We start from the raw sequence: 57,671 nt of genomic DNA, 5'->3' as shown, positions 1-57,671 counted from the left end.
CCGCCGCGCTCCTCCGGCTGGGTCATCGTGAACGCGCCGAGCTCGGCGAGCGCCCGCCACGCGGCGCGGTCGAAGCTCGCCGCGTCCGTCCAGTTCCGGGTCGCATCCAGCGGGAGCCGCTCGCCGCACAGGTCGCGGACGGTCGCCTGCAGGGCAAGGCCGTCCTCGTCGAGATCGAAGTGCACCGCTCACCGCTCCCTGGGCAGGCCGAGGACGCKCTCGGCGATGATGTTCTTCTGGATCTGCGAGGTGCCGGCGCCGATGCTGATCGCGAAGGCGTGCAGGTGCTCGATGATGTGGCGCCCGACGGGCAGGTCCGTGCCGTCGCCCAGCGGCAGCGCGTCGAGGCTGATCGCGTAGCGCTCCAGCACCTTCATCGCGACCTCGCCGAAGTGGTGGATCGCCTCGGAGTAGGTCAGTTTGAAGGCCGACCCGCCCGCGGGCGGAACGCCGCCGCCGCCGGCCGCGCGGGTGACGTTGCGCCGGGTCAGCGCCCACATGGCGTCGAGCTCGGCGGCGACCTGGCCGATCTCCCGGCGGATCGCGTCGTCGTCCCAGGCCGTGCGTCCCGGGCCGTGGCCGAGCGTCTTCGCGAGCGTCGCCAGTTCCTCGACCATCGTCATCGCGGTGAGCAGCTCGCGCACCAGCGACGTCCCGCGCTCGAAGCTGAAGGTCACCATCGCGACCCGCCAGCCGTCGTTCTCCCGCCCGACGAGGTTCTCCACCGGGATGCGAACCTCGTCGAGGAACATCTCGGCGAACTCGCTCTCGCCCTGGATGGTGCGCAGCGGGCGGACGTCGATGCCGGGAAGGTCCATCGGCATGATCAGCCAGCTGATGCCGCGGTGCTTGCCGGCGTCCGGGTCGGTGCGGACCAACAGCTCGCAGTAGTCGGCGGCGAAGCCGTAGGACGTCCAGATCTTGCTGCCGGTGACGACGTAGTGGTCGCCGTCGCGCACGGCCCTGGTGCGCAGGCTCGCCAGATCGCTGCCGGCGCCTGGCTCGGAGAACCCCTGGCACCAGATCGACTCGCCGCGCAGGATCCGCGGCAGGTGGAACGCCCGCTGCTCGTCGGTCGCCTCGGCGATCAGCGTCGGGCCGGCGTGCAGCTGGCCGACGAAGTGCACCCCGAGGTCGGGGGCGCCGGCCGCCGCCGACTCGGCGAGGAAGATCAGCTGTTCGGACGCGGTCACGCCGCGGCCGCCGTAGGCGGCCGGCCAGTCGATGCCGGCGTAGCCGGCGTCGAAGAGCATCCGCTGCCAGCGCTGGTCGTAGGCCTTCTTCGCCGTCCAGTCACCGTAGGCGGGTGGCGGGCCGAGGACCGGCAGGTTCTCGGCGAGCCAGGCGCGCACCTCCTTGCGGAACCTCGCGTCGGACTCGGAGTCCCGCAGCCGCATGCTCCACCTCGTCTCGCCGGCAGACCCGGCCTCGCCCCGGCCCTGGAACGGGCTCCGGGCGCGCGGCTTCACCACCGCCGCGTGCCCTTCGCCCGCACAAGCGCCCACGCCGGAGTGGGCGGGGGCTATTCCCCCTCCGGCGCCGCCCCCACCCGCGACGCCGGTTTTGTCGGCGGCGTCGCGAACGGTTGGCCGGGCAGATCGTATACATTATGCTAGCGCAGCGGACCGCYGCGACACCAGCGACAACCGCGATCCGCCGGCATCGGCGGGACGGCGGCGAGCTCGGTGACCGCGGACGCCGCCTGGGCGCACACAGCGGCGCGCCGGTCGGACGAGCGCGGTCGGACGAGCAGTGACGAGCAGTACTCAGCCGGATCGGTGGTGCATACGGCCATGACAGACCTGACGACAGAGCAGCTCCCGCAGGTGGTGGGCGGGCCCGACGTCGACGCGTCGGTCCTGGCGAAGATCCCGGACCTCATCGACATGGACGCGCACGTCGTCGAAGCGCCGGACGTGTGGATTTCCCGGCTGCCTGCGAAGTACCGCGAGCAGGGTCCGCGCATCGTGATGGCCCCGGCCGGCGAGGTGAAGCTCGTCGGCTCCAGCTACATCGAGGCTCCCGGCACCGACGGTCCGGACGTGGCCTGGTGGAGCTACGAGGGCCGGATGACGAGCCTCAAGCGCTACATCGCCGCGGCCGGTGTCCCCGCCGACGAGGTGACGATGGACGGCATCACGTTCGACGACATGCGCCCCGGCTGCTGGAAGGTGGCCGACCGGATCGCCGACATGGACATCAACGGGGTGGCCGCCCAGCTGGCCTTCCCGAACTACCCGCGGTTCTGCGGACAGATCTTCCTGTGGGGCAAGGACAAGGAGCTGTCGAAGCTCTGCGTCGAGGCGTACAACGACTGGATGGTCGAACAGTGGTGCGGCACGTCGGGCGGGCGGCTGCTCCCGCTGTGCATCGTGCCGCTGTGGGACGTGAACCTGGCCGCCGCCGAGGTGCGCCGCAACGCCGCCCGCGGCGTGCGGGCCGTCGCGTTCACTGAACTTCCGTCCTACCTGGACCTGCCGAGCCTGCACTCGGGGTACTGGGACCCGTTCTTCGCCGCCTGCGCGGAGACCGGCACCGTCGTCGCGATGCACATCGGGTCGGGCACCAAGGTCATGCAGACCGCGCCTGACGCCCCCGAGGCCGTGCAGGCGACGGTCCTGTTCAGCAACAGCGCCGGCAGCCTCGTCGACTTCCTCTTCTCCGGCGTGCCGCACCGCTTCCCCGACCTCAAGCTGATGTACGCCGAGGCCCAGATCGGCTGGATCCCGTACGTGCTCGACCGGGCCGACGACGTGTGGCTGACCCACCGCGGCTGGGCGCACGGCCAGCTGCACTGCCCCGAGCCGCCGTCGACCTACTACCGTCGCCAGGTCTACAGCTGCTTCTTCAAGGACCCGGTGGGCGTCGACCTGCTCGACCGGATCGGCATCGACAACGTCGTCTTCGAGACCGACTACCCGCACCAGGACGGCACCTGGCCGCAGTCGAAGAAGGCCGCCGCCCAGCAGTTCGGCCACCTGCCCCAGGCGGACATCGACAAGATCGCCTGTGGCAACGCGGCCAGGCTCCTGGGGCTGTGACATTGGTTCGCTCCGGCGACCTCCGCGGAGGCCCGACCCCGTCGCTTCGCTCGGGGCCGGGCCTCCGCGGAGGTGCGCCTCCGCGCCAGCTCGGTTGCTCGGTCCTGACCATTACGAGCGGGGTTACCGCATCCACCGTCAGGTAGTCGGCCGTAAGACCCCGAAAGGCGGCCCATCCGTGGTCACGAATGCCAGCGACGCCACCGCGACCAAAGCCGAGGACGCGAACCCCGCCACAGCGGATGGCAAGACCAAGGCCCGGGAGCCCCGGCCCGGCGGGACGATCACCGACGAGGGGATCGCACGGCTGCGGGCCCGGATCGGCATCGCCGAGCCGCACACCGCCCCGCCGCAGTACCGGCGCCCGAACGTCGACGCGTTCCGCAACGTGGCCCGCTGCTACGGCGACGACAACCCGCTGTGGTGCGACGAGGACTACGCGACCGCGTCGAGCTGGGGCGGGCCGATCGCCCCACCCCCGCTCGTCGGCGGCGACACCCTCATCGGCGAGGACGAGGTCACCAGCATTCCGGGCCACCTCCGGGACGTGATGAAGGGCGACCCGCTGCGCGGGGTGCACGCCTTCTACTCGGGGGCGTCCCGGGAGTGGTGGGCGCCGCTGCGGCCGGGGCTGCGGGTGTTCCGCCGCAACGCCCTCGTCGGGGTGCACGACAAGGTGAGCGAGTTCGCCGGCCGCGCGGTCCACGAGTGGGGCGGCCAGGTCTTCATGGACGAGACCGGCACGCCGCTGTCCGGGCAGTACCGCAACATGGTCCGCACCGAGCGCCGCAAGGCCCGCGAGCGCGGCAAGTACGCGAAGATCGAGCCTCAGCGGTACACCGACGAGCAGATCGCCGAGATCGAGGCGGCCTACGACGCCGAGGCCACCGCCCGCCGCGGCGGCGACCCGCGCCACTGGGAGGACGTCCAGATCGGCGACACGATCGGGCCGATGGTGAAGGGGCCGCTGCGGGTCACCGACATGGTCTGCTGGCACGTCGGCATGGGCATGGGCCTCTACGGTGTCGCCCCGCTGCGCCTCGCGCTGGCGAACCGCCGGCGTATCCCGGGCTTCTACTACCGCGACGACCTGAACATCCCGGACGTGCAGCAGCGGGTGCACTGGGACCCGGAGCTCGCCCGCCGCGCCGGCAACCCGACGACCTACGACTACGGCCGGATGCGCGAGACCTGGCTCATCCACCTGTGCACCGACTGGATGGGCGACGACGCCTGGCTGTGGAAGCTCTCCTGCGAGTTCCGCAAGTTCAACTACGTCGGCGACACGCAGTGGCTGCGCGGCACGGTCGTGAGGAAGTACCTGGCCGAGGGCGGCCGGCCCGCCGTCGACCTCGAGTTGACGGCGACCAACCAGCGCGACGAGCTCACCACGCCCGGAACGGCAACGATCCTGCTGCCCAGCCGCGAGCACGGCGCCATCCGCCTACCCGACCCGCCCGGCGGCACCGGCAACCTCCAGAACACCCTCGACGCGATCGCCGAACGGTTCAAGGACCTGTGAGCGCCGTCGTGAGCGAGGACGCCGCCGACAGCCCCGGGTACGCGAGCGCGCCAGGGCTGGACGTCGTCCTCGACGGGCCGGTGCTGCGGCTGACGCTGGACCGGCCGACGAAGCGCAACGCGATCAACGACGCGATGATGTACGGACTCATCGACACGATCGCCCAGGCCGGCACCGACGAGGCCGTCCGGGTCATCCTGCTGCGCGGCAACGGCGAGAACTTCTGCGGCGGTGCGGACATCGTCGCCCGCAACAGCGCCGGCGGCCCCAGGCCCCGGGCGGGCTCGATCCAACGCCGGCTGCCGTTCCAGGCGCACCGGCTGATCCCGCTGATCTGCACGGTGCAGACCCCGGTGGTGTGCGCGGTGCAGGGCTGGACGACCGGGATCGGCCTGGCGCTGGCCGTCGCCGCCGACGTGACTGTCGCCGCCGCGGACACCCGGTTCTGGGCGCCGTTCTCCGAGCGCGCCTTCACCCCGGACAGCGGCCTGACCTGGTTGCTACCGCGCCGGGTCGGCGAGGTGCGCGCACGGCGGATGCTGCTGCTTGGCGAGCGGGTCGACGCGGCCACCGCCGTCGACTGGGGCCTGATCCACGCCGTCGCCGCGGCCGAGGAGCTCGACGCGACCGCGGGCGACGTCGTCGCCCGGCTCGCGGCCGGACCGACGGTGGGGCTCGGCCTGACCAAGTGGCTGATGCACGTCGGCGCCTCGGCCAATCTGGACGACCACCTGCGCAACGAGGCCTTCGGGATGGAGCTGTCGTCGCGCAGCGAGGACTTCCGCGAGGGCCTGGCGGCCTTCGCGGCGAAGCGCTCTGCCAACTTCAAGGGGCGGTGACGGGATGTCGGTGACGACGCCGGACGCGGCCGGCACCCCGGACGCGGTGCTGCCCAAGGGCGCGGCGGACGCGAAGGGGCCGGTCGGGCCGAACGGGCGGCTGCTGCTCGCCGCGGACGCGACGCCGGAGGAGGCCCGCGCCAAGGTGCGGGAATGGGTCGAGGCGAACGTGCCGGTGACCTGGCGCGAGGCCGCCGCGGCCGGCGGGCGGGCGGCGATCCGGAAGGTGCGCAGCCGGGCGGACTACGAGCGCTGGTACCCGGTGTTCGGCGTCTCCGGCCTGGTCGCGGCCCGCTGGGCGCCCGAGTACGGCGGCCTCGGCCTGTCGTCGGGCGCCGCCAGGGCCGCCGACGAGGAGCTGCGCCCGTACAACCTGGGCCGGCTCAACCCGCTGGGCCTGGCCAACGCCGCCACCGCGCTGTTCGCGCACGGCACCGAGGAGCAGAAGCGCCGCTTCCTGCCGCCGATCGTGCGCAACGAGGAGGTGTGGTGCCAGCTGTTCTCCGAGCCCGGCGCCGGCTCCGACCTCGCGTCGCTGGCCACCCGCGCCGTCCGCGAGGGTGACAACTGGATCGTCACCGGCCAGAAGGTCTGGACGACGTGGGGCTTCCTCGCCGACTACGGCGTGCTGCTCGCCCGTACCGACCCGGACGTGCCGAAGCGGGGCGGCATCACCTACTTCCTCATCGACATGCACCAGCCGGGCGTCGAGGTGCGCTCGCTGCGGCATGTCACCGGCGAGGTCGACTTCTGCGAGGTCTTCCTCGACGACGCGGTCGTCCCGGACAGCCAGCGGCTCGGCGCGGTCGGCGACGGCTGGCGGGTCGGCAACTCCACCCTGTCCGGCGAGCGGCAGATGGTCTCCGGCTCCGGCTCAGGTGGCGTCGACCGGATCGGCGGCTCGGGCGCGCTGCACCTGGTGAAGCTCGCCAAGGAGGTCAGCGCCGCGGGCCGGCCAGGCGGCTGGGACGAGCCGACCGTCCGCCAGGAGATCGCGCACCTCTACAGCGAGGAGCGGATCCGGGCCTGGAACAACGAGCGCATCCGCGCCCGGCTCGCCGCCGGGCTCGCGCCGGGGCCGGAGAGCTCGATCGGCAAGGTCCACCAGGGTGACCTCAACCAGCGCACCCAGGCGCTGGCCGCCGACCTGCTCGGCGCGTACGGCGCCGCGTGGGAGTCGGACTTCATCCCCGGTACCGAACACGCCGGGGCGGACGGCGCCCCGCTCGAGCCGGCCGAGGTCTACGCCGAGTCCCTCCCCCACGAGGTGAAGGGCATGCTGCGCAGCCGGGCCAACACGATCGAGGGCGGGACGTCCGAGGTCAACAAGAACATCCTCGCCGAGCGCGTGCTGGGCCTGCCCCGCGAGCCCGACCCGCACCGCGGCAAGGCCTGGAAGGACGTCCCCCGCAGCTGACCGCGCCCTCGCGGGGTCGCCCTCGCAAGGTCTCTACCTAGTCGGAGTCGGAGCAGATGTCCGAGGAGTACCAGACCCTTCGGGTCAGTCGGGACGGGCCCGTCGGCTGGCTCGAACTGAACCGGCCGAAGGCCGGCAACGCCATGGACGGCGTCATGTTCGACGAGCTGCCGCGTGCCTGGGCCGAGCTCGACGCCGACCCGGCGGTGCGCGTCATCGTCAACGTCGGCGCCGGCCGCGACTTCTGCACCGGCCTGGACGTCGTCCAGCTCAGCCGCGACCCGGGCGCGCTGCGCGAGCAGTCCCGGCGGACCAAGCGGTCCGAGCTGCGGATCACCGGCTGGCACTGCGGGGTCGTCAAGCCGGTGATCGCCGCGATCCAGGGCCGGGTCGTCGGCGGCGGCCTGCACTTCGTCGCGGACGCGGACGTCGTCATCGCCGCGTCCGACGTCGCGTTCATCGACTCGCACGTGTCGGTCGGGCAGGTGACCGCGTTCGAGGGCATCGCGCTGACCCGTAAGCTCGCTGCCGAGACGATCATGCGGCTGGTGCTCGCCGGCCGGCACGAGAAGCTCGGCGCCGCCCGGGCCTACCAGCTCGGCATGGTCAGCGAGGTGGTCGAGGATCCGGCCGAGCTGCGCGAGCGGGCCGCGGACCTGGCCGCGAAGATCGCCCGCAACTCGCCGGCGGCGATGGCCGCGACCAAGCGCGCCCTCTACCGCGCGCTCGAGGACGGCCTGACGGCCGCCTGCCAGGCCGCGGCCGCCGACCTTGTCGGCCTGTGGGGCCATCCCGACCAGGTCGAGGGCCCGGCGGCGTTCGTCGAGAAGCGCCCGGCGCGGTGGGCACCGCTCGACCGGGAGGCGGAGCACGAGAAGGTGCTCGCCTCGCGGCAGCCAACAGCGGAGCGTGTCAGATGAGCCCGTCTATGGGCTTCCCCATCCGACACAGTCCAACGGACGGCCTGAGGTTTGTGTCGGATGGGCAAGCCCATGGGCTCGCCCATCCGACACGCTTCGGCCTCGGCGGCAGGGTTGGGCCGGAGCGGAGTTCGCCGGCGGCCCACCCCTCACCCCTCCCGCGGCCGGCTGGCGCCTCAGCGGCCCGCACAGCCGTACATGTCCGAACACTCTCTGTGTCTACAGCGGGGCTGCGGCCCGTTCCCATTCCAGATCCCGAAGAAACGGCCTAGGAGGATGAGCGTGACGGACTCGTCGGCGACCAGGGCGGCGTCGGGGGCGCCGGGGACGCCCGCGACCGCGGCCGACTTCGACCACGTGTACCCCGGCTACGAGACGCTCGTCGTCGCGCGCCGCGGCCACGTCGGCTGGCTCATCTTCAACCGGCCGAAGCAGTTGAACGCGATGAACAACCGGATGCGCGACGAGCTGGCCAAGGCCTGGCTGGAGCTCGACGGCGACCCGGAGATCCGGGTCATCGTGCACACCGGCGAGGGCCGGGCGTTCCAGACCGGCGTCGACGTGGCCGAGATCGCCACCGACGGCCTCGGCATGGAGCGCTACCGGGCGGAGGCCGAGGTCTTCGACCTGCATTTCACGGCCTGGCACCAGAAGGTCGAGAAGCCGGTCATCGCGGCGGTCAACGGGCTGTGCGGCGGCGGCGGGTTCCACTTCGTCGCCGACGCGGACATCGTCATCGCCGCCGCGGACGCGAAGTTCTTCGACCCGCACGTCTCCGTCGGCCAGGTGGTCTCGTTCGAGCTGATGGCGCTGCTGCGCAAGATGCCGTTCGAGCCGGTGATGAGGATGGCGCTGGTCGGCGCGCACGAGCGGATGCCGGCGGCCCGCGCCTACGAGCTGGGCATGGTGAGCGAGGTCGTCGACCCGCCGGTACGGCTGCGCGAACGGGCCGCCGAGATCGCCGAGCTGGTCGCCCGCAACTCGCCGGTGGCGATGCGCGCGACCAAGCGGGCGCTGTGGGGGGCGCTGGAGGACGGGCTGACGGCCGCGTGCAAGGCCGGCGCCACGCACCTCGTCTCCGTCTGGGGCCACGCCGACCAGGTCGAGGGCCCGGCGGCGTTCGTCGAGAAGCGTCCCGCCAAGTGGGCCGACCTGGAGCAGGAGCCGAAGCCGGCCACCGCCCTCGCGGCCGCGAAGCGGGCCGACGAGCGGCCCGCGGCCCCGGCCCAGCCGGCGAGCCCGTCGAGCCCGGAGCGGTCGTCGAGGTCGGAGGGATCGTCGAGGTCGGAGGGGTCGTCGAGGTCGGAGGGGTCGGAGGGGTCGGAGGGGTCGGAGGGGTCGGCATGAGGCTCGTCGACCTGCTGGAATCGCGCGAGGGCGACGAGGCGACGCCCGCGGTCTTCGTCGAGGACGAGGAGACGACCCGGGCGGCGCTGCGCCGCGGCGCCGAGGCACTGGCCACGGTGCTGCGGACGGCCGGGGTGCGCCCGGGCCATCCGGTCGCGGTGATGCTGCCTGGCGGGGCCGAGGTCGTCGCCGCGATGTTCGGCGTGTGGACCGCCGAGGCCGTGTACGTGCCGCTCAACCCGCGCACGTCGGACGCGGAGATCGCCTACCTGGTCGAGGCGGTCCGCCCGGCGGCGATCGTCACGATGCCCGACTGGGCGGACCGGGTCACCGGCGGCGCCCTGCCGATCGTCGTCCACGCGGGTACGAACGGCGGCGAGCTGGCCTGGGCCGAGGCGGTGCCGGGCCGGCGCACGCCCGCGGACGTGCCCGCACACGACGCCGACATCGCGCTGGTGCAGTTCACATCCGGCACGACCGGCCGGCCCAAGCCGGTGCTGCTGCGACACTCGGGCTACCTGGCGCTCCTGGAGCCGGTGCTGGCCAAGCTCGTCGGCGACGCGGCGAAGGACAGGCTGGCCCAGCGCAAGGCACCGATGCCGAACCTCATCCCGACGTCGATGGCGCTGTCGGCCGGCATCTACAACGTGCTGTTCGCGTTCCGCGTCGGCGCGCCGGCGGTCATCATGCCGACGTTCACGACGAAGGCGTTCACCAGGGCCGTCGCGAAGCACCAGATCCGCTCGACGGTGCTGCCGCCGGCGGCGATGAACATGCTGACGGACGACCCGTCGGTCATCTCGCTCGCGCCGCTGCGTTACGTCCGCGGCATCACCGCGCCGCTCTCGCCGCTGCGCGCCCGGCTGTTCAAGGACAAGTTCGGCGTCACGGTGCTCAACTGCTATGGCCAGACGGAGATCGGTGGCGAGATCGTCGGCTGGAACGCGGCGGACGCGCGGGCGTTCGGCGAGTCCAAGCTCGGCTCGATCGGCCGGCCGCACGCGGGGGTGACGCCGCGCATCGTCGGCCCGGACGGGGGCGAGGTCGAGCCGGGCGGGCAGGGCGAGCTCTACGTCCGCACGCCGGCGGTGTCCGCTGGATACGCCGACGGCAAGGCGCTCGGCGACCGGCTCACCCCGGACGGCTGGTTCCGCACCGGCGACATCGCCCGGATCGACGAGGACGGCTTCCTCTGGATCGAGGGCCGCGTCTCCGACATGATCAACCGCGGCGGGCTGAAGGTCTTCCCCGGCGAGGTCGAGGAGGTCCTCCGCCTCTCCCCCACGGTCGCCGACTGCGCCGTCGTCGGCATACCGGACGACCGGCTCGGCGAGGTCCCCTGGGCCTTCGTCGTCACCCACTTGGGCGCCGACTTCGACCCGGCGGCCCTCGCCGCGGCGGCGCGGGAGAAGCTCCTCCCGTACAAGGTGCCGGCCCGCTTCGTCCAGCTCGACGAGCTCCCCCGCACCGAGGTGGGCAAGGTCCGCGCCGCCGACCTCATCGAACTCGCGGCCGAACTCGCGCCGAGCTGACCCAGCCAGACTCCGCCGAAGCCGCCGCTCCCACCGGGACCGGCGGCTTCGCCATGTTCGGACCTGGGCGGGACGCGACGGTCGCGGATCGGCTGGCGCACAGCATGTCCAGCCGACCGTCCCCGGTCTGCGCGGTCTGCGCGGCCCTGGCCGGATTGGGTGCACGATGTCCGCGAGGTAGTTATGTTGTACTCGGTTCAAAAAACCGAGCTGACCTGCGGAGGCGATCGTGGCGTATCGAGTCATCCACTGGGCAACCGGTGTGGTCACCAAGGAGGCGGTGATCGGCGTGCTGGGCCATCCCGACCTGGAGGTGGTGGGGGCCTGGGCCCGCTCCGCGGACAAGGACGGCCGGGACCTCGGCGAGCTCTACGGGTTAGACCCACTCGGCGTGCAGGTGACCAGCGACAAGGACGCGGTGCTCGCCACGCCCGCGGACTGTGTCTGCTTCACGGTTGGGCGCAACTGGATCGACAACCCGATGGAGACGTTCGGGGACCTGCTGCGGATTCTCCGGTCCGGCAAGAACGTGGTGAACCTGTGGTGGCCCACGCTGGTCTATCCCCGCGCGCAGGACGACAAGCTCTTCAAGGACCTCGAGCAGGCCTGCCTCGACGGCGGGTCGTCCTTCCTCACCGTCGGCATGGATCCCGGCTACGGAACCGCGGCGCTCGCCCTGTCCGCGCTCGGCCTGGCCCGCGAGGTCAAGAGCGTCGAGATGCTCCAGTTCATGAACAACGCCTACTGGGAGGGCGAGGGCATCACGAGGTTCTTCGGTTTCGGCCAGCACGACACCGCGCACACGCCCATCCTGCAACCAGGCGTTACCACGGGTTATCACGCGACGACGCTACACATGTTGGCGGACGCCATCGGCGTGGAAATCGAGGACATCGTTGAGGAGAGCAGCGTCATCTACGCCGACGAGGCCTTCGATGTCGCGTCGGGCCACATCCCCGCCGGCACCATCTCCGGTCTCCAGTACCGGGTCAAGGGCATGGTTGGCGGGGAGGCTCGGGTCATCGTCGGGCATGTGGAGAGACTCCGCGAGCAGGACTTCCCGGAGTTCGAGTTCAAGGGCGACGGCTACCGGGCCGAGGTGACGGGCGAGCCCTGCATCCGCCTGGACATGACCGTGTCCGCCCCTGCCGGCTTCGTCGGTGACCCGATCGCCGTCGCCTCGGCGATGAGCGTCGTCAACGCCATCCCCCAGGTGTGCGCCGCCGCGCCGGGAGTCCTCTCCCTGCGTGATGTCGCGCCCTTCCCCTCGAAGAACTCGACCATCAAGATCTAGGCCGGCCGGCACTGCCCCGATCTGGATCGGGCTTGTACCGGACCTGTTCGGGCTCGGACCTGTTGGGGCGGCGCGGCCAGCCCGGCGGGCGCGCCGCGAGTTTCGCGGCGGCCCGCCGGATCCTGACCATCGAGCCCCGTGCGGGCAACCTGGTGCGGGCCACCCGATGAAAGGCCGCCGAGCTAGCCGGTACCGAGCCGGGTGCCGCACCACTGGTTGGGGTCGGGCCCGTCGGAGCTGGGCACGACGTCGAAGGCGGTCCCGGCCTGGTTGACCCGGACGAAGCTGTAACAGAGGTTGGCCTCGCCGAAGCGGCTGAGATCGGTGGTGGGGATCAGGCCGCCCGCGTTGTAGTTCTTTTCCGCCCGCAGGTTGTCGATGAAGGCGTCGCGGGTCGGGCAGGCTCCGGCGAGCTCCAGGCCGTGGAGGAACTCGTCCGTCGTGATGTAGGCGGCGAGCGCGACCTCGTTGTCAGTCTGGCCCAGCTCCGGCGCGTAGTCGCTCATCGCCTGCCGGTAGGTGCGCAGCGCGGGTGAGTCCGCGCTGAAGGGAATGTGCGGCGTCAGGACCGACATCCCAGCCATATTGGCGCCCTGCGTGGCGAGGAGCTGTGAGTCGTAGCCGGAGGTGGTGAGCGTGACCTTGAACGTCAGCCCAGCCTGCTTGGCCGCGGTGTAGACGGGGAGGAAGTCGTCGGCCGACAGAATGCTGACGAGAGCGTCCGCGTTGCTCGCCTCGACCTGGGTGACAACCTTGGCAGGGCTGGTGACCCCGGCCGTGTAGACGATCGAATCCGCCACCGCGATGCCCTGGGACCGCAGGCTCTCCGTGAACAGCTTGACCAGTCCCTGCGCCGACTGTGACATCGTGTCGTTGTAGACCAGAGCCACCTTCGTCGCGCCGAAGCGCCGCGCGTAGAGCCCAAACGTGGTGATGGCGGAACCGGCCGACTGCAGCGAGCCGAACGTGAACATGTTCCGGTGCTGCGTCCACGCCTCCTCGCCGGGCAGGCCAGCGATCGGTATGCCGTCCTTGTCCAGCTGGTCCGCCGAGCCGGAGACGACGATGCTCTCGGCGAGAAGTCCGAAGACCCCGGCGTGCGTCAGCAGGTCCTGGGCGGCGAGGGTGAACCCGTTCGTGCTCCCCTGGTCGTCGCGCCAATCGAGGACGATCTTGCGTCCGTTGACGCCGCCCGACGCGTTCGCGAGGGCGACCCGGGCCTGCACGCCGCTGCGGGCAAAACGAAACCCGACAGCGATGGCGCCGCTGTCGGGATAGACCAACCCGACCTTCACCTCGGTCGGGGTCACCCCTGGGCTGCCGCAGGCCGCGTTGCCGGTCGCCTGGTCGGACTTCGAGCAACCGGCCACAGCGAGGGGAATCACGACGCCGGCCGCGGCGACCGCCGCCCAGCCACGTCGACGTAAGTGCACTAACACGTTTTCAACTCTCTGCTGATATGGGAAAGGGCGCCCGGCAAGGTTCAGTGCCGGGCGCCTTCTTGCTGGTGGGAATTCCGTGCGATTCCTTAGGCAGCCGCCTTTTCCAGGACGTGCACGCCGCAGGCGCTGCCGAGTCCTATGACGTGGGCGAGGCCGACCCTGGCCCCCTCGATCTGGCGGTCCCCGGCCTCGCCGCGCAGGTGGTGGCAGATCTCCCAGACGTTCGCGATGCCGGTCGCCGCGATCGGGTGCCCCTTGGACTCCAGCCCGCCGCTGACGTTCACCGGCGTCTTGCCGTCACGCCAGGTCGCGCCCGAGTTGAAGAAGTCGACCGCGCCGCCCTCTGGGCACAGCATCAGGTTGTCGTAGTGCACCAGCTCGGCCGTGGCGAAGCAGTCGTGCAGCTCGACGAGGTCGAGGTCCTCCGGGCCGATGCCGGCCTGCTCGTAGGCCCGGGTCGCCGCCTGCCGGGTCAGCGTGTTGACGTCCGGCAGCACCTGGCAGCCCTCGCGCCAGGGGTCGCTGGTGAGCACCGACGCGCTGATCTTCACGGCGCGCCGGCGCTGCTCGAGGGACAGCGTCCGCAGTTTGCTGTCGCTGACCACGACCGCCGCCGCGGCGCCGTCGCAGTTCGCCGAGCACATCGGCCGGGTGTTCGGGTAGGCGATCATGACATCATTCATGATCTCTTCGAGGGTGAACCGCTTCGAATAGGCCGCCAGGGGGTTCAGCGTCGAATGCGCGTGGTTCTTCTCGGAGATCCTGGCGAACAGCTCGAAGTTGGCTCCCCCATACCGGTGCCCGTACTCCAGGCCGATCTGGGYGAACACCCCCGGCATCGAGTCGGTGCCGACCCTGCCGTCCAGCGAGGTGAGCGCGCCGAAACGGCCGTCCGGCACCCAGGTGTCGCTTTCCTTCCGACGGTTGACGGGGCCCAACAGCCCGGCGCCGGAGAGCTTCTCGACCCCGACGGCCAGGCCGAGGTCGGCCTCCCCCGCCTTGATCGCCATGATCACGGTACGCAGCGCGGTCGCGCCCGTCGCGCAGGCGTTGGCGACGTTGTAGACCGGGATTCCCGTCTGACCGATCTGCTTCTGCAGCTGTTGGCCAAAGGCGGAGGTCCCCGCCATCAGGCTGCCGGCGGCGAGMACGTCGATGTCGGTGATCCCGACCCCGGCGTCGCCGAACGCGGCGAGCGCGGCCTCGGAGGCCAGGTCGACCGTGTCCTTGTCCCGGTGCTTGCCGAACTTCGTCATCGAGATCCCGAGGATCCAGACGTCCTGGGTCACGGCGGACATTCCTTTCGTCTTGGCGAGCCCGCCTAAGCGGGCTCGAACCCGTAACCGACGGCCTCGACGCCCACGCCGTCCGTGCCCACGGAGACGGTGGTCAGCCGCACCTCCATACCCGTCCGCACCTGCCCTGGATCGGGCTGGACATTCACGATGTTTCCGCGCACGATCGTGCCGCCGCAGTCGACGACGGCGGCGACGAACGGCACCTGAATTCCCGGCCCGGCGGTCGACACGATCGTGTAGGTGAGCAGCGTTCCCTTTCTCGGGATGTCGACCTGGTGGAAACCGATGGCCCCGCACGAGGCGCACGCGTTGCGTCGGTCGAAGAATCGCGCCCCGCACCGTTCGCACTCGTGGGCGACAAGATGGGGATCGTCGGAGAGAACCAGATAGTCCACCAACGGGACCCGATCAGCCACGGACAACTCCCCACGCCAGGGTGCGCGTCACGACGACGTCACACGAATCGCTCATACGATTGCCCCGCGCCGGCCGTGACGCACTTCACCGCGACCGGCTCCACCAGGGCGACAACCGGGGCCCGACATGGGCGCCGCCAGCCGCGCCGGGACGCTCGGTGGGGCGCCGTCCTCCCGGGGCGTGCCGCCACCAAGGGGCTGAGGCCGGCCACGCGCCCGCTCTTTTCGGCCGGGTCGCGTGACGCGGCGGGTGACCACGCCGGTATATTTGGTCAATGACTACCCCACCCACACCGCGGCGGGCCCGCCTTATGCAGGCGCGCTCCCGCGAAACTCGACGCCGCTTGGTGCGTGCCGCACTGCGCCTGTGGTCCGAGCGAGGCTTCGAGACCGGGATCGAAGAAACGACGGCCGAGGAGATTGCCCAAGCCGCCGGAGTCACGAAGGGGACCTTCTACTTCCACTTCGCCCATAAGGAGGAAATTCTTCTCGAAATGGGCTACGAGACCGCCTCCGTCCTCAGCGAGGAGGCGGCCCGCTGCATCAAGGCGAATCGGGGTCTCGAGGAGTCGCTGCGTTCCCTCATGAACGCGCTGGCACGCAACATCAAGGCCGCCGACCCGGCGGCCGTCATCCGCGCTCTCGCCGAGTTCCGACGCCCTCGCCGGCCCGACAGCGAGATACCTCCCCCTGACCCGGCCTTCGCCGAGGCCTTCGAGACGCTGTTCGCGCGAGCGCAGAAGGAAGGCGAGGTGACCGACCAGGTCGAGCCGGCCGAGATGGCGCAGATCCTGGAGGCCCTGGTGCTGGACTCCATTCTGGAATGGGCCCAGGGCCGGACCGGTCGACTCAATCTTGCCCTGCACCGCCGGACGGCCATCGTGCTCGCGGGGCTGCATCCGGACAGCACCCTCTCGCTCTGACGCCCGGCCGGCGGTTCCACTCATCTTCTTGTCTTCTTGCGTCAGATCTGGATCTGGACGACGTCGTCCTGAACACGGGTGGGGAAGACCATCAGATCCTGGTTGAATCCGTCTGAGGACGAGGGCCGGACACAGGCGCCAGAACGCACGTCATACCTGCTGGCGTGTGTGGGGCAGATGATGAAACAGCCCTCGTCCAGTGCGCGCCCACCCAGCTTGCTGCCCTGGTGGGGGCAAAGGTTCTGGAAGGCGTAGAACTCGCCGTCCACGTTGGCGACCGCCACCGGGAAGCCATCCACGTCGACAGTCGTCGTCTCGCCCGGCTCGATGAAGTCCACCGGCAGGGCGTCATAGAACTCGGCCACTAAAGAATCTCCGGCACCAATCGCCCTAAGAGCCAAAGGGCATGCTAAAACGATCTTCTTTCGCATGCCCGTCGGCCATTTCCTCTGGGATCACTAGTAGCTGCGGGCGCGGACGACGTCGAGCTTCTGGCCACGAGGTCGGGTGGCGATGAAGACGTGGACGTCGGCCACGCTTTCGACGGTCATTCCGCCGTGCTTTCCGATCACCCGGTTGACCGTTCCCTCCGCCTGGAGACGCGGCCACACCAGATGGGTGTGCTCCCCGCTGTCCTCCCAGTCGGTCGAACCGCCGCCCTCGCCGAGCGCCACGCCCTGGATGAGGGTCGTGACCCGGATCTCCTCCTTCTCGAACTCCAGGCCCAGGGCCTGGCCGAGCGCCTCCAGACCCGCTTTGGTCGCCTTGTAGATGGACTCGTACGGGAACACTTCGAGGGTCACCTCGGACGAGGTGTTGATGATGTCGCCGCCGCCCGCGGCCCGCAGCAGGGGAATCGCCGCCCGGCACGTGTAGACCGGGCCCAGCAGGTTGGTGCGCGCCACCCGGCCGATGTCGTCGTCGGTGAGCGCCTCGAACGGGCACGGGCGGTGCAGGCCGGCGTTGTTGATGAGGACGTCGAGCTTCCCGAACTGCGCCTCGATGGCCTCGAACGCGGCGCGCACGCTGTCCGGGTCGCCAACATCGGTCGTCACGCCGACGGCGCGCGGCCCTAACTCCTCCTCCAGCGCCTTCAGCCGGTCCGCCCCCCGTGCCAACAGGACGACGGAGGCGCCCTCGGCCGCGAACCGCCTGGCGATCGCCAGGCCGGACCCGCTGGTCGCGCCGGTTACCGCCACCACCTTGCCGGCGAGCTGTCCCTCGCCGCCGCCAGTCGCGCTCATGGGACGAGCACTCCGATCCCGGCCGCCTCGTTGCGCCGCCGCCATTCGTTCTTGGACATCCGGGTGGTGTCGACGTGCGCGTTATGCGCCCGCGCCCGCAGCGCGCCGACCGTGGCCTCTTCGCGCGGAATCGCGGTGAAGGGGTCGAAACCGAAGAACCGGCAGGCGTTCTGCCAGGTGATCTTGTGGGTCTCCTCCTCGGTCACCGCCGCGTCGACCAGCTCGCTCCAGAGGATCTCCGGCGACTCGGGCCAGGTCGTGTCCGTGTGCGGGTAGTCGGACTCCCACGCGATGATGTCGATGCCGATCTCGTGCCGGTTCTTCAGCCCGATCGGGTCGGTGATGAAGCAGCCCAGGACGTGCTCAYGGAAGATCTCCGACGGCAGCCGGCCGCCGAAGTCGTTCCGCAGCCACAGCTGGTTCTTCACGTGCCGGTCGGCCCGCTCGAGGTAGAACGGGATCCAGCCGATCCCGGCCTCGGAGAAGGCGATCTTGAGGGTCGGGTACTTCAGGAGCACCCCGCCGAAGATCAGGTCCTGCGCGACCAGGGTCATGATCTGCGTGGACAGGATGATCGAGTGGTCCGCCGGGGCCTCCTTCGGCAGCTTGAGCAGGCCCATGCCGCCGCCGATGTGCAGGCAGAGCACCGTTCCGGTCTCGACGACGGCGTTCAGCAGCGGGTCCCAGTGACCGGACAGGAGGCTCGGGTATCCCTGCGCGTGCGGGGCCTCCAGGAAGCTGACCGCCGGGCAGCCCTTCGCCGCGAGCCGGCGGACCTCCGCCGCCGCGAGCTCGGGGTCCCACATCGGCAGCATCCCGATCGGGATGAACCGGCCGGGAGCACCGGCGCACCACTCGTCGATGTGCCAGTCGTTGTAGGCCTGGAGCATGATCAGAGAGAGCTGCTTGTCCGGCGCCTCGGCGAACGTCCTGGCGTTGTAGCCGGCCATGCTGGGGAAGCACATCGACGCGAGCACGCCGTTGGCGTTCATGTCGTCGATCCGGGCGTTCAGGTCGAAGCACCCGGGCCGCAGCTCGGTGTAGGTGCCGGGGTCACGGCCCCACTCCTCGGCCGGCCAGCCGACCGTGGCGGCCATGCCGAACGGCGTCGACGTCGCCGCGCCCTGGAAGACCCACTGGTCGATCCCGTCGGCGTTGCGGATGACCTTCGGTGCCTGGTCCCGGTACTTGGCTGGAACGTGCCTTTCATACATGTCGGGCGGCTCGATCGAATGATCATCGATACTGACCAGGATCATGTCTTCTTTGTGCATCGGCACGCGACCTTCCGTGCTCCACAGTCGGCACTGTCGGTATTTAAACTCAGTTTAACTACGATTCGGGCCGCCCGCCAGTGGCGGGCGGCCCGAATCCGCTGGTCAGGCGTCGACGTCCTGCCCCAGGTAGGCACGTTCGACCTGGTGGAGGTTCTGCCTCGCCTCGTCGGCCGAGCCCGACCAGACCACGCTCCCGCGCTGCAGGATGTATGCCCGGTCGGCGACGGCCAGCGCCTGCCGGGCGTGCTGCTCGACGAGCAGCACGCCCGCGCCCCGTTCCGCCGCCGCCCGCAGGGCCTGCATGAGCCTGGCGACGGGCTTGGGGGCCAGCCCCAGGGAGAGCTCGTCGGCGAGCAGGACCGCGGGCTCGGCCGCCAGCGCCCTGGCCGTCAGGAGCATCCGCTGCTCGCCCCCTGACAGCAGGCCGGCCCGCCGGCGCAACAGCGGCCTGAGCTCGGGAAACAGCTCCAGGGCCTGCTCCACGGGCCCCTGGCCGATGCGCAGGTTGTCGTGCACCGAGAGCCGGGAGATGACCGAGCGCTCCTCCGGGATCACGCCCAGGCCGTCGCGCACCCGGCGGTGCAGCGACGCCTTCGTCGGGTTGCCCCGCCAGTGGACCTCCCCGCCGAGGCCGGGAAGCGCCCCGGCAAGGGTCAACAGCGTCGTCGTCTTGCCGGCGCCGTTCGGTCCGAGCACGACGACGATCTCGCCCGGATACACGTCGAGGCTGACGTCCCGCACGCACGGGATCCGCCGGTAGCCGGCGAACAGGCCCCGTGCCCGCAGCACCGCCGTGGACTCATCGGGCATCGCTGACCACCTCCTGCGGGCGCTCGTCCTGGACGCGCGCCTCCCCGACGGGCTCCTGCGCGCGCTCGCCCTCCGGCTCCGCCGCGCGCTCCTCGCCGAGATAGGCGGCGACCACCCGCGGGTCGACGCGGATCTCGGCCGGTGTCCCGGTCGCGATGACCTTGCCGAAGTCCATGACCACGAGGCGGTCGCACACCCGGTTGAGCATCGGGACGTCGTGCTCGACGAGCAGCACGCCGATGCCCCACTCGTCGACCAGCCGCAGCAGCAGGTCGGACAGCTCCTGGGTCTCCGTCTCGTGCAGCCCGGCGGCCGGCTCGTCGAGCAGCAGGATCGACGGCTCGGTCGCGATGGCCCGGGCGATCGCGACCTGCCGGCGGCGGCCGTAGGGCAGCTCGGAGGGCACCCGGCGCAGATCCTTCGCCAGCTCGAACATCTCGATCGCCGACCGGGCGGCCGGCGTCAGCTCGGTGTGCCGCGGCCGCACCAGGTCGGTCAGGTAAGCGGCCGAGTCGCGCGGGTCGGAGGCGGTACGCAGGTTCTCCAGCACCGTCAGCTGGTCGAACAGCTCGAGCGACTGGAAGGTCCGCCCGACACCCAGGCGAGCACGGCGGCGGGCGTTCAGGCCGTCGATCCGGACACCGTCCACCAGGATCTTCCCGTCCTGGATGCGGTTGAAGCCGGTGACCGCGTCGATGAAGGTCGTCTTGCCGGCGCCGTTCGGCCCCATCAGGCCGACGATCTCGCCCGGACGCACCTGGATGGACACGCCGTCGAGCGCCTGCACCCCGCCGAAACGGACCGAGACGTCCTCCACCTCCAGCACCCGCGGCGTGACCCGGCGCGGCACGGCGGGGGTGGCCTTCGCCATGGCCTTCCGCAGCGCCACGCGCGCCGCGTCGGTCGCGTCGTCCGCTGCCGCCGGCTTCGGGCCGTCGGCGGTCGGGTCGGCCCCGTTCGGGTCGGCCCCGTCCGCGTCGGTCGTGACGCCGGCTCCGTCCGCGGCACCGGCGTCGTCGGGCGACGTGGCGCGCCGGAAGGGAAGGCGCCCCCACGGCAGCTTCCAGGTGACGACCCAGGCCGCCAGGCCGTTGGGGTACTGGATCAGGGTCGGCACCAGCAGCACCGCGAGGCCGAGCGTCACGTACTGGTTGGCCGAGCCGCTCGTGATCAGCTCGCCGAAGATCTTGGGGGTGACGCCGCCAGCGATGCTGAGGCCGGCGGCGACGCCGCCGACCAGGAACCCGACGCCGCTGATCACGGTATTGATGATCACGGCGATCGAGTTGAAGACGTTGAACTGGCTGAAGTCGACATAGGTCGTCTGGAAGGCCAGCAGGACGCCGCCCAGCCCCGCGATCGCCGCCGAGAGGGCGAACGCGTAGAGCTTGGCGCCGTACACGCTGATCCCCAGCGAGGCGGCCGCCCGTTCGTTCCCCCGGACCGCCACCAGCCGTCTTCCCGAACGCCCCCGCCTGATGTTCCCGGCCACCAGCCCGGCCAGCACCAGCGCGACGAGGCAGGTGATGGCGTAGCGCTTGGGGTGGTTGACCGCGTCGATGTCCCAGCCGAACAGCGTCGGCGGATCGACGACCGTACCCTCGAGGCCCCCGGTGAGYGGGACGCTCTGGAAGAGGATGCTCTGGAACGAGTAGGCCAGGCCGAAGGTCGCGATCGCGAGGTGGATCCCGCGGGTCCGCAGCGCCGGCAGCCCGATGAGGATCCCGACGGGCACGGCCGCGGCGACACCGATGACCAGTGCCAGCAGGAACGGCAGGCCGGCCACCGCGGCCAGCCGGGAGGCGACGTAGCCGCCCCAGCCGGCGAACGCATACTGCGCCAGGGACAGCTGGCCGGCGTAGCCGGTCACGACCACGAGCGACACGCAGATGATCGCCCCGATGGTCGTGGCGGTCAGCGCGTCGTTCCAGGTCGTGGGCGTGACCAGGATCAGCACCGCCATCGCCACGACGGCCACCACCAGCCAGCGCGGCCGCGGGCGCCCGGTGCCGATCTCTGGGAGCAGCTCGTTCACGTGGCTGCGCAGCGGCAGGCTCTGGCCCCGGGCGACGAGCACCAGGATGACGAACAGGAACGGGACGGCGTCGCTCCAGCCCGAGGCGTGCACGTAGTTGGTGATCTCGGACTGGGAGATGCCGATGACCAGCGACGCGAGGAGGGCGCCGGCGAAGGAGTCGAACCGGGCCATCATGGCGGTGGCCAGGGCCGGGATGATCAGCAGGACGAGGGTGTTGATGTCCAGCCCGGCGATCGGCGCGATGAGAATGCCCGCGAGGCCCGCGAGCATGGCGCCGAGGGTCCAGTTGATCACAGCGATCACGTCGGGTGAGTGGCCCATGAGCTGCGCGCCGCGCTCGTTCTCGGCCACCGCCGAGGTGATGGCGCCGAACCTGCTGTACCGGTAGACCAGCCAGAGGGTCGCCGACACCACGATGGCGATACCGAGCAGGACGAAGCGGTCCAGCCCCACCGCCGCTCCGCCCACGGGGCTGACGCTCCTGGTCGGCAGGAACGACGGCACGATGCGGATCGAGGTCCCGAACACTATTCGGCCGAGCTGTTGCAGCACGACCATCACGCCGAKGGTCGCGATCACCCTGGTCAGCGGCGGGGCATGCCGCAGCGGGCGCATGACCAGAAKGTGCATGAGCGTGCCGACGGCGCCGGAGATGAGTAGTGCCAGCACGACCGACGGCGCGACTGGCAGACCGGCACTGACGTGCAGGTCGTAGTAGGCGAGGGCGCCCACGGYGGCGAACGCGCCGTGGGCGAAGTTGAGGACGCCGGACCCTCGGTAGATGAGGACCAGGCCCTGACCGGCCAGGGCGTAGATGGCTCCCAGCCCCAGGCCGAGGAAAAGAAAACGGATCACTGGACCACCCCCTGCCCGCGGGTCGTCACCGACCCGCGGGCATCGCGGCTTTCGGGCATCGTGATCGTTACGGCTTCGGCGTGAAGACGGGCACGTAACCGTCGGACGTCTGCACGAGCTTGCCGTCCTTCACGACACCTTCGATGATCTGGTGGTTGAAGAGGCGGCCGAGCCCGGGGAAGTCGAAGTCCTTCGTCGTGGTGTRGCCCTCCGGCAGAAGGCCGAACACGTTGAAGTTCGTGAGCTTGCCGAAGGCATCGAGCACCGAGGCCCGGGTGACGTCGCCCTTGATGGTGCGCGCGACCTGCGCGAAGGCCCAGGTACCCATCCAGGCGTTGAGGCTGACCTGGTCGATGTCCGCCTTCGGCTGGTACTTGGCCATCTCGTCCCTGAAGCGCTTGATGCCCGGCATGTCACTGGTCACCAGCGGGAGGCCCGCCGCGACGAGCAGACCGTTGGCCTTGGTACCGAGCGACTTCAGGGTGTCCTCGGTGAGCGACCCCGCGCTRGCGGACAGCTTCTGGGTGAAGTTCCCGCTCTTGGCCACGTTCAGCCACGCGGCGACGTGGGTCGGCATCATGGCCATCGCCACGCCGTCACCCTTGGCCCCGGCGGTCACGACCGGCGTCAGGTCGGTGGCGGTCACCTCGACCGGGATACCGCCCATGAGCTTGAGGCCGCGGCCCTGCTGCAGCGTGATCGTGTTGAATCCCACCGCGGCGGCCGCCGCGGCGACGTTCGTGTAGGCGACCTGGATGTTCTTCGCACCGTTGTCGGCCAGGACGGTCCCCAGGCCTGCGCCGTCCGAGCCCGCGAGCGGGAAGGAGTTCGGCGAGGAGAGAGTCGACTGGGAGCTCGGCTGTGAGGCGATGTTCGGCACCTTCGCCGCGTTCAGAATCGTGTTGGTCTGCTCGGGGAAGGCCTGGTAGTCGCCGACCTCCGCGATCACGTCCTTGTCCGCGACCAGGTTGCGGGCGCAGGTCGTCGCGGCCGTCGGGCTCTCGGTGCCCTTGGCGTCACACACCTTCACCTTGAGCGGGTGCCCGTTGATGCCCCCCGACGCGTTCACCGCCGCGGCGGCTGCCTGCGCGGCCTGGTAGGCCTCGGTGCCGGGCGTGACGCTGGTGAGGGTCGTGATCACTTCGATGGTGATGGGTGACCCGGTGAGCCCGCCGCTCGCCGAGTCCGCACCCTTGGAGTCGTCGCCGCCACCGCCACAGGCCGCGACCAGGGCCGCTAACAGGCCGGCAGCAGCGGTCACCGAAATCAACTTGTTGTTCTTCACGCCGGGACTTCCCTTCCAAGTACGACTTGCTTCGAGATGGCGCTAGAGACTGCTTCGACGGTCGTTTGAGCTCGACGCGATGACCCGCGGGGTTTCGGCGGCTCCACGCGAGTAGGGCTCGCTCGGAGCCCGRATGGCCCTAGATCGTCTTCTTGGCCGCCGGACGGCGGGGCTTGGCCATGGCCCGCGGTCGCGCCGGCCACACGCCAACTCCTCCCGGGCGCGGACCCCCAGCCCCCGAGCCGGGTTTGTACTGAGTACAAGATCTGAGGGGTAATGTTTAGCAGGTGGCGGGAGGTCACACAAGACCTCGCCGTCAAACTCCCGCCCCGCCAGGACGCCTGGACGCCGGCGCGGGCCACCGCCAGGGCCGGCGGGAGCCGTCACCAAAGGTGCTCGCACGATCACCCAGTGACCGCACCGCCAGCACATCCCCGCCACCGGGACACCCTCGCGCCAGACGAGTCACCCACCCCGCGACGTCGCCGACAGGCACCATGCGCTCGCCATGCACTCACCACGGGCTCGGGGGCGACCACACGCGGAAGTCGGCCGGCTACGAACCCATCCCCCACGGGACCCAGCCCTTGCGTTCTTGTACTCAGCCTAACTACGTTGTCCAGAGACGAGCCGTTCGCCGACCCACACAGCGTCCGGCCGGCTTCCACGCCGTTCGCAGGAAGGACCGGGGATCAGTGCAGCAGCCGATGGCAGGCGTCAAGATGATCGAGGTCGCCCAGTTCACGTTCACCCCGGCGGCCGGCGGAGTCCTCGCCGAGTGGGGCGCYGACGTGATCAAGGTGGAGCATGCCGAGCGGGGTGACGCGCAGCGCGGGATGGTGAACCACCMGAAGGACGGCACGTTCCACCCGATCATGGAGCATCCCAACCGCGGCAAGCGCAGCATCGGCCTCGACCTGGAGAACCCCGCCGGATACGCCGTCCTGCTCGAGCTGGTCAAGGACGCGGATATCTTCCTCACCAACTTCCTCCCGGACGCGCGCCGGCGGCTCGGTATCGAGCTCGAGGACATCCGCAAGGCCAATCCGGACATCATCTATGTGCGCGGGAGCGCGYACGGCCAGCGCGGGCCGTGGGCGGAGAAGGGCGGGTACGACGGCTCCTCGTTCTGGTGCCGCATGGGCAGTGCCTGGGGTGTGACGCCGCCGGACAGCCCGCGGGTCCTCACCATGCCGGGCGGCGCCTATGGCGATTCCATGGGCGGGATGACGATCGCCGGCGGTATCGCGGCCGCGCTCTACGGCCGGGCGGCGACCGGGGAGCCGTCCGTGATCGATGTTTCGCTGATGAGCGTCGGGGCGTGGGCGTTCGCGCTCGATCTCAGCAACGCGGCGCTGACCCGCGGCGAGAAGACGCCGATATCCATCAACGAGATGATGGCGAACGCCCCGTTGAACCCCACCGTCGGTCATTTCCGGACCTCGGACGGGCGCTGGATCAACTTCACCATGATCCAGCCGTTCCGTTACTTCGCCGACGTCTGCCGCCACCTCGGCCTGGACGAGCTCATCGACGACGAACGCTTCAACACGGCCCAGAAGCTCATGGCCAACGCGACCGCGGCCGGCCAGTACATCACCGAGGCCATCGCCCAGAAGCCGTTCGCCTACTGGAGCAGTCACCTGCAGACCATGGAAGGTCCGTGGGCTCCGGTGCAGGGCCCGCTCGACATCCTGGACGACCCCCAGATGGAGGCCAACGGCTACATCCGGCCGGTCCTGGACAGCGAGGGCAAGGAGCGCCGGCTGATCGCCAACCCGGTCCAGTTCGACTCCCAGCCACCCGAGACCAGCCGCGGGCCGCTGTTCGCGGAGCACACCGACGACCTGCTGCGCGAGCTCGGCCACTCCGAGGACGAGATCCTCGAGCTCAAGATCGCCGGTGCCGCCACCTGACGCGACCTGGCGCCGCTTCGACCAGGGCTGACCCGGCCGTACCACCCGCGTCATGAGCTTGATCGGCAGATCTGTACCCGGATCCGAACCAGCGAGGGCTCGGAACTCGGATTTGGGTACAGTCCTGGCGATCTTCGTCATGCGAGGCGGCGGGCGTCGCCGTGAACGGCGCTCGACGGCGAGGAACCGAAGAACCGAGTCTGCCCGCCGAGACCTGCTGCGCTGACATCTACTGCCCTGAGAGAGGCATACACGTGAGCTTCACGATCGATCTCGGCGAGCGCACGGCTCTCGTCACCGGCGGCGGGCAGGGCGTGGGGCGGGCGGTCTGCCTGTCCCTCGCGGCGGCGGGCGCCAGGGTGCTCGTCAACGACTTCGTGCCCGACCGGGCGGACGGGGTCGTCAAGGAGATCGAGGCCGCCGGCGGCTCCGCGCTGGCCCGCCCCTTCGACGTCTCGGACTACGCGGCCGTGACCGCGGCGATAGGCGCCGACACGGTGGACATCCTGGTCAACAACGCCGGAAACGCCGGACCCGGCGGCTGGGACGTGAAGGACCCGGCCGCAGGCTCCAAGGGGGTCTCGGTCAGCGTCGGGGCGTTCGCGACCACCGAGCCGGCCGACTGGGACCGCTACTTCGCCGTGAACCTGTACGGGGTGCTGAACTGCACCCGCGTGGCGCTGCCCAACATGCTCGCCGCCGGCGAGGGCCGGGTCATCACGATCGTCTCCGACGCCGGGCGCGTCGGCGAGGCGAACATGGCCCCCTACTCGGCCGCCAAGGCGGGCGCCGCGGGGTTCATGCGGGCGCTGGCCCGCGAGGTCGGCGGTCAGGGGATCACGGTCAACAGCGTGGCGCTCTCCACCGTGGACACTCTCGGGCTCGAGGAGATGGCCAGCACGTCGGCCGAGATGGCCGACCGCCTGCGCCGCCAGCTCAAGCGGTACATGGTTCCCCGGCTGGGACGGCCCGACGACGTGGCCGGCCTCGTCACGTTCCTCGCGAGCCCGCTCGCGTCCTGGATCACCGGCCAGACCTACCCGGTGAACGGCGGTTACTCCGTCTCCGCGTGAGGGTCTTCGTATCGGCGTGAGGGCCGCCGTCTCGGCGTGAGGGCCTCCGTTCTGGCTTCGATACCCAGCGGTTTCGCGCCGCTAGGCGATCTTCCGTTGGTCTGGAGGGCGCGGCCGATCCGGCCCGCGACTAGTCTTTCGTCATGATTGGCGTGGGAATCAGCGGGTTGTCGAAGTTGCTCGGCGGGATGCWCGTCGCCGGAGCCGTGCTCGCCGGCTGCTCCAGCGACACGAGCGAGCCCACCGGGTCGCCCTCGGCGCCCTCGTCGCCCTCACCCGCCCCATCCCGGTCGCCGGTGGCATCGCCGGCCTCATCTTCGGCGTCATCGCCGGCGGCGCCTCCGTCAGCGTCGGTGTCCCACTCGCCCCTGCCGCGGGACGCGCACCCACCGCTCGCCGGCTTCGGCGAGGTTCACGACCTCGGCACGGTGGCGAGCGTCGACGGCACCGTGCTCCGGCTCGACCCGAAGGCCTACGTCCACTGCGCTCCGCAGGCCGGAGACGACACCGGGACCTGCCTGGACGGTTACCGGATCGACGACGTCGGGACCCAGACCCGCGAGTACGTGCTGGCGCCGACGGTCCGGGTCACGTACTCGGTGGGACCCGAGGAGTACGAGACCGGCGACCTCACGGACCTGCGGAAACTGATCGCGTCCGCTCCGGACAAACTGATGATGCTTCAGCTCGACGCGGCGGGGCTTGTGACCGCCGTCGGCCAGCCCTGGCTTCCCTAGCCCGGACCCGGACCGCCCCGCCAGCTCCAAACGATCACAGAAGTCGGACTGAGTCAACGATCGTGGACCGGCGGCAGTCCCTTGTTCTAGAGTTCACGATCATGGCGAGTTCGAGGGCCTTCCGATTCGCGGTGCAGGCGACCAGGGCGCGTTCCGGCGGTGAGTGGCGAACGCTCGCCCGCCGGGTCGAGGACCTGGGGTTCTCCACGATCTTCCTGGCGGACCACTATCTGGGTCGTGGGCCGGCGAGCAGCGAGGCCCGCCAACCGCCGCAGCATCTCGCGCCGATCACCGCGATGGCCGTCGCCGCGGCCGTGACCGAGACGCTGCGGATCGGCTGCCGGGTCTTCTGCGTCGACTACCACGTGCCGGCCGTGCTGGCGAAGGAGGCGGCCACCCTCGACCTGCTGTCGGACGGGCGGCTGGAGTTCGGCATCGGCGCCGGGTGGAGCGCGCCCGAGTACCGGGCGATGGGACTGGAGTTCGCGCCGGGGCCGCGGCGGATCACCAAGCTCGAGGAGGTGATCGCGCTGTTCAAGGAGCACTGTGCGGGCGAGGAGCTGGACCGGCACGGCGAGTTCGTCGAGGTGAGCGGCTACGCCGGACTGCCCCTGCCCRTGCAGCGGCCGCACCCGCCGATCATGATCGGCGGCGGGAAGAAGCGGGTGCTGACGCTCGCCGKCCGGCAGGCCGACATCGCGAGCATCGCGAACGTGCCGTTCACACCCGTGAACGACGACGGGCTGACCCCGCACCAGGAGGCGGAACGCCGGATCGGCTACGTGCGGGACGCGGCCGGCGAGCGGTTCGCCACGCTCGACGTCGAGGGCTCCCCGTTCTTCACCCGGGTGACCGACGACCCGGAGGGCGCGCTCGCGCCGGTCGCCGAGGCGATGGGCATGCCGCCCTCCGAGCTGCGCAACCACCCCAACGTCCTGGCCGGCACCGCCGACGAGATCATCGACCTGCTGGAGCTGCGGCGGGAGGCCTTCGGGGTCAACTACGTGAGCGTCCAGCAGTCCGACGCGGAGGCGTTCGCGCCGATCGTCGCCCGGCTGGCCGGGAAGTAGGTCCCTGGAGGGCCAAGGGCGTGCGAAAATGATCTTCTTCGCACGCCCGGCCGGGGTTCCCGCCGGATCGCGAAGCCGGGGTTCCTGCCGGATCGCCGAAGGCGATCTGGCAGGTCTGCTGGCAGGTCCGATTGTCCCCAGGATCACTCAGCGGGCCGTGTAGCCGCCGTCCACCGGGAGCAGCACGCCGGTTATGAACGACGACTCGTCGCTCGCCAGGAAGAGCGCGGCGGCCGCCAGTTCCTCCGGCATGCCCCACCGCTTCATCGGCTGCGGCGGGATCAGGTCGGCCGGCGGGGTCGAGCCGGGCTCCCCGCCGGCGAGGCCCGTCCAGACCATGYCGGGGCAGATCGCGTTCACCCGCACCCCCTTGGTGGCGTAGTCGAGCGCGGCCGACCTGRTGAGCTGCACGACCCCGCCCTTGGCCGCCGCGTAGACCGCCTGGTTCTTCATCCCCACCAGGCCGGTGACGGACGCCGTGTTGACCACCGAGCCGCCGCCGGTGCGCAGCATGGCCTCGATGCCGTGCCGCATGCCGAGGAAGACGCCCTTGAGGTTGACCCCTACGACGTCGTCGAAGATCTCCTCGTCGAACTCGGCCAGCGGGCGGCGCGGGCCGCCGAAGCCGGCGTTGTTGAACAGCACGTCGAGGCCGCCGAATTCGCGCTCGGCGGTTTCGATCATTCGTACGACGTCATCGTTCCGTGATACGTCGACATGAACCGCGACCGCTCCGTCACCGATCTCAGCAACGACGTCCTTCTCTTTTCCACTGATGTCCGCGCATACCACGCGAGCACCTTCACGTGCAAAGAGGAGGGCTGTCGCGTGCCCTATTCCTGAACCGGCGCCGGTGACCACGGCGACCTTTCCGGCAAGCCGACCCGTCTTTTCTTCGCTCATGTGAGGAAGTATAGTACGACGGTATATCCGAGGTCGATTTCGAGGAGACCATATGGCGACGGTCGAGTTCGCGCTGAGCCCCGACACGATGTGGGACGTCGACACTGACGCGATGGCCGACGCGACCCAGGCGGCCGGCTTCTCGGCGCTCGGGCTCGTGGTCGGCCGGGCGGACGAGACCGCCGCGGCCGCGTTCGACAAGGTCGGGCTGCGCTGCCACGAGCTGATGGTGCTGCTGTACACCGGGCGAGACGACGTCGTGCTCCGACACGCGGCCCGGCTCGCCACCTCGGCGGCGGCCGTACGGGCCGAGTGGGTCGTGGCGACGTTCCTCGCGCCGCTCGGCGGGCAGACGCTGGACCTTCTCAAGCGGAGCGCGGACATCTTCGCCGAGGTGGGAGCGCGGCTGGCGGTGGAGTTCAGCCCGGGTGGCGGGGTGACGTCGATCGACGAGGCGCTCGAGGTGGTCGAGGCCGCGGGCCCGGAGCGGGCCGGCGTGCTGATCGACAGCTGGCACTTCTTCCGCGGCGGCGCTCCCTGGGAGCAGCTCGAGCAGGTCCCCCTCGACCGCGTCGCGTACGTGCAGCTCGCCGACGCGGTGCCGCCGATCTCCGACGACGCGATGAGCGAGACCGGGAACCGGCGGGCGCTTCCGGGTCAGGGCGAGCTGGACCTGGCCCGGTTCGTCGGGACGCTGCGCGACCGCGGCTACGACGGGCTCGTCAGCGTGGAGGTGCTGAACGAGGAACTGCGCCGCCGCCCGCTGGAGCTGCCGCAGGCGGCCATGGCGGCGACGGCGCCCTACTGGCGCTGACGGCGGGCCGCTCACGCCGAGCCGATCCGGAACCGGCGGACCTTGCCGACGCTGGTGCGCGGCAGCTCGTCGATCAGATGCCACTCGCGCGGGCGGGCCGCCGGCGGGAGGTTGCCGGTGGCCCAGGCCGCCACCTCGTTCAGGTCGGGCGGGGCGCCCGCGTCCCGCGGCACGAGGTAGGCGACGGGAACGACGTCGCGGGTCGGGTCCGGCCTGGCCACCACCGCGGCCTCCAGGACGCCCGGCGCCTGCGCCAGGACCGACTCCACCTCGGTGAGGCTGACGTTCTCGCCGGAAACCTTGATCACGTCGTCGAGCCGGCCGACGAAGCGCAGCCGCCCGTCGGCGTCGGCCGCCACCAGGTCCCCGGTCGTGAACCAGCTCGTCCCATCCGGAAGGTCGGTGAACGACCGGCTGTTCGTCGCCGGGTCGTCCAGGTAGCCCGCGAAGAGGTCCACGCCGCGCACCCCACGTACCCGCAGCATGCCGGGCGCCCCCGTGGCGGCGGGACCGCCGTCCACCGGGTCGACCACCGCGATCTCGCGGTCGCCGAGCGGCTCGCCGATCACGTCGTGCCGCAGCGGGACGCTGGTGTCGCCGGTGACCGCGGCGATGGTCTCGGTCATCCCGTACAGCTGGCGGGGCCGGCACCCGACGATCGCGGCGAACCGCTCGTAGTGCTGCTCCCCGAGGCTCTGCGCGAACCACACGTGCCGCAGCCGCAGCGGCGGGAGCTCGGTCGGGCAGCGGGCGAGGATCATCSGGATCGGCGCCGCGAACAGGCTCGCGTGCGTCACGCCGAGCTCGTCCGCCTGCCGCAACCAGCGGGACGCGGAGAACGCGTGGGTGAGCGCGACGGCGGCGCCGGTCGCGATCGCCGGGGCGAAGCAGTAGTACTGCGCGTTCGCGTGGAAGAGCGGCAGCGTGACGAGCCAGCGGTCCTCGGGGCGCAGGCCCACGGCCGCGGCCATGGCCGTGCCGACCGTGCGGTAGTTCTCCTGCGTCAGCACGACGCCCTTCGGCTCGGACGTGGTGCCCGACGTGAACATCACCGCGAGCCGGTCGGACGGGCCGATGCCGGCCGCGGCGGCGGCGACGGGCTCGCCGCCGGAGAGCGGGCCCCCCGGTGCCACGTCGGCGGCCGTCTCGGCGAGCTCGACCACCACGGGAACCGCGCCGGCGGCGCCCGCGTGGTAGGCGTCCGCGCGGGCGGCGGCGCACAGGGCGACGGCCGGCCGGATCCGGCGGACCTGGGAGGCGATGTCGCGCGCCGTCGACGCCGGGTCGGCGGGCACGATCCAGGCGCCCAGCCGGGCGGCGGCGAGCCAGGCGGCGACGAAGGCCGGGCAGTTGGCGAGCGCGAGGTGCACGCACGAGCCGGGCCCGACCCCGGCGGCCCGCAGCGTCCCGGCGGTCTCGGCCACGACCTCGTCGAACTCCTCGTACGAGTACGCGTTGATCGCGTGGTCGTCGCGAAAGAGCAGGAAGAGCCGGTCGCCGTGGCCGGCCACGGCCGCGGACCACAGCTCGTGGAACGTCGCGGAAGGCACGGGCGTCATTCCGCGTAGGACGGGTCGAGCCGTTCGATCTTCCGCAGCAGCGCGGGCCACTCGCGGTCGTGCGAGCCGGCGAGGTCGCGCAGCCACTGGCGGACGGTCAACGCGACGACCTCCGGCGGCGGGATGGTGAGCGGCTGCCCGCTGGACAGCGCCAGAAGCTGCGCCCGCGCGGCCTTCTCCAGGTAGAAGGTCTCCGTGATGGCGTGCCCGACGCTGCGGCCGACCGTGATCGTCCCGTGGTTGCGCAGGATCAGGCCGGCGTGGTCGCCGAGGTCGCTGACCAGGCGCTCCCGCTCTCCCGAGGCGAGCGCGATGCCCTCGTAGTCGTGGTAGCCGAGCCGGTCGTGGAAGCGCATCGCGTGCTGGGTCAGTGGAAGCAGCCCGTCGGCCAGCGTCGAGAGCGCCATGCCGGCCTCGGTGTGCAGATGCACCACGGCGTGCGCGTCCTCGCGGGCGGCGTGGATCGCGCCGTGGATGACGAAGCCCGCCGCGTTCGGCCGGAACGGGCTCTCGCCGATGACCGTGCCGTCCAGGTCGATCTTCACCAGGCTGGACGCGGTGATCTCGTCGAAGCCAAGGCCGAGCGGGTTGACCAGGAAGTGGCCGCCAAGGCCGGGTACCCGCGCCGAGATGTGGGTGTAGATCAGGTCGTCCCAGCCGAAGAGCGCGCACAGACGGTACGCGGCGGCCAGATCGCGCCGGACCTGCCGTTCCTCGGCCGACATCGGCCCGGCCTCGGCGACCCGCGTGACGGGCAGCTCGAACGACGCGTACTCGGTGACCGATGCCATGACTGCCCACCGTCCGGCTAGGCTGAACTGAACGTTCAGTTCAATGTGTCAACCGGGCAGGTGCCGTGTCAACCGGCCAGCGCGGCATCAACCGGGCAGCGCGGCGTCAACCGGGCAGCTCAGCGCCAACAGAAAGGAGCGCCAGCCATGGCGGCACGAGCCGAGTCGGCGATCCTCGACGCGGCGTACGCGCTGCTGGTCGAACGCGGGCTCGAGGCCACGACGGTCGAGGCGATCGCCGCGCGGGCGGGCGTGAGCAAGGTGACCATCTACAAGTGGTGGCCCAACCGCGCGGYGGTGATCATGTCGGCGTTCCTGCGCGAGTCCGCGGACCTGCTGCCCTACCCCGAGCACTTCCAGCTACAGCAGGTCGAGGACCGGCTGCTGATGATGACCGCGGCGTTCCGGGGCGCGACCGGGACCGCGATGGCGGCGCTGATCGCCGCCGGCCGGTCCGACCCGCAGCTCGCCGAGGCGTTCCGCGACGGCTACATCAACGCGCGGCGGCGCCAGGGCATCGCGATCGTGCGGGCGGCCATCGCGGCCGGGGAGATTCGGCCCGCCGATCCCGACGTGGTGCTCGACCTGGTGTACGCGCCGCTCTACTTCCGACTGATGGTCGGGCACAAGCCGCTGGACGAGGACGACGTGCGCGAGCACGTCCGGTTGGTGCTCGCGGCGCTGCGCCCCGCCTAAAGGGCCAAAGAGTATGCGAAAATGATCTTCCTTCGCATACTCGGCGGCCGCCCTCCCCAGGGTCACTAGAGGGCCGACATGAGGCCCCCGTTCCCGCTGACGTCGGGGCGTCCGCGGGACCGAGGGCCTCTCGTGGTCAGACCGAGTCAGATCGTGGTCTCGGACATCAGGAAGTCGATGACCGGCTTGCCTGGCGCCCACGAGCCGCCCATCGAGGCCTTCACGTGGCCGTAGTCGACCAGGAGGCTCTCGCCGCTGATGCCGAAGGCGGCGTCGCTGTTCAGGAAGGCCATCACGTTGGCCATCTGCTCGGGCTGCAGCTGCTCCGTCCCGGTCGCCTCGCGGTACTGCTGGTCGAAGCCACCCCAGCCGTTCGCCCGGGCGAGCGGGGTGTCGGTCGGGCCGGGGCAGATCGCGTTGATCCGGATGTGCTTGCTGGCGAACGGGTAGGCCTGCCGGGCCACGTAGGCGTTCACGGCCTGCTTGCTGAACATGTAGGTGTCGGTCTTCTCGTGGGCCTGCACCCAGGCCTCGGCGTCCTCGTAGGAGGTCGTCGCCAGGAAGTCCACGAGCCGGTCCAGGTGGTTCTGCCAGCCGAGACCGGCCACCGACGAGATGAAGCAGATCGCCGAGCCGGCGCCGAGCCGACCGTCCTCGATCAGCTTCTCGATCAGGTGGCGGTGCGAGATGAAGTTGACCCGCATCGTCCCGTCGCCGCCGCCGATGCCGGCGGCGGCGAACACCGCGTGCACCGGTCCGGCCACCTGGTCGAGCGCGGCGTCGATGCTCTCCCGCTCCATCAGGTTGACCTCGATCGCCTTCGCGACGGAGTAGTCGACGGGCGCGCGGTCCAACACCGTGACCTCTGCCCCGAGGGCCGCGACCGCCCGCGCGGCCGCGGCGCCCATGCCGGTCGCGCCGCCGATTACCAGGACATGCTTCCCGTCGTAACGGAAGGGCTGTGTGTCACCCATCACTCTCCAACCTCCCGGCTCGCCAGTCCGCTCTGGTCCGCGCTAGAACTGCTCAACACGGTAAATTATACTGAGTTCAAACTTTGGGTGCCAGGCTGGCGCATCGCGGCGCAAGACCGTCCGAAGGGAACAGGCATGGATCCTGATCTCAGCCCCGATCAGCGGCTCCTGCGGGAGACCACTGAGCGGTTCATCGAGGCGAACCTGCCGCTGGACAAGCTCCGTGAGCTGATCGACGCGGGCGGCCAGGTCGGCCCGTCCTACTGGCGCGACGGCGCCGAGCTCGGCTGGTTCGCCTTCCTCGCCCCGGAGTCACTGGGCGGCGGGAGCGTGTCCGGCGACGGCGTGCTCGACGCCGTCATCCTCGCGGAGCTGCGCGGCCGGTACCTGCAGCCAGGCACCTTCATCGACACCAACCTCGCCGTGGCCACCCTCGCGCGCGAGGGCTCGGAGGAGCAGCGGGCGAAGGTCGTGCCGACGCTGATCTCCGGCGAGGCGGCCGTGGCCTGGGCCGTGGCGGACCCGGCCGGCGACTGGTCCGGTTCCGCCGGGGTCGACTGCGAGCCCACCCGCGGCGGGTACCGCCTCACCGGCCGCAAGGGGCTCGTGGTCGAGGCGCAGTCGGCGCAGTGGCTGCTCGTGACGGCGGCGGCGCCCGACGGGCCCACGCAGTTCCTCCTGCCCACGGCCACGCCGGGCGTGACCGTGGAGGTGCTGACCGGCCTCGACCTCAGCCGCCGGCTCTGCGAGGTCCACTTCGACGACGTCGAGGTCGACGGCTCCGCGCTGGTGGGCACCCTCGGTGGGGCGGCGGCCGCCGTCGACGCGCAGCTGCTGCTCGCCGGCGTGCTCGCCACCGCGGAGACGGTGGGCGCCATGCAGCACCTGTTCGACCTCACCGTGCAGTACTGCAAGGACCGCGTCGCCTTCGGCCGGCCCATCGGCTCCTTCCAGGCGGTCAAGCACCAGCTGGCCGACACCAGCCTGGCGCTGGAGATGAGCCACGCCGTGGCCAGCGGCGCGGCGCGCGAGGCCCAGCAGGATGGTCGCGGCGCGGCGCACGCCGCGAGCATGGCGAAGGCGTTCGTGGGTGACGCGGCGGTCGAGCTGGCGCACAAGTGCTGGCAGCTTTTCGGCGGCATCGCCTACACGTGGGAGCACGACTTCCACCTGTATCTCCGTCGGCTGACGACCGACGCGTCGCTGTACGGGTCGCCGGCCTGGCACCGGGAGCGGATCTGCCAGCTGGCCGGTCTCTGAGACGTCGAGATGGCCTCCGGGCACGCAAAGAAGATCATTTTCGCGCGCCCTTTGGCCCTGTGACTCCGGAAACGAGGAAATCCATGACCGACACACCGGAGATCGAGGAGTACCGCGAGCGGGCCAGGCAGTGGCTCGCCGCGAACCTCGAGCCGCGCCACCCGGGCCAGGGCGCGCACGGGCGCGGCGGCACCCAGCAGAACGACGAGGGCTTCCAGGCGGAACGAGCCCTGCACTTCCAGGCGGAACGAGCCCTGCAGAAGAAGCTCTACGAGGCCGGCTACGCGGGCATCAACTGGCCCAGCGAACACGGCGGCCAGGGTCTCTCCGACCGGCACGCCCGCGCTTTCGCTGAGGAGGCCGCCCGGTACCGGATGCCCGATCTCGGCCACGCGGGCGGCACGACGTACGGCCCGTGCGGGCAGACCATCGTCCGGCACGGCTCACCGGAGTTCCTGGCCCGGCACGTCCCGCGGATGYTCGCCGGCGACGAGCTGTTCGTCCAGCTGTTCTCCGAGCCGAGCGCCGGCTCCGACATGGCCGGCATCACGACCCGTGCGGTGCGCGACGGTGACAGGTGGTTGATCACCGGTTCGAAGATCTGGACCAGCGGCGCCCACCAGGCCGACTACGGGATGTGCCTCGCCCGGACCGACTGGGACGCCCCCAAGCACCGCGGCCTCACCTGGTTCGCGGTACCCCTGCGGGCCAAGGGGGTGACCATCCGCCCCATTCGCGAGATCACCGGCGACGCCGAGTTCTGCGAGGAGTTCCTCGACGAGGTCGAGGTCGGCGACGACGCCGTGATCGGCGAGGTCAACCAGGGCTGGACCGTGGCACAGACGCTGCTGCTCGTCGAGCGGGGCGCCGGGCGCGACGACCCGGTGAACCTGCCGACGACCCAGGCCGCCGATGTCGACCCGTTCCTGCTGGACGTGATCCGCGCCGCCGGCCGCGCCCAGGATCCGGTAGCCCGGCAGGCGCTCGCCCGGATCCACACCGCCGACTGGGCCAAGGGACAGCTCGGCCAGCGGATCACCGGCTTGCTGCGGTCGAGCGAGAAGCCCGCGGCCGGCGTCGCCTCTTACTGGAAGCTGGCGGCCGGCGTGTACAACCCGGAGCGGGCGCGCCTGGTCCTGGAGATCGGGCAGGGGCTAGGGCTTGCCTGGAAGGACGGGGACGAGGAGGGGCAGCACGCCGCCCTGGACTACCTGAACAGCCGGGTGTGGTCGATCGCCGGCGGCTCCAACGAGATGCAGCGCAACGCGATCAGTGAGCAGGTCCTCGGCATGCCCCGGGAGCCGAGCTTCGACCGGGGCAAACCGTTCCGTGAGGTCGTCAACAGCGCCCGCGAGTGGTTCAGGAGCTGATCGGGTAACGGGGCCTGGGTGAATCTCGTGGTCATTCCGCCCCGGCCCCGGGCGGAATGACCACGGAAGAATTTCGCGGCCGAGCCCGCCAGCCGGCGAAAAGTGGCGTGGCGGCGTCCTGCGCCACCTCGGCCGGCTCTGCCGTGCGCAAAGTCGCCCGACGACGCGGCGGCATTGCCACGCAAAGTGCGGGCCACGACACCTTGAGGTGGGGTGGCGCGCGAGGCGCCGGCATAGTTAAACTCAGTTCAAATACGCAGTGTCCATGAACTCCCAGGAGGGCCCGTTGGCCGACACGCCCCAGCTCGGATCACGCGGTATCTACGTGGCGGATGTCGAGCAGAGCCTCCCGTACGGCATTTTCGATGCCGACCATCACCYCTACGCGCCGGACGACGCCGTGACGCGCTATCTGTCCGCCGACATGRTCGAGCGGGCCTGGCTGCCCGGCGAGCCACGCATGCTCACCGAGGAGGAGCACGACGAGGACGAGGAGGTCGACCACGAGCGGCGGACGCTCGGGGTCCACTCCGCGCCGGAGGGCGGCTTCGGCGGCGTCGACCTCTCCCAGGTCTCCGGGATGGCCGGCAACATCCCGATCCCGGGCGCGATGCTCAACAAGCTCAACCCCATGAAGGACCTCGACCAGCTCAGCCGTGAGCAGCTCGTCGAGCGGTACAACGCGATGCGGCCGGCCTTCGAGAGGAAGGACCCCCGTCTGTCGCTCATGGACCTTCAGAACGTCGAGGTCGCGGTCCTGCACACGGTCGGCACCGGCTGGGAGAGCGCCTTCGGGCGCGGTGACATCGAGGCCGGCTACGCCGTGAACCGGGCGTACAACGACTGGCTCTGGGAGGACTGGGGCTACGCGCACGAGGGCCGCATCCTGGTCCCCGTGCCGATCCCGCTCCTCGACGTCGACCTGGCGGTCGCCGAGCTCAAGCGGTCGCTCGAGCGCGGCGCGAAGTTCGTCGACCTGCAGCCGGGCCCGGCGTGGAACGGCCGGTCGCCGTTCGACCCCTACTTCGACCCGTTCTGGAACCTGGTCAACGAGTCGAACACGCGGGTCGCCGTCCACCTCGGTGGGACCTACGCGCGCCACGGCGGCGAGTGGGGCGAGAAGCCGGACGCCCGCTACGTGGAGTTCAACGGGTTCCAGTGGGTGGCCTACTGGGGCGACCGGCCGATCATGGACACCCTCACCGCGATGTTCTACCACGGCATGTTCGGCCGGTTCCCGAACATCAAGGTGCTCATCGCCGAGTTCGGCACCGTCTGGCTGCCCTACCTGCTCCGCAAGCTGGACCACGCCATGCTGCTGGGCCGCAAGCCCAAGTGGGGTTCCCTCCCCGGCCGGCCGTCCTCCGTCTTCAAGGAGCGGTGCGTCATCGCCCCGTTCCCGGAGGAGGACATCAAGCGGGGCATCGAGACCGTCGGGATCGACTCGCTCGTGTTCGGGTCCGACTTCCCGCACTCCGAGGGTGTTCCGGACCCGATGCAGTACGTCTCGCTGCTGAAGGGCCTCGACGACCTCTCCATCCGCAAGATCATGCGCGACAACCTCGTCCGCTTCATGGGTTAGGGACACGGCGTGGGTTGGCGGTTCGGCACGTTCATCGGCTAGAGGTCCAGCACGACCACCGTGCCTCCGCCGCCGCGAAACAGCGGCGGTGGAGGCACGGTCGTTAGGATCTGCCACGTCTTCGGTACTTCAGGAGAAGCGATGTCCGAGAAGAGACTGCCGCTGTCCGGCGTCACGGTGCTGGACCTCACCCGGCTGCCGCCCGGTGGTTTCTGCACCGTGCTGTTGGCCGACCTGGGCGCCGACGTCATTCGGGTGGAATCTCCAAAGGGCCGGCCGTTCGACGGCCCGATCGGGCTGAACCGTGGCAAGCGTTCCGTGGCCGTCGATCTTCGGCACCCCCGTGGGCTCGAGGTACTGCGGCACCTGGCCGCGCACGCCGACGTTCTCGTCGAGAACGAACGGCCCGGCGCCATGGACGAGCGCGGGTTCGGCTACTCCCACGCCTCCAAGGAGCTGCCCGCGCTGGTCTGGTGCTCGATATCCGGATACGGCCAGGACGGGCCTTATGCGGACTGGTCCGGGCACGATCTGTCTTTCGCGGCGCATTCCGGCCTGCTGACCGCGCTGAACCCTGGCCTGCCGTGGCACCCGCAGCTGATCCTGCCCATCCCGGTGGGCGCGCTCATGGCCGTCGTCGGCATCCTCGCCGCCCTGCGCGAGCGGGACCAGACCGGCTCGGGAAGCCAGCTCGACATCAGCCTGTCGGAGTCGGCGACCTGGCTGCTCTCCTCCGCCGACGGAACGTTCGAGGCGGGCGGCCGCGGCGTGCCCATCGGCCCCGACCGTCGGCTCTACGAGTGCGCGGGCGGCAGCTGGGTCGCCGTGACCGCGGCCGAGCCGCGCACCTGGGCGGCGCTCGTCGAAGGACTCGGCCTGCCGGACCTGGTCGGCACGTTGCACCGGTGGGACGACTGGGACGCCGTGACCGAACGGCTCGCCGCCGTCCTGCGGACCCGCCCCGCCGACGACTGGGTCGCCGAGCTGGGGCCGCGCGGCGCCAGCGTCGTCCGCGTCAACCGCGGCCCGGACCTGGCGGCGGACCCGCACGCGGCGGCGCGCGGCACGCTGCGGCAGGTTGGCGACCTGCTCGTTCCCCGCTCCCCCATCCGGATCCGCGACACGGAGGGCACACGGCCGGCCGCCGAGAGCTACCCGCCGCCCCCGGCCGGCGAGCACACCCGGGCCGTCCTCGCGGAGGCCGGGCTGGACGCCGCGCTGATCGACGAGCTCGTCGCGTGCGGCGCCGCCGGCCGCCAGCCCTGACCTTCCCCGGCGCGACCTCGGTCGTCAACCCAGCCCTGTACGCCCCCATGTTCGTCTTCGAGGTGACCACCGGCCTGTGGCTGCTGATCCGAGGCGTCCGGGGAACCGCGTTCCCAGACGGTTGGGCTAACGGTTGGGCTGGTCGAGGACCCTCTCACCGAAGACGTCCTTGGTCATCTCGTCAATCATCAGGATCCTGGCGCGCCGTCCATCGCCCGCCGCGTCGACTGTCTGGCCCTGATTGTGGACGGGGCCGTGCGGAAGGCGTGTCACTCCGGCGTCGGCCACATCGTGCGGGGTCGCCCAGTCGGTCGGCTCCGGCAGTCCCTTTTCCGCCAGCAGAGCCCGGAAGGCCGGTGTATCGGTCTTGCCGAGCACCAGGTTGAGCACATCGACGTTGTAGGGGCGCAGCTCGGCCCACAGGGACTCACCGAAACACAGTTCGAAGGCCTTGCTCCCCGCGTAGGCCGCCATGAAACTGCCGCCGCCGTAGGCCGCGCCGGAATTGACCAGCAGCAGTCCGCCGCGCCGACGCGCTCGCATGCGTCCGCCGAAATGGTGACACAACCGCATCATCGTCAGCACGTTGATGCGCATCAGGTTCAGCCAGGGCTCGACGTCGGTGTCGAGGAAGTGCGCTCCGTTGGGGTCGGCGCCGGCGTTGGCGACGTACAGCCCGATCTCGCGGTCGCCCACTGCTTCAACGACCTGCTGGGCGCCGTCTTCGGCTGCCAGGTCCACCGACGCCGCGACGCATTCGACGCCCGTTTCGGCGCGGATCGACCTGGCCAGGTCCGTCAACGGCCCCAACCGGCGCGCGAGCAGGACGGAAGGTATCCCCTCGGCGGCGATGCGCCGGGCGAATGCCTGCCCGGTCMCCTCGGAGGCGCCGGTGATTACTGCCCACGGTCCATATCTTTCCGCGAATGTCACGAGGTTCCTCTTCTTCGGTCCGCGGCCCCCAGGCCGCCAGTACTCGCGCTCACCGACCACGCCGCACGGCGTCGCCCACCACCTGAGACCTCTGCGTGTGATCCTCGATCACGAAGGCTCAGGAAGGCTCAGGAAGGCTCAGGAAGGCTAGGCCTCCCGGGCGACGATCGCGTCGACGGCCGCGACCTCGTCCGGGGTGAGCTGCCATCCGGCGGCGGAGGCGTTGGCGATGATCTGTTCGGGCTTCGTGACACCGACCAGGACCGACGCGAYGGTCGGCTGGGAGGCGACCCACGAGATCGCGAGCTCGAGCAGCGAACGCCCTCGTTCCTCGGCGAAGGCGGTCAGCTGCTCGACGGTGGCGAGCCGCTCGTCGGACAGCGGCGGGCGCCGCGCCATGATCCCCTGGCGGAGCATGGTGCTGACCATCGCGTCGGCGCCGAGCCGTGCGTCGGGCGGCGGTGGTACACCCCGGCGGTACTTGCCAGTGAGGAGTCCGCTGGCGAGGGGGAAGTAGGCAAGCACGGCCAGGTCATGGCGGGCCACCGCGTCGAGCACGTCCTGCTGGGGTCGCTCCAGCACGCTGTACTGCACCTGGCAGGACCGGTACGGCGAGAACGACGACCGAGCCGCGGTCTCGGCGGCGTCGTCCAGCATTTCACCAGTGAAGTTGCTGCAACCGACCTCGCGCACCTTGCCGGCGCGCACCAGCCGGTCGAGCGCCTCGAGGATCTCCTCGATGGGCGTATCGGGGTCGGGCTGGTGCTGCTGGTAGAGGTCGATCCGGTCCGTTCCGAGGCGTCGCAGGCTGGCCTCGACGGCGGCCACGATGCGCGCCGCGCCCCGCTGATCCGGATCGGCCTCGCTCTGGTTGAGGAACTTCGTGGCGATGATCGCCTCGTCCCGGCGCTGGCCGAGCGCCGCGCCGATCAGCTCCTCGGAGTGCCCCTCGCCCAAGAAGGACGTGATGCTGTATTCCTCGGCGGTGTCGAAGAGGTTGATACCCGCGTCGAGGGCGGCGTGCACGATCCGATCGACCTCGTGTTTGTCGCAGCCAGCGCCGAAGAAGTCCGTACCGAAGTTGTTACCGCCGAGACCGACGACGGATACCTCCAGGCTGCCGATACGCCGACGATTCACTGGACGTCCAGCTGGGCGAGGAGCTTCCGGGCGGCGTCGACGCATGCGCCGAGCCTTTCGTGCGGACCTACGCCGGCGTCGGCCCGCGAGCGGAGCGGCACCTCGAGTCCGATCACAAGCTGACGCGGCAGCGCGTCGAGTATGTCGAGCAGTGGTAGGTCGCCGGTGCCCGGCACCATCCGCTCGAAACACGCCTCTTCCATGTAGTTGGGAATGGTGGGCACAAGCGGGGCGTCACTGAGCTGGATGTACCCGATCAGGTCGGGATCGATCGCGGCGACCTCGGCCGGGCTGGAACCGGACCGCACGAGGTGCATCGTGTCGATGAGGAGCCGGAAGTCCGGCCTGCCCACTGCCCGCACGGCGTCGAGCGCGGTCGGGAGGTCTGCGATCGTGAGACCGGGCGCGAACTCCAGCGACGTCTCCATCCCAGCCTCGGCGGCCAGCTCGGCAAGTACGCCGAACTGGTCGACGCTGCGGTTGAGGTCCGGGTCGAAGGTGACGGTGTTGACCCGCTGGGCACCGAGYTCGGCCATGATGGCGACGTCGCCCGCGAGATCGCGCATGTTCATGCCGGGTTGGAGTACGAATCCGTCGCCGAGCGACACCGTCACGCCCCGGTCGCGCAGGGCGGCGACCGTCTCGCGCCGCAGGGCTGCATCGTCTCGGAGTGAGTAGGACGGGTAGCCGTACGGATTCGGTAACGCGCTCAGGGCGAGGGCGACGTACCGCAGTCCGAGGTCGGCGGCCAGGCCGACGTATTCAACCGGCGGAAGTCCCATCACGCTTAGCGGCTCGATCGACAGTCGTTCCATCGTGCTCCCTCTCATAATCCACGGTCCTTGGGCCACGCCACGCCGCGACCGTGAGGCTGGCCGTGGTGCCCATCAGGTCGGCCATGGTCGCCCTGCGACGTTGCCGCCGGAGTCCGTCCGGTGCCTGGTGATTTCGGCGGTGCGGGCCTGGCGTAGCCGACGGTTGTCGGTGTCCATCAGGCAGCGGTAGCGGGCCTCGTGCCGCGTGGCCCCTCGACGCCGCACATCACGCGACCTCTAGTGAGACGCGCACGGCGTCCTTGCCTTCAACCCTCCTGTCAGCGAGCGCCAAAGCTTCCTCGAACTGCTCCAGGGGAAAGGACTCGCCCGCCAGTTCCACGGTGGGGACCTTGCCTTCATTGATCATCGAGCACGCGAAGCTCAGGTCGACGCCGCCACCTGGCAGCACGGTGAGGTTCCGCAGCGGGATCTGGTTGATGTCGAAGCCGTCCAGCGGGCGGTCCTTCATCCCGGCGGCCACCACCTTCCCGCCGGGTCGCACCAACTCGAAGGCCGTGATGAACGATCCGGGATGGCCGGAGGCGACGTCGAGCACGACGTCCGCCATCCTGCCGCCGGTCGCCTCAGCGACACGGGTCACCGGATCCTCGTCCTGAAGGTCGATAGCATGGTCCGCTCCGACGCGGAGTGCGGTGTCGAGGCGCAACCGGTCACGTGACAGACCGACGGCGATGATCGTGCCCACGCCCTGTGYTCGGGCGGCAACGATGGCGGCGAGGCCCATGTGGCCCGGACCCAGGACGACCAGTGACTCCCCGGGTTGCGCGGGGCGTACGAAGGTCGCCGAGTTGGACAGGCACTCATAGACGGTGAGCTGGGTCGCAGGTAGGTCATCGCGGAGCTTCTGCACCTCGGAGCCCGGCACGATCTCCATGTAGTCGGCGTAGCCGCCGAACTGCCCGGAAGCCTCATCGATCGGGAAGTCGAACCCGTAGACGCGCGATCTCCCGTCGGCCGTCCTGACGTAGGAGCGGACACCCACCCGGTCCCCCTCCCGCACGCCGAACTCCGCGGCCGCGTCGGGAGAGATCTGCTCGATCCGGCCGACGATCTCGTGGCCCGGAACCGTGGGGAACACTCCCCCAGACGGCACCGGCGCATGACCCCTGAACTGGTCGACGTCGCTGTGACAGATCCCGACCGCTTCGACCCGAAGCACGGCGCAGCCGGGCCGGAGCTTGGGCTTCGGGACCTCGCGGAGCTCCCAGGTCTCATCACCGTTGAACACGATCGCGCGTGGCAACCGGGCCTCCAGAAGTTGACTAGCCAGAGTTACCTGGCGGGTGCCCGACAAGTTAGCACTTCTCTGGCGCATGCCAGGGATTTGCTATCGTCCTGACAGTGGTTGGACATCCGGAGCGGCGAACGCAGGTCGAGCGCCGTGCCGCGTCCGAAGCGGCGTTGCTGCGAGCCGCGGCCGAGCTGATCGCGGAACGTGGGTTCGAGCGGACGTCATTGCGCGGCATCGGCGCCCGCGCCGGGACGAGCCGAGAGATGCCCGCCTACCACTTCGGGTCGAAAGAGGCCTTGATCACCCGGCTGGCCGAACGCGCCCACGAGCGCACGATCGAGGCAAGCGCCGAGGCTCTCACGCGCGCCGGCCGGCGAGCCGAGGAGCTCTCCGCCCTCGAGGCGCTTCGCGTGATGATCGAGACCTACCTCGAGGTCTTCATCGCCGCCGACGCACCCGAGGAACGCGCGGTGGTCGTGATGTGGGGCGCGACGTTCCCGTCCGACTCCCCGCTGCCCGCCGCCGTACAGGCGGACCGGCAGACACATCGCGACCTTGCCGAGACCATCCGAGCCGGCCAGCAGGACGGGTCGATCCGCGCCGACGCCGACGCGGACGCCGCCGCCGTGCTCGTCATGGGGATGGCCCGGGGCATCGCGGCCCTCTCCCTCGCGCATCCCGACGCCGCCGACCCGGCCAAGGTCCAGGGCCTTTGCGGTGCGGCCATCACCGCCTTGCTCCAGGGCCCGAGCCCCACGGCGCCGGACAGCCCAGAAACGGCGGCCCGCTCGTCAGGTCAGCCGCTGGAGCTGAGGAAGAGCGTCGGGTAGACAGACCACGTTCTCGCTCGCGAGCGTCCGCATCTCCGGCTCGGAGACCCCCAGCTCGGTGAGGATCTCCACGGCCTGGGAGCCGACGGCGCCGGGGCTCGCGCCGACCCGCGGCGGCGTCTCCGACAGCCACCGGCCGATGCCCGGCCGGGCCACGTCCCTGCCGTCCACGCCCCGCTCGAAGTAGACGACACCGCGCCGGTGCAGGTAGTCGACCGCCTCGTCGATGGCGACCGCCGGCTGGGCCGCGATGCCGGCCTTCTCCAGCGCCGCGACCCAGTGCTCGGCCGGTTCGGCGGCGAACCGCGCGGCGAGCAGCCCGGCCAGGGCGCCACCCGGGGAATGCCAGTCGGCCGTCGCCTCGCCGGGCTCGATCTCCACCGTGGCCAGGAGTGTCGGGAGATCCGCCTCGTGCGCGACGAGGAAGAACCACCGGTCCGAGGCCGAGTAGAAGCGGTAGAGGGCGTTGTCGCCGTACTCGTTGCGCGCCGCGTCAGGCCGGCCGCCGGCCGTGGCGTCGGGACCGGCACCGAGTACCTCGGCGCGCCCGCCGTCCCGCGGTGCCTGCGCCTCCGCGGTCAGATAGACGGCCTGGTGGAGCGTCGAGCCCTGGACGAGCGAGGCACCGACCTTCTGGCCTCCGCCGCCGCGAAGCCGCGCGTAGAGGGCTACGGCCGTGGCGTAGGCGCCGAGGATGCCGGTGTCGGCGTCGTTGATCGGCGTTGGCTGGTACAGGGTCCAGCCGAAGCGCGACCCGTACCGCCAGCTCATGCCCGTCGCCGCGTTGCACTGGTTCTCGTAGCCCCGGCGGTGCGCCCACGGGCCGGTGAGGCCGTAGGCGGTGATGGAGCAGTAGACGATCTGGGGATTGAGCGCGCTGGCCCGCTCGTAGTCGATGCCGTACCGGGCCTGCGACTTCGGGGTGAAGTTGGTGACCAGCAGGTCGGCCGCCTGGATCAGGTCCCCCGCGAGCTTGCCGCCGGCAGCGCTCTTCGAGTCGAGCAGGATGGTGCGCTTGCCGCGGTGGAGCTGGCCGACGATGCCGTCGGTGACGGCCGGGACCGGGTTGCCGACCTTGATGACGTCGGCACCGAAGTCGGCAAGCAGCCGGGCGGCGGTCGGGCCGGCCACGGCCTGGCTGACGTCGATGGCCTTGTAGCCCTCCAGCGGCAGGTCCAACGGGCTCGCCGTCTCCCCCGAGAGGGCGGGCACACCGGACGCCGCCGACCCGGCGGCCAGCAACTCGGCGAGGATCGCGTCGCGGTCCTGGTCGGGCAGGTGCCGCGGCCGTGGCGCCGGCGCCGCGGGCAGGTCGAAGCCCCGGCCGGGCAGGACGACCGGGCCGGCCAGCGGGTCGTCGAGGGTCACCACGGCGCCGGACCGGGAGGCGTGCTCGGTGGCGACCCACTCCGCCGGGGAGCGGACCATCGAGACCGGCATCTCCGCGCTGGTCGCGACCTCGTCCCACCACGCCGCCGGGTGCGAGCGGACCAGGTCGGCGAACATCGCCATGATCCGGTCCCGCTTCTCCATCGAGAAGGTCCGGGCCGCGACGTCGATCAGGCCCTCTCGCTCCCAGTCCCCTGCCACCCCGGCCGCCACGAGCAGCGGGATGACGAACTTCGAGTAGGGCGACAGGTCGACGATGCCGCCGTCCGCGCACGCGTAGGTGAGGTCGCGCAGCATGTGGTTGTCGCCCATGAGCGGGTTCTCGTACACCCGCATCCCGAGCATGGTGCTGTAGGCCTCGGCGTACGCCTCAGCGAGCGGGATCTCGATCCGCTGGGCGCGCCCGGTGCGCTCGCGGGCGATCAGCGCCATGACGACGGACACCGCGCCCATCAGGCCGCCGAAGTTGGAGGCGGTGGTGATCGGCGTGAAGAGCGGCGCCGCCGGATCCTCGACCTTCGCCCTCTTGCGGCCAGAGGGGTCCCAGTGCTCCCTGAGCGGCCGGTACCCGGCGACGGCGGCGTGCAGAACGCCTTCCCAGGCGGCCACGCCCGCCTTCTCGTCGTCGGACGCGAAGCCCGGCAGCGAGCAGTAGATGAGCCGCTCGTTCAGGTCCGCCGCGGCCGCGGGACCGAGGCCGAGGCGGTCCATGACGCCGGGCCGGAAGTTCTCGACCACGACGTCGGCACGCGCGACGAGGTCGCGCGCCGTGGCCCGGTCGGTCTCGCCGCGCAGGTCCAGCGTGATGCGCCGCTTGCTCCGGTTGAGGAAGGCGTCCGCCGGCCCGAGCGACCGGGCGGCCCGGGGAGAGTCGACGTGCACGACGTCGGCGCCCGCCTCGGCCAGCAGCAGGGCGGTCAGCGGCCCCGCGATCTGGTGGCCGAAGTCCACCACCCGGACCCCGGCCAGCCCTACGCCGGCCTCGCCCACGCCGGCACCGAGGCTGGCACTGGCACTGGCACTGGCCTCGCCCGGGCTAGTTGACCGCACGGTCGCGGCCCTCCCAGTAGGGCGCGCGCAGCTTGAACTTCTGCAGCTTCCCGGTCGCCGTGCGCTCGAGCGCGCCGCGCAGCTCGACGGAGGTGGGGCACTTGTAGTGCGCCATCCGGTCCCGGCAGAACGCGATCAGCTCGGCGGGAGTGAGCTCGGCCCCCGGTCGCAGCACGACCAGGGCCTTCACGGTCTCGCCCCACTTCTCGTCCGGTACGCCGATCACGGCGGCCTCGGCTACCGCCGGGTGCTCATACAGGCAGTCCTCGACCTCGATCGACGACACGTTCTCGCCGCCGGTGATGATGACGTCCTTCTTGCGGTCCGTGATCGACAGCAGCCGGCCGTCGAAGCGGCCGCCGTCGCCGGTGTGGAACCAGCCGTCGTCGATCGCGGCAGCGGTCTGCTCCGGCTGGCGCCAGTAGCCCTCGAAGACATGGTTGGACCGGGCGAGCACCTCGCCCGCGGCGTCGATCCGCAGCCGCACCCCCAGCGCCGGGGCGCCGGCCTGCGACAGCAGCTTCGCCCGCTCGTCGGTGGGCAGGTACTCCCAGCCGGGACGGGCCCGGTTGATGGTGAGCAGCGGCGAGGCCTCCGTGAGGCCGTAGATCTGGATGAACTCCCAGCCGAGGAGCTCCTCGACCCGGGCGATGACCGCGCTGGGCGGCGGCGCGCCGGCGACGACCATGCGCACCTTGTCGCGGCCCGGGACCGGCAGGCCGGCCGCCACCCGCGCCGCCGCGGCATCGAGGATCGAGGCGACGACGGCGGGCGCGCCGCACAGCAGCGTCACGCCCTCCTGCTCGACCCGGGAGAGGATGTCCTCGCCGTCGATCTTGCGGATCACGATGTGCGCCCCGCCCATGCCCGTCACCGCGTAGGGCATGCCCCAGCCGTTGACGTGGAACATCGGCAGCGTGTGCAGGATGACGTCCCGGTCGGTCACCGTCGTGTGCCAGCCGAACGACGTGGCGTTCAGCCAGCAGCTCCGGTGGGTCAGCTGGACGCCCTTGGGACGCGCCGTCGTGCCCGACGTGTAGTTGATCGTRCAGATCGCGTCCTCGTCGGGCTCCCAGGGCGCCGGTACCGCTCCCGGCGGCGCCGGGGCGAACAGCTCGGAGTCGGCCACCCCGTCCAGGACGATCCGTTCCTTCGCCGTCACGCCGGACAGCACCTCGTCGAGCTCCGGGTCGACGAGCAGGAGCGACGTCCCCGAGTGCTCGACGATGTAGGAGATCTCGTCCGCCGTCAGCCGGTAGTTGATCGGCACCAGCGTCCGGCCGAACCCGCTCACCCCGAAGAAGCTGATCAAAAAGCGCGCGCTGTTCGGGGACACGATCCCGACCCGCCCGCCGGCGGGGATCCGCAGCCGGTCCAGCGCCAGCGCCATCCCACGGGCGCGCGCCGCGACCTGCCGGTAGGTGAGCCGCCCGAGCGACCCCGGCCGGCCCGGCTCGTCGACCACCGCGAGGCTCTCCGGATAGACCGTCTCGGCCCGATCCAGGAAGTCGGCGACCGTCAGGGCAACCTTCATCAGCCAGTCCCTCCTTTGACCGGGTTGAAACTACCGGTTCTTCAACTTAGTGTAAATATGGGCGGCAACAGTCCAGGCAGGACAGGCGCGGCCAGCCAGGCGCGGGCCAGACGGGCGCCGGCCCGGACGCAGGTCAGCGGCACCTCGCCCAGACGCGGGCGTGGGAGTTCAGGTCCAGGGCGGGGTCCATGTCCAGGGTGGAAAGGCGCTGATGATCGACTCGAAGTATCAGTACCTCACGTACGAGTCCCTCGACGAGGGAACGATCGTACGGATCATGCTCAACCGGCCGGAGACGCGCAACGCCCAGAGCCGTGGGCTTCTGGTGGAGCTCGGCGAGGCGTTCCTGCGGGCCGAGGCGGACGACACCGTCCGGGTCGTGATCCTCGGCGGCCACGGCCCGATGTTCTCCACCGGCCACGACATGGGCTCGAAGGAGGGCCGGGCGGACCACACGCCCGGGCCGAACCAGCACCCGTCGGCGAGGGTCAACGGCGCCACCCGACAGGGCGCCGAGAAGCTGATGCTGCAGGAGTGGCACCACTTCTTCGAGAGCACCCGCCGGTGGCGCAACCTCCGCAAGATCACGATCGCCGCCGTGCACGGGCAGGTCTACGCCGCCGGCCTCATGCTGATGTGGGCGTGCGACCTCATCGTCGCGGCCGAGGGGACGACCTTCGCCGACATGGTCGGGACCCGCCTCGGCATGTGCGGGATGGAGTACTTCGCCCATCCCTGGGAGTTCGGCCCGCGCAAGGCCAAGGAGCTTCTGCTGACGGGCGACTCGATCGATGCCGACGAGGCCCACCGGCTCGGGATGGTCTCCAAGGTCTTCCCGGCCGACGAGCTGGCCGACAGTGCCGTGGCCTTCGCGCGGCGCATCGCCAGCCTGCCCACCATGGCGGCGCTCCTGATCAAGGAGTCGGTCAACCAGACCGTCGACAACCAGGGCTTCTACAACGCGCTGAACGCCTGCTTCACCCTCCACGAGCTCAACCACGCGCACTGGGCCTGGGTCCACGAGGGCGGGTTCCCCGTCGCCACGCCGGACCAGGACGGCGTCCCCGACTGGCGGACCAGCCCGCCGGTGCTCCCGGCGCTGCGCGACGCCGTCGCCGCCCCCGGCCCGGTCGGCTGACGCGATGGCGAACACGACGTGGACCATGCCACCCGAGGTGGATCCGGAAGCGAAGATCAGGTGTAGCGACTTCTCGCGGGTGGCGTCCCTGTCCCCCGTCGGGAGCAGTGGCACGTACCCGGGTTTCCTGCTGCTCGAGCTGCCTCTGCCGTGGCCGCACGACATCGGCGAGACGCCCGAGGCGGCGGCGATCGCCCCGCTGCTCGGCCCGCTCGGCTACCGGTTGCAGGCCGTCGTCCCGGCTGACCCGGACGCCCGCCCGGAGGACCGGCGCGTCATCCTGCACGCCCGGCCGGCGGGGGACAGCCTGTTCGCGGGCTACCGCCGGTTCGAGCGCCCGGTCGGCGCGTCGCTGCCCGGCGCCGTCGCCGACCTGCTCGCGCTCGCCGCCGGCCCGGCGCCGTCGTACCTGGAGACCGACGGGATCGACGTCCTGGTCTGCGGCCACGGCCGGCGCGACGCCTGCTGCGGACGCCTCGGCGCGGGCCTCGCCACCCGGCTCACGGCCGCCGGGGCGCCCGACGGCGTCAACTACTGGCGCACCAGCCACCTCGGCGGCCACCGCTTCGCCTCGACCTTCCTCGTGCTGCCGCAGGGCTCGGCCTGGGCCTACGGCGACGAGGACCTCGTCGAGACGGTCCTGCGACGCAAGGGCGAGTTCGCCGACGTCGCCGACCACTACCGCGGCTGCTGCGGCCTGAAAGGCCCGCAGACGCAGGCACTCGAGCTCGAGGTCCTGCGCCAGGTCGGCTGGAGCCTGCTGGACTCCCCCCGCGCCGGCTCGTTCGACGGCTCGCGCGCCGAGCTGTCCTGCGTGTATGACGGCGAGACGGTCACCTGGTCGGCCGACGTCCAGCCCGGGCGTTCCCTCCCGGCTCCCGACTGCCAGAGCCCGCCCGCATCCGCCACCAAGAGCCAGACCGAATGGGCGGTCTCGGCGATCAGCCGCGGCTAGTGCCCCCGGAACAGCCGGACCTACCAGATCGCTTCGCGATCCGGCAGGAACCCCGTCCGGGCGTGCACACAAAGATCATTTGCGCACGCCCTTTGGCCTCCAGCACCTGCCCTTTACCTGACGGAGGAACTACATGACTTTCGCGGGACTGAACGTCGCGAAGCTGCTCATCGACGGTCAGCTCGTCGACGCGGAGGGCGGCGCCACCTACGAGAACATCAACCCGGCGACCGAACAGTCGATCGGCGTGGCGGCCGACGCCTCCACGGGCGACATCAACGCGGCCATCGCCGCGGCCCGCAGGGCCTTCGACGAGACCAGCTGGAGCACGGACGTCGCGTTCCGGGTCCGCTGCCTGCGCCAGCTGCACGAGGCGCTGGCCAAGCACGCGGAGCCGTTCAAGGCGATGATGACGGCCGAGGTCGGCCTGCCCACCAAGATGGTCGGCTCCACCTTCGACATGCCGGTGGAGAACGTCGGCTGGGTGACCGACCTGCTGGAGAAGTACGAGTTCAGCCAGGACCTCGGGCTCGGCAACATCGAGGGGTTCGGCGCCCACCGCTGGACCGAGCGGGAGCCCTACGGTGTGGTCGGCGCGATCGTGCCGTGGAACCAGCCGCTCCAGGTGGCCCTGGCGAAGGTGGCGCCGGCGCTGGCCGCCGGGAACACGGTGATCCTGAAGGGCCCGCCGACGACGCCGTGGTGCGTGAGCGCCCTGGGCAAGCTCGTCGCCGAGTACACGGACATCCCTGCCGGCGTCTTCAACGTCATCACCAGCTCGGCCAACGACCGCGGCGAGGAGCTGATCACCGACCCGCGCGTCGACCTGATCAGCTTCACCGGCTCGACCGCCGTGGGCCGCCGCATCATGGAACTGGGCGCCCAGACGGTGAAGAAGTGCTTCCTGGAGCTCGGCGGGAAGTCCCCGAACATCGTCTTCGAGGACGCCGACCTGCGCACCGGGATCGGCATGTCGACCTTCATGGTGTGCCTGCACGGCGGCCAGGGCTGCGCCACGCTGTCGCGCCTGCTGCTGCCGCGGTCCATCTTCGAGCAGGGCGTGCAGCTCGCCAGCGCGATGCTTTCGGCGATGCCGTACGGCGACCCGCTCGACCCGAACAACGTGATGGGCCCGCTGAACAGCGCCCGGCACCGCGACCGCGTCGAGGCCATGGTCGACCGGGCGATCGCGTCCGGTGCCACGCCGGTCGTCGGTGGCCGCCGCCCGCCGCAGCTGGAGACGGGCTACTACTTCGAGCCGACGCTGTTCGCGGACCTGCCGGAGGACGCGGAGATCGTCCAGAACGAGGTCTTCGGCCCGGTCCTCGTCATACAGGCGTTCGAGGACGAGGACGACGCGGTCCGGATCGCGAACAACACCATCTTCGGCCTCTCCGGCGCCGTCTTCTCCGGCGACCACGAGAAGTCCAAGCGCGTCGCCCGCAAGATCCGGGCCGGCACGATGATCGTCGACGGGGGCATCTACTACGGCTCGGACGTCCCCTTCGGCGGCTACAAGCAGAGCGGCATCGGCCGCGAGATGGGCACGATCGGCTTCGAGGAGTACCTCCAGGTGAAGGCGCTGTGCGAGCCGGCGTGATCGTCACCGGCCGCGAGGCCCGACTCGTGGAACGGGCCGCGCCGGCCGGCGCGGGCGCCGCCGCGGCTGCCGCGGCTGCCGCGGCTGCCGCGGCAAAGAACATCGGGGCACAGAACGTCGGGGCACAGGACGTCCCAACAGTGTTATCCGCACGCGTACTTGTTGAGAGGAGCTCCGCGTGACCGCTGCCACGGATATCTACTACGATCCGTACGACTTCGCCATCGACGAGAATCCGTATCCGGTCTGGAAGCGGATGCGCGAAGAGGCGCCGCTCTACTACAACGAGCGCTACGACTTCTACGCGGTCTCGCGCTACGTCGACGTCGAGGCCCTCTCGGTCGACTGGCAGACGTACACCTCGTCCAAGGGCATCCTGATGGAGATGGTCAAGGCGGGGATTCCGACCCCGCCCGGCCTGTTCATCGCGGAGGACCCGCCCGAGCACGACATGCACCGGCTGCTCCTGAGCCGAGCGGTCACCCCGAAGCGGGTGCTCGTCCTGGAGAACCGGATCCGCGAGCTGTGCGCGGAGTACCTCGACCCGCTGGTCGGCAGCAGCCGGTTCGACCTGATGCAGGACTTCGCCAGCCAGCTGCCGATGCGGGTCATCGGCGCCCTGGTCGGCATCCCCGACGAGTACCTGCTGAACCTGCGCGACCACGTGGAGGAGTCGGCCCGGCTCAAGGAGGAGAAGCCGCAGGACTCCCAGCGGCTGCCCAGCATCGGGGAGCCGTACGCCCCGTTCCTGGAGTACAAGAAGTCGCACCCGGACGACGACTTCCTCACCACGCTGATCCAGGTCCGGTTCAAGGACGTCCTCACCGGTGAGGAGCGCGGTCTCACCGACGCGGAGATCCTCAACTACGTCGGCATGCTCTACGCCGCCGGCGTCGAGACGACGGCCCGGCTGATCGGCTGGTTCGGCAAGACGCTCGCCGACAACCCGGACCAGCGCGCCCTGGTGGTAGCGGACAGGTCCCTCGTCAAGAACACGATCGAGGAGACCCTGCGCTACGAGGTGCCGTCGCCCATCCAGGTGCGGGTGACGACCAGGCCGGTCGAGCTGCACGGGCAGACCGTGGACGCGGGGAAGATCATCACCTTGATGACCGGAGCGGCGAACCGTGACCCGGCCGCCTTCCCGGACCCCGACACCTTCGACATCCGCCGGAAGATGGACGCCCACATGACCTTCGGCAAGGGCGTCCACTACTGCTTCGGCGCCGCCCTGGCCCGCATCGAGGGCCGGATCGCGCTGGAAGAGATCCTGGACCGCTTCCCGAAATGGGATCTCGACCTGTCCGGCGCCGAACTCATTCACACCGCCACGATCCGTGGTTACCACAAACTGCCCGTGGTGCTCTGAACCCCCGAATACCCGAATACCCGAACGTCCCCACGCCACGTCACGCGTCCCCACCCCGGACGCGCGAGCCGTTCATGATCTGGTGGAATCCTCGGAGCCATAACTCCCAAAATCCCACCAGATCATGAGACGCGGCGACCCGCCCGCGGTCGACATCCGGCCGCGGGCGGGCGCGTCTGTACCGACCTCCAGATGGTCGTCTTCGTCGCTCTCGTCCTTGACAAGGAGACACAACGTTGCAGATCAAGAGCGGCGCCCGCCTGCGTAGCCAGGTCGATTCCACCGAACTCGTGGTCGTACGTCCGATTCCCGGGGAGGTCGCGCTGACCTGCGGCGGCCATCCGATGATCGACGTCAAGGCCGAGCCCCAGCCCGGTCTGGCCGTTCTGGACGGTGCTACTGGCGAGACCCAGCAGGGCAAGCGCTACATCCTCGCCGACACCGGCCTGGAGATCCTGGTGACGAAGCCGGGCACCAGCGCCCTCGCCATCGGCGCCCAGCCCCTCGTCCTCAAGGAAGCCCGTCCCCTCCCATCCAGCGACTGACCGATCGAGCTCGGTCCACGAAGGAGGCCAACGCCCGAACGAGGCCGCCGCCCGCTCAAGGCCGCCGTCAGAACGAGATCAGCGTGTGATCGAGGTCAGCGCCCGATCCACTTGTCGAAGGCGGGCCGGTCGGTGACGCCGGGTGGGCCGCCCCGCTGGTGGATGCGCAGCGTCTGGAGGTAGCCCCACATGGTGTCGGGCTCCACCAGGCCCGCTCGGACCGCGACGTGGAGGAGATGCCAGGTCCGCACGACGCGGATGCCATGCCGCGTCGCGAGCCGGACCGCATCGTTGTCGTCGGTGACGAAGTAGCCATCGACCTGGCGGTAGATCATGATGGCCAGCGTCTCGGCCTCGCCGAGATGCCGATGTGGGCGGTCGCCGGGGCTCGCGAGTTCTTCGCGGAGACGCCTGGTGTCCTGGAGTTCCGCCGCGTTGGGAAACCAGGGCGACCCGAAGATGCCCTTGGCGGCCCTCAGCGCAGCGAGTTCGGGCCGCCGCGCGGAGGCGTCGCACTCGGTCGCGACCGTGGCGCACCAACGGCCGTTGCCGTTGGCCAGCCGCTCCAGCAGGTCCATGCGGCTGAGGATCGCGAAGTTGATCAGAACCGTGGTGTCCGGGAAGAGAAGGACGGTCACTCCTCAGAGGCCCAGCGCCGCGGAAAGATCGTCGACGTTCACCTCGGGCACGGCGGGCACGTCGACCTCCAGCGCGTCGGGGTCGATGCCGAGCATCCAGGCGAGCGTGCCCTTGCCGAGGGTGCCGGACTCGATGCCGGCGAGGTGCGCTTCCTGAAGCGGGAGCGGGAAGCGGCGGCGCGCGGCGGCGTCCATGCGCAGGGTGATCTCGTCGAAGCTCGCGCCGACGGCCCAGTGACGTCGCAGCAGGCGTTGGGTGGGCTGACTGGCCCATTCCCGGAGGATGGCCGGCAGCTCACCGTTCAGGGCGTTCAGCCTGCGGGCGAGCGCATCGATGGACACCCCCCACTGCCACAGGATCTCGGCCAGGCCGGCCGCGTCCAGCGAGTTCCAGTCGATCGAGGCGAGCAGCACGCGCGGAAGGAGCAGGTCGGCGGCGAACGCGTTCGCCGCCGCCTCGTGCCGGTCACGCTCGGCTTCGGAAATTCCTTGATCGTGGTGAGCGAGCGCGAGGTGGCCCAGTTCGTGAGCCATCGACCAGTTCTCCCAGAACCAGTTGCCCGTGGCCGGCAGGACGATCACTCGATGCCCACCGAGCGTGAACGAGTACGCGGTGGACAGTTCGGCGACCCGCACGACGTCGACGCCGAATCGGGCCTCCAGCCGATCCGCGAACGGCCGCACGAAGTCCTCGCCCAGCGCGGCCCGGACCCGGTCGGCGGTGGCCGGGAGCTGGGAGACAGGTTTCGCCTGGAGGCCGCCCTGGCGATACGTCAGCGCGACGTCGCGCAGCACCTGGTCGTCGGCCTCGCGGTCGGGGACGTCCCGCCGGCCCGTCTCGTGGTCGAACCGGTGCCGCGCCGCGACCACCAAGCGGTTCGGGTCCGGCTGCCCGGTGATCAGCCAGTGAATGTCGGCGTCCAGCTCATCGGCCAGCCGAGCCACCTCGATCGAGGAGAAGGCCCGTTTCCCGTTCAGCGCACGCGAGAACGCGTCGGGAGTCATCCCGATCTTCTCCGCGAGATCCCGGTGCAGGGCACCAGGGCGGGCGCGCCCGATCAGCTCCAACGCCCGTTCTCCGATGCCGTGCATGCGACCACGCTACCTGATCGATTGGCAAAATCCCAAGTCGGACGGTCGGGTTGGCGGTCGGAATGGGAGATCAGGGTTCGACGACGACACGGAAGACGCCCTTGGACCGGTCGCGGGCGGTCTCGAAGGCGGCGGGCGCCTCGTCGAGCGGGTAGCGGCGCGAGATCAGCAGCTCGGGCAGGGCGGGGCGGGACGCCAGCAGGTCCGCCACCTCGGCGAACTCCCGGCGCCCGCCGTGGGCGCTGTAGCCGAGCGACGGCCGCAGGGCGACCTCCTTCAGCGCCAGCTGCGAGTGCGGCAGCTTCGCGTCCTCGAGGATGCCTGCGTAGACGACCGTCCCGCGCTGCCGGGCCAGCTCGATGGCCCGGTGCAGGGCGCTCTCGCTGCCACCGGTCTCGACGACCACGTCGTAGAGCCCGCGCGGGATGCCGGCGCCGAGGCGCTCGCGGGCCTCGTGCTGGTGGGGGTGGCGGGCCTCGATCGCGACCTCGTCGGCGCCCAGGGCCTGCGCCGCCGCCGCGGCGAGGATGCCGATCGCGCCGGCGCCGACCACGGCCACGCGGGTACCGGGCCCGACGCCGCCGAGACGGCAGGCGTGCCAGGCCACCGAGCCCGGCTCGACCAGGCAGGCGTCGCGGACCGCGAGCCCGGCGGGCAGCGGCAGGACCGCGCGGCGCGGGGCGCGGAAGTACTCGCTCATCCCGCCGGGCGCCGTCATTCCGAGCGCGCTGTGCAGCAGGGTGTCGCAGAACTGGTAGTTGCCGTCGTCGCAGTGCGGGCAGTTCCCGCAGCCGGTGATCGCCTCGACGGCGACGGGCGTGCCGTCGGCCAGCACGCCGGAGATCTCGTGGCCCGCGACCTGTCGGCTTCCGTAGCGCAGGTACAGGAAGTCCGACGCGCAGATGCTGACCGCCGCCACCTTGATCAGCTCACTGTCACCGTCGTCCGCTGGCTCGTCGACCTCGACCACCTCGACGCCCGGCGGCGCGTTGCGTACGGCCTTCACGCGCCCGCCTCCTGGCTGTCCGCCGACGACAACGGCGAGGCCGGCCGTTCTGGCGCTGCCGCCGGTGCCGGCGGTGCGGGTGAGGTCGGTGGTGCAGGTGGTGCCGGCGGTACGGGCGGTGCCGCCAGCAGCACCCGCATGTCCCGCAGCACCGAGCGGTTGACCACCTCGATGCGCAGCCCCGCGCTCGTCGTGTGGTACGCGAACCCGCTCGGGCGCGTCGGCCCCGCCCCGCAGGTCTCCAGCGGCAGGCCGGCCTCGGTCAGTGCCCGGGACGAGGCGACGAGATCGTCCACGAAGTAGCCGATGTGATGGATCGCGCCGCCACGCGAGGGCATCCAGGTCGTGCCCGGCACCTGTTCGATGAGCTCCAGGAGCGGCTCGTCGAGCGAGTAGACCATCCGCAGCAGCACCGTCGTCTCCCCCGCCGGCGTCCAGACCGCCGTGGGGTGCTCGACCGCCGGCATCCAGCGGTAGCCGGCCAGGCGCGTGAGCTGCTCCATCGACCCGGCGAGGTCCTGGACGACGACGCAGGTGTGGTACAGGTCCGCGGCCCTCAGGGGTGACAGGGGTAACGGGCAGGGCTCGTTCATCTAGGACCTCCGCAGCAGGATGGCGCCGGCCGGGGCGAGTCCCCCGGTGCTGACGGCGGCGACCGAGCATCCGTCGACCTGGCGGGCCCCACCCTCGCCGCGCAGCTGGACCACCGCCTCGTGGATCATTCCCATGCCGTGCGTCCGGCCGGCCGACAGCTGGCCGCCGTGGGTGTTCAGCGCCACGACCCCGTCCTTGAGGGCGATGTTGTGACCACCGGCGACGAAGTCGGCGGCCTCGCCGATCCCGCAGAATCCCAGGGCCTCCAGCCAGGACAGGC

General features: G+C 70.7%; 50 protein-coding genes and 1 pseudogene (2 of these 51 only partly in view). 25 read left to right on the top strand and 26 right to left on the bottom strand.

Going from position 1 to position 57,671, the window contains the following annotated elements:
- Positions 1 to 185: the 5' end (the start) of an acyl-CoA dehydrogenase family protein gene (locus tag BCD49_RS10450; protein WP_007509758.1), read on the bottom strand. The gene continues 877 nt to the left of window position 1, outside the view; the window shows 185 of its 1,062 coding nt (coding positions 1-185); the start codon lies at positions 183 to 185; its stop codon lies beyond the left edge, outside the window.
- 3 nt (positions 186 to 188) lie between these two features.
- Positions 189 to 1,397, bottom strand: a complete 1,209-nt coding sequence (locus tag BCD49_RS10445) for an acyl-CoA dehydrogenase family protein (RefSeq protein ID WP_071041437.1) — start codon at positions 1,395 to 1,397, stop codon at positions 189 to 191.
- 396 nt (positions 1,398 to 1,793) lie between these two features.
- Between BCD49_RS10445 and BCD49_RS10440 the strand changes: the two genes are divergently transcribed.
- From BCD49_RS10440 to BCD49_RS10405, 8 genes and pseudogenes are all read left to right on the top strand, one after another.
- A complete protein-coding gene (locus BCD49_RS10440; RefSeq protein WP_051466413.1) occupies positions 1,794 to 3,041 on the top strand; it encodes an amidohydrolase family protein in 1,248 nt (415 codons plus the stop codon).
- Positions 3,042 to 3,324: 283 nt separating this feature from the next.
- Complete coding sequence (locus BCD49_RS10435; RefSeq protein ID WP_027141076.1) at positions 3,325 to 4,563, top strand: hypothetical protein; 1,239 nt, start codon at positions 3,325 to 3,327, stop codon at positions 4,561 to 4,563.
- A gap of 56 nt (positions 4,564 to 4,619) precedes the next feature.
- The gene (locus BCD49_RS10430) at positions 4,620 to 5,402 is read left to right on the top strand and encodes an enoyl-CoA hydratase-related protein (protein WP_198536180.1); all 783 of its coding nucleotides are present in this window, start codon (positions 4,620 to 4,622) and stop codon (positions 5,400 to 5,402) included.
- Positions 5,403 to 5,406: 4 nt separating this feature from the next.
- Positions 5,407 to 6,819 carry an acyl-CoA dehydrogenase family protein gene (locus BCD49_RS10425; RefSeq protein WP_007509766.1) on the top strand — a complete coding sequence of 471 codons (1,413 nt, stop codon included), beginning with the start codon at positions 5,407 to 5,409 and terminating at the stop codon, positions 6,817 to 6,819.
- Between the two features lie 56 nt (positions 6,820 to 6,875).
- Positions 6,876 to 7,739 (top strand): enoyl-CoA hydratase/isomerase family protein, encoded by an 864-nt coding sequence (locus tag BCD49_RS10420; protein WP_007509768.1) that lies wholly within the window; start codon positions 6,876 to 6,878, stop codon positions 7,737 to 7,739.
- A gap of 276 nt (positions 7,740 to 8,015) precedes the next feature.
- Positions 8,016 to 8,903: pseudogene (locus BCD49_RS10415) on the top strand (enoyl-CoA hydratase/isomerase family protein); the annotation flags it as partial.
- A gap of 179 nt (positions 8,904 to 9,082) precedes the next feature.
- Entirely contained in the window at positions 9,083 to 10,618 is a 1,536-nt protein-coding gene (locus tag BCD49_RS10410; RefSeq protein WP_007509772.1) for a class I adenylate-forming enzyme family protein, read from the top strand.
- Between the two features lie 229 nt (positions 10,619 to 10,847).
- Positions 10,848 to 11,912: an NAD(P)H-dependent amine dehydrogenase family protein gene (locus BCD49_RS10405; RefSeq protein WP_007509774.1), complete on the top strand. Its 1,065-nt coding sequence runs from the start codon at positions 10,848 to 10,850 to the stop codon at positions 11,910 to 11,912.
- Positions 11,913 to 12,094: 182 nt separating this feature from the next.
- Here the strand turns inward: BCD49_RS10405 and BCD49_RS10400 are convergent, their stop codons facing one another.
- The 3 genes from BCD49_RS10400 to BCD49_RS10390 form a co-directional block, all read right to left on the bottom strand.
- Positions 12,095 to 13,351: an ABC transporter substrate-binding protein gene (locus tag BCD49_RS10400; protein WP_007509776.1), complete on the bottom strand. Its 1,257-nt coding sequence runs from the start codon at positions 13,349 to 13,351 to the stop codon at positions 12,095 to 12,097.
- 89 nt (positions 13,352 to 13,440) lie between these two features.
- Complete coding sequence (locus tag BCD49_RS10395; protein ID WP_071041436.1) at positions 13,441 to 14,652, bottom strand: thiolase family protein; 1,212 nt, start codon at positions 14,650 to 14,652, stop codon at positions 13,441 to 13,443.
- A gap of 23 nt (positions 14,653 to 14,675) precedes the next feature.
- Positions 14,676 to 15,068 (bottom strand): Zn-ribbon domain-containing OB-fold protein, encoded by a 393-nt coding sequence (locus BCD49_RS10390; RefSeq protein ID WP_007509781.1) that lies wholly within the window; start codon positions 15,066 to 15,068, stop codon positions 14,676 to 14,678.
- 311 nt (positions 15,069 to 15,379) lie between these two features.
- On the opposite strand from BCD49_RS10390, the gene BCD49_RS10385 reads away from it, so the two are divergent.
- Positions 15,380 to 15,991 (top strand): TetR/AcrR family transcriptional regulator, encoded by a 612-nt coding sequence (locus BCD49_RS10385; RefSeq protein WP_007509782.1) that lies wholly within the window; start codon positions 15,380 to 15,382, stop codon positions 15,989 to 15,991.
- 41 nt (positions 15,992 to 16,032) lie between these two features.
- Here BCD49_RS10385 and BCD49_RS10380 read toward each other — a convergent pair whose 3' ends face one another.
- From BCD49_RS10380 to BCD49_RS10355, 6 genes are all read right to left on the bottom strand, one after another.
- Complete coding sequence (locus BCD49_RS10380; RefSeq protein WP_007509784.1) at positions 16,033 to 16,356, bottom strand: Rieske (2Fe-2S) protein; 324 nt, start codon at positions 16,354 to 16,356, stop codon at positions 16,033 to 16,035.
- Positions 16,357 to 16,449: 93 nt separating this feature from the next.
- Complete coding sequence (locus BCD49_RS10375) at positions 16,450 to 17,235, bottom strand: SDR family oxidoreductase (protein ID WP_007509786.1); 786 nt, start codon at positions 17,233 to 17,235, stop codon at positions 16,450 to 16,452.
- Positions 17,232 to 18,509, bottom strand: a complete 1,278-nt coding sequence (locus BCD49_RS10370; RefSeq protein WP_071041446.1) for an amidohydrolase family protein — start codon at positions 18,507 to 18,509, stop codon at positions 17,232 to 17,234. Before BCD49_RS10370 ends, BCD49_RS10375 begins: the two co-directional genes overlap by 4 nt.
- A 105-nt stretch (positions 18,510 to 18,614) precedes the next feature.
- Entirely contained in the window at positions 18,615 to 19,322 is a 708-nt protein-coding gene (locus tag BCD49_RS10365; RefSeq protein WP_007509790.1) for an ABC transporter ATP-binding protein, read from the bottom strand.
- Positions 19,312 to 22,215, bottom strand: a complete 2,904-nt coding sequence (locus BCD49_RS10360; protein ID WP_071041435.1) for a branched-chain amino acid ABC transporter permease/ATP-binding protein — start codon at positions 22,213 to 22,215, stop codon at positions 19,312 to 19,314. Before BCD49_RS10360 ends, BCD49_RS10365 begins: the two co-directional genes overlap by 11 nt.
- A 67-nt stretch (positions 22,216 to 22,282) precedes the next feature.
- Positions 22,283 to 23,476 (bottom strand): ABC transporter substrate-binding protein, encoded by a 1,194-nt coding sequence (locus BCD49_RS10355; protein ID WP_241832301.1) that lies wholly within the window; start codon positions 23,474 to 23,476, stop codon positions 22,283 to 22,285.
- Positions 23,477 to 24,207: 731 nt separating this feature from the next.
- Between BCD49_RS10355 and BCD49_RS10350 the strand changes: the two genes are divergently transcribed.
- The 4 genes from BCD49_RS10350 (at position 24,208) to BCD49_RS10335 (ending at position 28,296) form a co-directional block, all read left to right on the top strand.
- Entirely contained in the window at positions 24,208 to 25,416 is a 1,209-nt protein-coding gene (locus BCD49_RS10350) for a CaiB/BaiF CoA transferase family protein (RefSeq protein ID WP_442960478.1), read from the top strand.
- 254 nt (positions 25,417 to 25,670) lie between these two features.
- On the top strand, positions 25,671 to 26,489 hold the full coding sequence (locus tag BCD49_RS10345) for an SDR family NAD(P)-dependent oxidoreductase (protein WP_007509798.1): 819 nt from the start codon (positions 25,671 to 25,673) through the stop codon (positions 26,487 to 26,489).
- Positions 26,490 to 26,842: 353 nt separating this feature from the next.
- Positions 26,843 to 27,226, top strand: a complete 384-nt coding sequence (locus BCD49_RS44970; RefSeq protein WP_007509802.1) for a hypothetical protein — start codon at positions 26,843 to 26,845, stop codon at positions 27,224 to 27,226.
- A gap of 101 nt (positions 27,227 to 27,327) precedes the next feature.
- Positions 27,328 to 28,296: a TIGR03621 family F420-dependent LLM class oxidoreductase gene (locus BCD49_RS10335; RefSeq protein WP_071041431.1), complete on the top strand. Its 969-nt coding sequence runs from the start codon at positions 27,328 to 27,330 to the stop codon at positions 28,294 to 28,296.
- A gap of 147 nt (positions 28,297 to 28,443) precedes the next feature.
- On the opposite strand, the gene BCD49_RS10330 is transcribed toward BCD49_RS10335, so the two are convergent.
- The gene (locus BCD49_RS10330; protein WP_071041430.1) at positions 28,444 to 29,199 is read right to left on the bottom strand and encodes an SDR family NAD(P)-dependent oxidoreductase; all 756 of its coding nucleotides are present in this window, start codon (positions 29,197 to 29,199) and stop codon (positions 28,444 to 28,446) included.
- Positions 29,200 to 29,251: 52 nt separating this feature from the next.
- Here BCD49_RS10330 and BCD49_RS10325 point away from each other — a divergent pair, with 52 nt between their 5' ends.
- Entirely contained in the window at positions 29,252 to 30,013 is a 762-nt protein-coding gene (locus tag BCD49_RS10325) for a sugar phosphate isomerase/epimerase family protein (RefSeq protein ID WP_007509808.1), read from the top strand.
- An 11-nt stretch (positions 30,014 to 30,024) separates the two neighbouring features.
- Here the strand turns inward: BCD49_RS10325 and BCD49_RS10320 are convergent, their stop codons facing one another.
- Complete coding sequence (locus tag BCD49_RS10320) at positions 30,025 to 31,572, bottom strand: class I adenylate-forming enzyme family protein (protein ID WP_071041429.1); 1,548 nt, start codon at positions 31,570 to 31,572, stop codon at positions 30,025 to 30,027.
- Complete coding sequence (locus BCD49_RS10315) at positions 31,569 to 32,363, bottom strand: class II aldolase/adducin family protein (protein WP_007509810.1); 795 nt, start codon at positions 32,361 to 32,363, stop codon at positions 31,569 to 31,571. The genes BCD49_RS10320 and BCD49_RS10315 overlap by 4 nt, the downstream gene beginning before the upstream one ends.
- A 147-nt stretch (positions 32,364 to 32,510) precedes the next feature.
- Between BCD49_RS10315 and BCD49_RS10310 the strand changes: the two genes are divergently transcribed.
- Positions 32,511 to 33,059 carry a TetR/AcrR family transcriptional regulator gene (locus tag BCD49_RS10310; protein ID WP_071041428.1) on the top strand — a complete coding sequence of 183 codons (549 nt, stop codon included), beginning with the start codon at positions 32,511 to 32,513 and terminating at the stop codon, positions 33,057 to 33,059.
- Positions 33,060 to 33,205: 146 nt separating this feature from the next.
- Here the strand turns inward: BCD49_RS10310 and BCD49_RS10305 are convergent, their stop codons facing one another.
- On the bottom strand, positions 33,206 to 34,033 hold the full coding sequence (locus tag BCD49_RS10305) for an SDR family oxidoreductase (protein ID WP_007509812.1): 828 nt from the start codon (positions 34,031 to 34,033) through the stop codon (positions 33,206 to 33,208).
- A gap of 135 nt (positions 34,034 to 34,168) precedes the next feature.
- Between BCD49_RS10305 and BCD49_RS10300 the strand changes: the two genes are divergently transcribed.
- The 4 genes from BCD49_RS10300 (at position 34,169) to BCD49_RS10285 (ending at position 39,511) form a co-directional block, all read left to right on the top strand.
- Positions 34,169 to 35,293 carry an acyl-CoA dehydrogenase family protein gene (locus tag BCD49_RS10300; RefSeq protein ID WP_007509813.1) on the top strand — a complete coding sequence of 375 codons (1,125 nt, stop codon included), beginning with the start codon at positions 34,169 to 34,171 and terminating at the stop codon, positions 35,291 to 35,293.
- Positions 35,294 to 35,376: 83 nt separating this feature from the next.
- A complete protein-coding gene (locus BCD49_RS10295) occupies positions 35,377 to 36,663 on the top strand; it encodes an acyl-CoA dehydrogenase family protein (RefSeq protein WP_071041427.1) in 1,287 nt (428 codons plus the stop codon).
- 265 nt (positions 36,664 to 36,928) lie between these two features.
- A complete protein-coding gene (locus BCD49_RS10290) occupies positions 36,929 to 38,245 on the top strand; it encodes an amidohydrolase family protein (protein ID WP_083401371.1) in 1,317 nt (438 codons plus the stop codon).
- A gap of 141 nt (positions 38,246 to 38,386) precedes the next feature.
- Complete coding sequence (locus BCD49_RS10285; protein ID WP_007509816.1) at positions 38,387 to 39,511, top strand: CaiB/BaiF CoA transferase family protein; 1,125 nt, start codon at positions 38,387 to 38,389, stop codon at positions 39,509 to 39,511.
- A 126-nt stretch (positions 39,512 to 39,637) separates the two neighbouring features.
- Here the strand turns inward: BCD49_RS10285 and BCD49_RS10280 are convergent, their stop codons facing one another.
- The 4 genes from BCD49_RS10280 to BCD49_RS10265 all read right to left on the bottom strand — a co-directional run bounded on the left by BCD49_RS10280 (position 39,638) and on the right by BCD49_RS10265 (position 43,663).
- Positions 39,638 to 40,444 (bottom strand): SDR family NAD(P)-dependent oxidoreductase, encoded by an 807-nt coding sequence (locus BCD49_RS10280; RefSeq protein ID WP_071041426.1) that lies wholly within the window; start codon positions 40,442 to 40,444, stop codon positions 39,638 to 39,640.
- 147 nt (positions 40,445 to 40,591) lie between these two features.
- Positions 40,592 to 41,584, bottom strand: a complete 993-nt coding sequence (locus tag BCD49_RS10275) for an aldo/keto reductase (RefSeq protein WP_071041425.1) — start codon at positions 41,582 to 41,584, stop codon at positions 40,592 to 40,594.
- Entirely contained in the window at positions 41,581 to 42,414 is an 834-nt protein-coding gene (locus BCD49_RS10270) for a sugar phosphate isomerase/epimerase family protein (RefSeq protein ID WP_007509819.1), read from the bottom strand. The genes BCD49_RS10275 and BCD49_RS10270 overlap by 4 nt, the downstream gene beginning before the upstream one ends.
- Positions 42,415 to 42,625: 211 nt before the next feature.
- Positions 42,626 to 43,663, bottom strand: coding sequence for a zinc-dependent alcohol dehydrogenase (locus BCD49_RS10265; protein ID WP_071041424.1), 1,038 nt, complete (start codon positions 43,661 to 43,663; stop codon positions 42,626 to 42,628).
- Between the two features lie 98 nt (positions 43,664 to 43,761).
- Between BCD49_RS10265 and BCD49_RS10260 the strand changes: the two genes are divergently transcribed.
- The gene (locus BCD49_RS10260; protein WP_007509821.1) at positions 43,762 to 44,481 is read left to right on the top strand and encodes a TetR/AcrR family transcriptional regulator; all 720 of its coding nucleotides are present in this window, start codon (positions 43,762 to 43,764) and stop codon (positions 44,479 to 44,481) included.
- Here BCD49_RS10260 and BCD49_RS10255 read toward each other — a convergent pair.
- On the bottom strand, positions 44,443 to 46,920 hold the full coding sequence (locus BCD49_RS10255) for a CaiB/BaiF CoA-transferase family protein (RefSeq protein WP_007509822.1): 2,478 nt from the start codon (positions 46,918 to 46,920) through the stop codon (positions 44,443 to 44,445). The two genes, BCD49_RS10260 and BCD49_RS10255, sit on opposite strands and share 39 nt — an antisense overlap.
- A complete protein-coding gene (locus BCD49_RS10250) occupies positions 46,907 to 48,454 on the bottom strand; it encodes an AMP-binding protein (RefSeq protein WP_007509823.1) in 1,548 nt (515 codons plus the stop codon). The genes BCD49_RS10255 and BCD49_RS10250 overlap by 14 nt, the downstream gene beginning before the upstream one ends.
- A gap of 211 nt (positions 48,455 to 48,665) precedes the next feature.
- Here BCD49_RS10250 and BCD49_RS10245 point away from each other — a divergent pair, with 211 nt between their 5' ends.
- The 5 genes from BCD49_RS10245 (at position 48,666) to BCD49_RS10225 (ending at position 54,061) form a co-directional block, all read left to right on the top strand.
- Positions 48,666 to 49,592, top strand: a complete 927-nt coding sequence (locus BCD49_RS10245) for an enoyl-CoA hydratase (protein WP_007509824.1) — start codon at positions 48,666 to 48,668, stop codon at positions 49,590 to 49,592.
- 4 nt (positions 49,593 to 49,596) lie between these two features.
- On the top strand, positions 49,597 to 50,547 hold the full coding sequence (locus BCD49_RS10240) for a sucrase ferredoxin (RefSeq protein ID WP_007509825.1): 951 nt from the start codon (positions 49,597 to 49,599) through the stop codon (positions 50,545 to 50,547).
- 133 nt (positions 50,548 to 50,680) lie between these two features.
- Positions 50,681 to 52,147 (top strand): aldehyde dehydrogenase family protein, encoded by a 1,467-nt coding sequence (locus BCD49_RS10235; RefSeq protein WP_007509826.1) that lies wholly within the window; start codon positions 50,681 to 50,683, stop codon positions 52,145 to 52,147.
- A 178-nt stretch (positions 52,148 to 52,325) separates the two neighbouring features.
- Positions 52,326 to 53,516, top strand: coding sequence for a cytochrome P450 (locus tag BCD49_RS10230; RefSeq protein ID WP_007509827.1), 1,191 nt, complete (start codon positions 52,326 to 52,328; stop codon positions 53,514 to 53,516).
- Positions 53,517 to 53,752: 236 nt separating this feature from the next.
- A complete protein-coding gene (locus BCD49_RS10225) occupies positions 53,753 to 54,061 on the top strand; it encodes a hypothetical protein (RefSeq protein WP_007509828.1) in 309 nt (102 codons plus the stop codon).
- 95 nt (positions 54,062 to 54,156) lie between these two features.
- Here the strand turns inward: BCD49_RS10225 and BCD49_RS10220 are convergent, their stop codons facing one another.
- The 5 genes from BCD49_RS10220 to BCD49_RS10200 all read right to left on the bottom strand — a co-directional run.
- Positions 54,157 to 54,699: a hypothetical protein gene (locus tag BCD49_RS10220; protein WP_007509829.1), complete on the bottom strand. Its 543-nt coding sequence runs from the start codon at positions 54,697 to 54,699 to the stop codon at positions 54,157 to 54,159.
- A gap of 3 nt (positions 54,700 to 54,702) precedes the next feature.
- The gene (locus tag BCD49_RS10215) at positions 54,703 to 55,791 is read right to left on the bottom strand and encodes an ImmA/IrrE family metallo-endopeptidase (protein ID WP_007509830.1); all 1,089 of its coding nucleotides are present in this window, start codon (positions 55,789 to 55,791) and stop codon (positions 54,703 to 54,705) included.
- A gap of 70 nt (positions 55,792 to 55,861) precedes the next feature.
- Entirely contained in the window at positions 55,862 to 56,797 is a 936-nt protein-coding gene (locus BCD49_RS10210; protein ID WP_007509831.1) for a zinc-dependent alcohol dehydrogenase, read from the bottom strand.
- Positions 56,794 to 57,390 (bottom strand): VOC family protein, encoded by a 597-nt coding sequence (locus BCD49_RS10205; RefSeq protein WP_007509832.1) that lies wholly within the window; start codon positions 57,388 to 57,390, stop codon positions 56,794 to 56,796. The genes BCD49_RS10210 and BCD49_RS10205 overlap by 4 nt, the downstream gene beginning before the upstream one ends.
- Positions 57,391 to 57,671: the final stretch of a thiolase C-terminal domain-containing protein gene (locus tag BCD49_RS10200; protein ID WP_071041423.1), read on the bottom strand. The gene runs 1,432 nt beyond the window's last position; the window shows 281 of its 1,713 coding nt (coding positions 1,433-1,713); its start codon lies beyond the right edge, outside the window — the gene reads right to left on this strand; its stop codon occupies positions 57,391 to 57,393.

The sequence above is a fragment of the Pseudofrankia sp. EUN1h genome, from assembly GCF_001854645.1.
Classification (GTDB): domain Bacteria; phylum Actinomycetota; class Actinomycetes; order Frankiales; family Frankiaceae; genus Pseudofrankia; species Pseudofrankia saprophytica.
This window is presented reverse-complemented; position numbering and strand designations above follow the sequence as displayed.

Bases quoted from the DNA above. Each gene is read 5' to 3' on its own strand.
- BCD49_RS10440 (WP_051466413.1), top strand. From the start codon at position 1,794: ATGACAGACCTGACGACAGAGCAGCTCCCGCAGGTGGTGGGCGGGCCC.
- BCD49_RS10425 (WP_007509766.1), top strand. From the start codon at position 5,407: ATGTCGGTGACGACGCCGGACGCGGCCGGCACCCCGGACGCGGTGCTG.
- BCD49_RS10420 (WP_007509768.1), top strand. From the start codon at position 6,876: ATGTCCGAGGAGTACCAGACCCTTCGGGTCAGTCGGGACGGGCCCGTC.
- BCD49_RS10410 (WP_007509772.1), top strand. From the start codon at position 9,083: ATGAGGCTCGTCGACCTGCTGGAATCGCGCGAGGGCGACGAGGCGACG.
- BCD49_RS10385 (WP_007509782.1), top strand. From the start codon at position 15,380: ATGCAGGCGCGCTCCCGCGAAACTCGACGCCGCTTGGTGCGTGCCGCA.
- BCD49_RS10375 (WP_007509786.1), bottom strand. From the start codon at position 17,235: ATGAGCGCGACTGGCGGCGGCGAGGGACAGCTCGCCGGCAAGGTGGTG.
- BCD49_RS10365 (WP_007509790.1), bottom strand. From the start codon at position 19,322: ATGCCCGATGAGTCCACGGCGGTGCTGCGGGCACGGGGCCTGTTCGCC.
- BCD49_RS10325 (WP_007509808.1), top strand. From the start codon at position 29,252: ATGGCGACGGTCGAGTTCGCGCTGAGCCCCGACACGATGTGGGACGTC.
- BCD49_RS10315 (WP_007509810.1), bottom strand. From the start codon at position 32,363: ATGGCATCGGTCACCGAGTACGCGTCGTTCGAGCTGCCCGTCACGCGG.
- BCD49_RS10305 (WP_007509812.1), bottom strand. From the start codon at position 34,033: ATGGGTGACACACAGCCCTTCCGTTACGACGGGAAGCATGTCCTGGTA.
- BCD49_RS10300 (WP_007509813.1), top strand. From the start codon at position 34,169: ATGGATCCTGATCTCAGCCCCGATCAGCGGCTCCTGCGGGAGACCACT.
- BCD49_RS10285 (WP_007509816.1), top strand. From the start codon at position 38,387: ATGTCCGAGAAGAGACTGCCGCTGTCCGGCGTCACGGTGCTGGACCTC.
- BCD49_RS10245 (WP_007509824.1), top strand. From the start codon at position 48,666: ATGATCGACTCGAAGTATCAGTACCTCACGTACGAGTCCCTCGACGAG.
- BCD49_RS10240 (WP_007509825.1), top strand. From the start codon at position 49,597: ATGGCGAACACGACGTGGACCATGCCACCCGAGGTGGATCCGGAAGCG.
- BCD49_RS10235 (WP_007509826.1), top strand. From the start codon at position 50,681: ATGACTTTCGCGGGACTGAACGTCGCGAAGCTGCTCATCGACGGTCAG.
- BCD49_RS10215 (WP_007509830.1), bottom strand. From the start codon at position 55,791: ATGCACGGCATCGGAGAACGGGCGTTGGAGCTGATCGGGCGCGCCCGC.
- BCD49_RS10205 (WP_007509832.1), bottom strand. From the start codon at position 57,390: ATGAACGAGCCCTGCCCGTTACCCCTGTCACCCCTGAGGGCCGCGGAC.